The 57,671-nt window shown below is 46.5% G+C and carries 44 protein-coding genes (2 of these 44 cut by a window edge); 13 read left to right on the top strand and 31 right to left on the bottom strand.

Annotated elements, in window-relative coordinates; all coding sequences use genetic code 11:
• The 4 genes from LMJ53_RS11665 to LMJ53_RS11650 all read right to left on the bottom strand — a co-directional run.
• Positions 1–1,291, bottom strand: the 5' portion of a protein-coding gene (locus LMJ53_RS11665; protein WP_229586216.1) for an ATP-binding protein. Its footprint begins 38 nt before the window's first position; only the first 1,291 of its 1,329 coding nucleotides appear in the window; it begins with the start codon at positions 1,289–1,291; its stop codon lies off the left edge, out of view.
• A 370-nt stretch (positions 1,292–1,661) separates the two neighbouring features.
• Entirely contained in the window at positions 1,662–2,123 is a 462-nt protein-coding gene (locus LMJ53_RS11660) for a methyltransferase family protein (RefSeq protein WP_229586215.1), read from the bottom strand.
• A 344-nt stretch (positions 2,124–2,467) separates the two neighbouring features.
• Positions 2,468–3,016 carry a PEP-CTERM sorting domain-containing protein gene (locus tag LMJ53_RS11655; RefSeq protein ID WP_229586214.1) on the bottom strand — a complete coding sequence of 183 codons (549 nt, stop codon included), beginning with the start codon at positions 3,014–3,016 and terminating at the stop codon, positions 2,468–2,470.
• 62 nt (positions 3,017–3,078) lie between these two features.
• Positions 3,079–6,258: a S8 family serine peptidase gene (locus LMJ53_RS11650; RefSeq protein ID WP_229586213.1), complete on the bottom strand. Its 3,180-nt coding sequence runs from the start codon at positions 6,256–6,258 to the stop codon at positions 3,079–3,081.
• Between the two features lie 800 nt (positions 6,259–7,058).
• Here LMJ53_RS11650 and LMJ53_RS11645 point away from each other — a divergent pair.
• Positions 7,059–7,277 carry a hypothetical protein gene (locus LMJ53_RS11645; protein WP_229586212.1) on the top strand — a complete coding sequence of 73 codons (219 nt, stop codon included), beginning with the start codon at positions 7,059–7,061 and terminating at the stop codon, positions 7,275–7,277.
• On the opposite strand, the gene LMJ53_RS11640 is transcribed toward LMJ53_RS11645, so the two are convergent.
• Positions 7,274–7,750 carry a hypothetical protein gene (locus LMJ53_RS11640; protein ID WP_229586211.1) on the bottom strand — a complete coding sequence of 159 codons (477 nt, stop codon included), beginning with the start codon at positions 7,748–7,750 and terminating at the stop codon, positions 7,274–7,276. The two genes, LMJ53_RS11645 and LMJ53_RS11640, sit on opposite strands and share 4 nt — an antisense overlap.
• Positions 7,737–8,312, bottom strand: a complete 576-nt coding sequence (locus LMJ53_RS11635) for a DUF6942 family protein (protein ID WP_229586210.1) — start codon at positions 8,310–8,312, stop codon at positions 7,737–7,739. The genes LMJ53_RS11640 and LMJ53_RS11635 overlap by 14 nt, the downstream gene beginning before the upstream one ends.
• A gap of 250 nt (positions 8,313–8,562) precedes the next feature.
• Between LMJ53_RS11635 and LMJ53_RS11630 the strand changes: the two genes are divergently transcribed.
• From LMJ53_RS11630 to LMJ53_RS11620, 3 genes are all read left to right on the top strand, one after another.
• A complete protein-coding gene (locus LMJ53_RS11630; protein ID WP_229586209.1) occupies positions 8,563–10,587 on the top strand; it encodes an alpha/beta hydrolase family protein in 2,025 nt (674 codons plus the stop codon).
• A gap of 169 nt (positions 10,588–10,756) precedes the next feature.
• Positions 10,757–12,589, top strand: coding sequence for an SLC13 family permease (locus tag LMJ53_RS11625; protein ID WP_229586208.1), 1,833 nt, complete (start codon positions 10,757–10,759; stop codon positions 12,587–12,589).
• Positions 12,590–12,598: 9 nt separating this feature from the next.
• Entirely contained in the window at positions 12,599–12,982 is a 384-nt protein-coding gene (locus LMJ53_RS11620; RefSeq protein WP_229586207.1) for a DUF4920 domain-containing protein, read from the top strand.
• A 50-nt stretch (positions 12,983–13,032) separates the two neighbouring features.
• On the opposite strand, the gene LMJ53_RS11615 is transcribed toward LMJ53_RS11620, so the two are convergent.
• The 3 genes from LMJ53_RS11615 to ccoG are packed head-to-tail and all read right to left on the bottom strand — an operon-like array spanning position 13,033 to position 16,154.
• Positions 13,033–13,668 (bottom strand): thiol:disulfide interchange protein DsbA/DsbL, encoded by a 636-nt coding sequence (locus LMJ53_RS11615; protein WP_229586206.1) that lies wholly within the window; start codon positions 13,666–13,668, stop codon positions 13,033–13,035.
• A gap of 58 nt (positions 13,669–13,726) precedes the next feature.
• Positions 13,727–14,725, bottom strand: a complete 999-nt coding sequence (locus tag LMJ53_RS11610; protein WP_229586205.1) for a serine/threonine protein kinase — start codon at positions 14,723–14,725, stop codon at positions 13,727–13,729.
• A gap of 1 nt (position 14,726) precedes the next feature.
• Positions 14,727–16,154, bottom strand: coding sequence for a cytochrome c oxidase accessory protein CcoG (ccoG, locus tag LMJ53_RS11605; protein ID WP_229586204.1), 1,428 nt, complete (start codon positions 16,152–16,154; stop codon positions 14,727–14,729).
• A 179-nt stretch (positions 16,155–16,333) separates the two neighbouring features.
• On the opposite strand from ccoG, the gene LMJ53_RS11600 reads away from it, so the two are divergent.
• Positions 16,334–16,696, top strand: a complete 363-nt coding sequence (locus tag LMJ53_RS11600; protein WP_229586203.1) for a hypothetical protein — start codon at positions 16,334–16,336, stop codon at positions 16,694–16,696.
• 12 nt (positions 16,697–16,708) lie between these two features.
• Positions 16,709–17,131 carry a DUF3010 family protein gene (locus tag LMJ53_RS11595; protein ID WP_229586202.1) on the top strand — a complete coding sequence of 141 codons (423 nt, stop codon included), beginning with the start codon at positions 16,709–16,711 and terminating at the stop codon, positions 17,129–17,131.
• A 92-nt stretch (positions 17,132–17,223) separates the two neighbouring features.
• On the opposite strand, the gene LMJ53_RS11590 is transcribed toward LMJ53_RS11595, so the two are convergent.
• The 3 genes from LMJ53_RS11590 to LMJ53_RS11580 form a co-directional block, all read right to left on the bottom strand.
• Positions 17,224–17,529, bottom strand: a complete 306-nt coding sequence (locus tag LMJ53_RS11590; protein WP_226750609.1) for a ribbon-helix-helix protein, CopG family — start codon at positions 17,527–17,529, stop codon at positions 17,224–17,226.
• On the bottom strand, positions 17,516–18,214 hold the full coding sequence (locus LMJ53_RS11585) for an AAA family ATPase (protein ID WP_226750610.1): 699 nt from the start codon (positions 18,212–18,214) through the stop codon (positions 17,516–17,518). The genes LMJ53_RS11590 and LMJ53_RS11585 overlap by 14 nt, the downstream gene beginning before the upstream one ends.
• A gap of 269 nt (positions 18,215–18,483) precedes the next feature.
• A complete protein-coding gene (locus tag LMJ53_RS11580) occupies positions 18,484–20,493 on the bottom strand; it encodes a DNA topoisomerase III (protein WP_229586201.1) in 2,010 nt (669 codons plus the stop codon).
• Between the two features lie 311 nt (positions 20,494–20,804).
• Between LMJ53_RS11580 and LMJ53_RS11575 the strand changes: the two genes are divergently transcribed.
• Positions 20,805–22,610 (top strand): hypothetical protein, encoded by a 1,806-nt coding sequence (locus LMJ53_RS11575; RefSeq protein WP_229586200.1) that lies wholly within the window; start codon positions 20,805–20,807, stop codon positions 22,608–22,610.
• Between the two features lie 23 nt (positions 22,611–22,633).
• Here LMJ53_RS11575 and LMJ53_RS11570 read toward each other — a convergent pair whose 3' ends face one another.
• From LMJ53_RS11570 to LMJ53_RS11560, 3 genes are all read right to left on the bottom strand, one after another.
• Positions 22,634–23,140 (bottom strand): GNAT family N-acetyltransferase, encoded by a 507-nt coding sequence (locus LMJ53_RS11570; protein WP_229586199.1) that lies wholly within the window; start codon positions 23,138–23,140, stop codon positions 22,634–22,636.
• Between the two features lie 9 nt (positions 23,141–23,149).
• Positions 23,150–23,971 (bottom strand): ATP-binding cassette domain-containing protein, encoded by an 822-nt coding sequence (locus tag LMJ53_RS11565; protein ID WP_229586260.1) that lies wholly within the window; start codon positions 23,969–23,971, stop codon positions 23,150–23,152.
• A gap of 157 nt (positions 23,972–24,128) precedes the next feature.
• Positions 24,129–24,908 carry a peptidylprolyl isomerase gene (locus tag LMJ53_RS11560; RefSeq protein ID WP_229586198.1) on the bottom strand — a complete coding sequence of 260 codons (780 nt, stop codon included), beginning with the start codon at positions 24,906–24,908 and terminating at the stop codon, positions 24,129–24,131.
• A 183-nt stretch (positions 24,909–25,091) separates the two neighbouring features.
• Between LMJ53_RS11560 and LMJ53_RS11555 the strand changes: the two genes are divergently transcribed.
• Positions 25,092–26,402 carry a short-chain fatty acid transporter gene (locus LMJ53_RS11555; protein WP_229586197.1) on the top strand — a complete coding sequence of 437 codons (1,311 nt, stop codon included), beginning with the start codon at positions 25,092–25,094 and terminating at the stop codon, positions 26,400–26,402.
• Between the two features lie 4 nt (positions 26,403–26,406).
• Here LMJ53_RS11555 and LMJ53_RS17100 read toward each other — a convergent pair whose 3' ends face one another.
• The 3 genes from LMJ53_RS17100 to LMJ53_RS11540 are packed head-to-tail and all read right to left on the bottom strand — an operon-like array spanning position 26,407 to position 29,032.
• Positions 26,407–27,183 carry a LytR/AlgR family response regulator transcription factor gene (locus tag LMJ53_RS17100; RefSeq protein ID WP_229586196.1) on the bottom strand — a complete coding sequence of 259 codons (777 nt, stop codon included), beginning with the start codon at positions 27,181–27,183 and terminating at the stop codon, positions 26,407–26,409.
• A complete protein-coding gene (locus LMJ53_RS11545; RefSeq protein ID WP_229586195.1) occupies positions 27,176–28,228 on the bottom strand; it encodes a sensor histidine kinase in 1,053 nt (350 codons plus the stop codon). Before LMJ53_RS11545 ends, LMJ53_RS17100 begins: the two co-directional genes overlap by 8 nt.
• Before the next feature lie 57 nt (positions 28,229–28,285).
• Positions 28,286–29,032 (bottom strand): hypothetical protein, encoded by a 747-nt coding sequence (locus LMJ53_RS11540; RefSeq protein ID WP_229586194.1) that lies wholly within the window; start codon positions 29,030–29,032, stop codon positions 28,286–28,288.
• Between the two features lie 219 nt (positions 29,033–29,251).
• Between LMJ53_RS11540 and msrA the strand changes: the two genes are divergently transcribed.
• The gene (msrA, locus tag LMJ53_RS11535) at positions 29,252–30,523 is read left to right on the top strand and encodes a peptide-methionine (S)-S-oxide reductase MsrA (RefSeq protein WP_229586193.1); all 1,272 of its coding nucleotides are present in this window, start codon (positions 29,252–29,254) and stop codon (positions 30,521–30,523) included.
• Positions 30,524–30,700: 177 nt separating this feature from the next.
• Positions 30,701–30,874 (top strand): DUF3012 domain-containing protein, encoded by a 174-nt coding sequence (locus LMJ53_RS11530; protein ID WP_226750620.1) that lies wholly within the window; start codon positions 30,701–30,703, stop codon positions 30,872–30,874.
• Here the strand turns inward: LMJ53_RS11530 and LMJ53_RS11525 are convergent.
• Positions 30,871–31,338 (bottom strand): methylated-DNA--[protein]-cysteine S-methyltransferase, encoded by a 468-nt coding sequence (locus tag LMJ53_RS11525; RefSeq protein WP_267867505.1) that lies wholly within the window; start codon positions 31,336–31,338, stop codon positions 30,871–30,873. The two genes, LMJ53_RS11530 and LMJ53_RS11525, sit on opposite strands and share 4 nt — an antisense overlap.
• A 381-nt stretch (positions 31,339–31,719) precedes the next feature.
• Positions 31,720–33,363 carry an FGGY-family carbohydrate kinase gene (locus LMJ53_RS11515; RefSeq protein WP_229586192.1) on the bottom strand — a complete coding sequence of 548 codons (1,644 nt, stop codon included), beginning with the start codon at positions 33,361–33,363 and terminating at the stop codon, positions 31,720–31,722.
• A gap of 168 nt (positions 33,364–33,531) precedes the next feature.
• On the opposite strand from LMJ53_RS11515, the gene LMJ53_RS11510 reads away from it, so the two are divergent.
• Both LMJ53_RS11510 and LMJ53_RS11505 read left to right on the top strand, forming a co-directional pair.
• Positions 33,532–34,806 (top strand): sugar MFS transporter, encoded by a 1,275-nt coding sequence (locus tag LMJ53_RS11510; RefSeq protein ID WP_229586191.1) that lies wholly within the window; start codon positions 33,532–33,534, stop codon positions 34,804–34,806.
• Between the two features lie 2 nt (positions 34,807–34,808).
• Complete coding sequence (locus LMJ53_RS11505) at positions 34,809–37,343, top strand: glycoside hydrolase family 3 protein (protein WP_229586190.1); 2,535 nt, start codon at positions 34,809–34,811, stop codon at positions 37,341–37,343.
• 551 nt (positions 37,344–37,894) lie between these two features.
• Here the strand turns inward: LMJ53_RS11505 and LMJ53_RS11500 are convergent.
• The 6 genes from LMJ53_RS11500 to LMJ53_RS11475 form a co-directional block, all read right to left on the bottom strand.
• Complete coding sequence (locus tag LMJ53_RS11500) at positions 37,895–40,840, bottom strand: TonB-dependent receptor (RefSeq protein WP_229586189.1); 2,946 nt, start codon at positions 40,838–40,840, stop codon at positions 37,895–37,897.
• A gap of 25 nt (positions 40,841–40,865) precedes the next feature.
• On the bottom strand, positions 40,866–43,550 hold the full coding sequence (locus LMJ53_RS11495) for a glycoside hydrolase family 16 protein (protein ID WP_229586188.1): 2,685 nt from the start codon (positions 43,548–43,550) through the stop codon (positions 40,866–40,868).
• Positions 43,551–43,789: 239 nt separating this feature from the next.
• Positions 43,790–45,085, bottom strand: a complete 1,296-nt coding sequence (locus tag LMJ53_RS11490) for an MFS transporter (protein ID WP_229586187.1) — start codon at positions 45,083–45,085, stop codon at positions 43,790–43,792.
• Between the two features lie 81 nt (positions 45,086–45,166).
• On the bottom strand, positions 45,167–46,168 hold the full coding sequence (locus LMJ53_RS11485; RefSeq protein ID WP_229586186.1) for a LacI family DNA-binding transcriptional regulator: 1,002 nt from the start codon (positions 46,166–46,168) through the stop codon (positions 45,167–45,169).
• Positions 46,169–46,213: 45 nt separating this feature from the next.
• Positions 46,214–47,539 carry a glycoside-pentoside-hexuronide (GPH):cation symporter gene (locus LMJ53_RS11480; protein ID WP_229586185.1) on the bottom strand — a complete coding sequence of 442 codons (1,326 nt, stop codon included), beginning with the start codon at positions 47,537–47,539 and terminating at the stop codon, positions 46,214–46,216.
• A gap of 26 nt (positions 47,540–47,565) precedes the next feature.
• Positions 47,566–48,897 carry a GH1 family beta-glucosidase gene (locus LMJ53_RS11475; RefSeq protein WP_229586184.1) on the bottom strand — a complete coding sequence of 444 codons (1,332 nt, stop codon included), beginning with the start codon at positions 48,895–48,897 and terminating at the stop codon, positions 47,566–47,568.
• A 263-nt stretch (positions 48,898–49,160) separates the two neighbouring features.
• Between LMJ53_RS11475 and LMJ53_RS11470 the strand changes: the two genes are divergently transcribed.
• On the top strand, positions 49,161–50,126 hold the full coding sequence (locus LMJ53_RS11470) for a glycoside hydrolase family 16 protein (protein WP_229586183.1): 966 nt from the start codon (positions 49,161–49,163) through the stop codon (positions 50,124–50,126).
• Positions 50,127–50,182: 56 nt separating this feature from the next.
• Here LMJ53_RS11470 and LMJ53_RS11465 read toward each other — a convergent pair whose 3' ends face one another.
• From LMJ53_RS11465 to LMJ53_RS11445, 5 genes are all read right to left on the bottom strand, one after another.
• Positions 50,183–51,673, bottom strand: a complete 1,491-nt coding sequence (locus LMJ53_RS11465) for a tryptophan halogenase family protein (protein ID WP_229586182.1) — start codon at positions 51,671–51,673, stop codon at positions 50,183–50,185.
• Positions 51,674–51,686: 13 nt separating this feature from the next.
• On the bottom strand, positions 51,687–52,685 hold the full coding sequence (locus LMJ53_RS11460; protein WP_229586181.1) for a cupin-like domain-containing protein: 999 nt from the start codon (positions 52,683–52,685) through the stop codon (positions 51,687–51,689).
• 1 nt (position 52,686) lies between these two features.
• The gene (locus LMJ53_RS11455; RefSeq protein ID WP_229586180.1) at positions 52,687–53,394 is read right to left on the bottom strand and encodes a SapC family protein; all 708 of its coding nucleotides are present in this window, start codon (positions 53,392–53,394) and stop codon (positions 52,687–52,689) included.
• A 10-nt stretch (positions 53,395–53,404) separates the two neighbouring features.
• The gene (locus LMJ53_RS11450; RefSeq protein WP_229586179.1) at positions 53,405–55,012 is read right to left on the bottom strand and encodes a tryptophan halogenase family protein; all 1,608 of its coding nucleotides are present in this window, start codon (positions 55,010–55,012) and stop codon (positions 53,405–53,407) included.
• A 61-nt stretch (positions 55,013–55,073) separates the two neighbouring features.
• Positions 55,074–57,671, bottom strand: the 3' portion of a protein-coding gene (locus LMJ53_RS11445) for a TonB-dependent receptor (protein ID WP_229586178.1). 360 nt of this gene lie beyond the right edge of the window; the window shows 2,598 of its 2,958 coding nt (coding positions 361–2,958); its start codon lies beyond the right edge, outside the window — the gene reads right to left on this strand; its stop codon occupies positions 55,074–55,076.

Raw genomic sequence — 57,671 nt, 5'->3', positions numbered from 1 at the left:
CAGTGTAATACAACGGATACACCAGATGTTGCTGCTCTAGTGGTGACGAGCCCTGCGTGCCGGTTAGTTTTATGGTTTTAGCCGGGTTACATTTTTCAATATAAGACTGTAGTGATTTAGCCTTGGTGCGCTTGCCGCTTTTTACTTCGAGCGGTATCACATTGCCGCGGTTATCAGCGAGAATAAATTCTATTTCCGCTCTGGCATCACTCCAGGAAAAAGTCGGGTCAATACCCAATGCTGCGAGTTCTTGTTGCACAAAATTTTCGGCAATATAGCCTTTGTAGTCATAACTTTGCTGCTTTATTTCCAAATAACTGACACCCAGCATATGGTTTAACAAACCTACATCAAACAAAAACAACTTAACCATATTATCTTTTTTATAAGCCGCCAGCGGGCTGCGTGGTGTACCTTCGACAGGATAGTTTTTTAAGATCAACCGGCACTTTTCCAGCCAGATAATACCACTCTCCAGCTCCTGATAACGTGATTTACGCTCGTATACCTGTTTGAATTTAAAGCGCTTAACCGATTCGTCCACTACTGCAGCAAGCTGAGCTGGCACTGCAGTAAACACCGCTTCAATTAAACCGGCATCTACCTTGCCGGAGTATTTACCAAAGTCCCGCACATAGCCGGCCAGTAAATCGGCATGTATCTGCGACACGGCGTTTACCCGTTCCAACAAGCTTTTTTCCGCCAGCGCAAACCACAGGCTAACGGCCTCTGGCATACCGCCGGTAAAGTAATAGTCGGTGAGCTTATCAAACAGTTTAGTGTGGGCAGCCGCAGAGTTTTGCCCGGCATCATAGGCTTTTAACAGCAAAGTCTCGCCAGAGGCTAATAAAAACTCACGAAAGGTTAAGGGCCGTAAATTGTATTGCTCAACCTTGCCAACCGGAAAAGTATTCAGCAAACCAATATTAGAACCACTGGCAGCAATAAACGCCTGCGGGGTTTTTTCGGCAAAGTATTTTAATGCCGTGACAGCCCGTGGGCATTCGCCAATTTCATCGAGGATCAGCAGATCAGTGGCCATATTAAACGGCTGGCCAGTTAATAGCTCAATATTACCCAGCACATCAGCAGGGCTTAACGAGCCAGCAAAGGCTTCCTGCATCTGCGGCGACTCCAGAAAATCTATCCGCAGTACCTTTGCAAACTGCCGCCCAAGCAACTGCTGCAACAAATAGGTTTTACCGGTTTGCCGCGCGCCATCTATCAATAGAGGTTTACGCTCCGGCTTTTCTTTCCAGCGCAGCAAAGCTGTTAATAAATCGCGCTTCATAGCCCCTCCATAAATAGTGTCACCTTATGCCGACACTACACTTTTCTGCGCTTAAAAACAAATTTAACAACACTTTTATGCGCATAAAAATGTAAACTTTCGCATTTTTGTGCGCGTAAAAGTGAGAGAGCACGGAGCGAAAACAGGGTAAAACCTTTAATATTAAGCAGTTATTTACAACCACACAAAAATCGCTTCGATTTAAGGACTAACAACGGCCATGCATAAAACTAACGCACATGTCCAACGTCATAGAACCGCTATCGGTCGAAAACTTACGTTTGTATTATTTACCCCTCAACAGACAAATTGCAAAATTCAAGACCTGACCCTACTGCTCCAACCTTTAATAATTTTTTCTTGCAGCATGTTACATCCAGCGCCGCACCTGCGTTAAATAAGCCTGATAGTCAGCGCCAAACTTCTGCTGTAAATGGCGCTCTTCCGGTATTATTTGAAACCGGTTCATATACAGCACAAACACTGGCAGCAACAACAACGCCAACGCGCTTTGTAAATAACAGCCCCATGCCATTAGCAGCAGTAAGAACCCCAGATAAATAGGGTTACGGCTATAACGATAGATACCCCGAATGACCAAACTAGAGCTTTGCTGCGGTACACGCGGATCTACCGTAGTGTCAGCACGTAGAAACGCTAACACGCCCATCAACGCCACAACTATTCCTGCACTAACAAAACCTGCAACCAAGAAAACACTAAGCGTATGCCACCGCAACCAAGGCGGTGTCAAAGGTACGATCACCCACATCGCCAGCGCAAACAACAACACCAAAATCAACGGCGGGATTTTCAGCTCTAATGCTTGCATGGCTTGCTCCTATTTACTTTGCTTTTCAACTATTTTTAGTTCTTACTCCATAACCGGAGCAACCGCATAGCTTCACTTCTGAGCTCTACTTGAGTAAAGAGATTGGCATTTGCGATAGCAGCTAACACGTTATGAGCGATGACATTATGCAAAAATCTTAGTATTCATTATCGAAGTGTTTGTTAAAAGAAAAAGCAGTTACATTCCTCCACGTCGTTTTGAGTTCAAGTTATTCACACCTACGATATAAATAGTGTGTTATAAAAGCGGTTATACCTAGATAATCATAAAACAAGAAATAAAAAACCCAGCTTAGCTGGGTTTTCTCGAAAATCAAAAAAAGCTTAAATAATGCGCTTACGACGCAACATTAACCCGCCCATTCCCAACATTAATAAAACTAGCGTTGAAGGTGCAGGTACGACTTGAGCAGCGCTTAAGCTAAAAGTGTCGAAAAAGATGAAATCATTGTTCAGGTCAAAGATTTCTAAAGATCCAAATGTAAATGCATCAAAAATCATATAGTAACTCCATGTAGCCGCACCGAAACCTACATCATCTGCATCGAACTCGAAAAATTCAATACCCGCGTAAATGTTGTCGCTATCGATACCCACATCAAAGAGTGAAATGTCAAACTCGCCTACCGAAGAAAAAAGACCAAACAGGCTAATATTTACTAAAGTAATCTGATCGCCAAAACTTTTGTAAATCAAACCGGTATTTAGCAAACTATCATTTATTTGAACTTCAATAGAACCAAGTTTGCCAAAACTATCGCCAATAATATCGTGTTTTATATTAATAAGACCGGCATTAGCAGCAAAAGAGGTGGTGAACATTAATGTAATTAACAACAACGTGTGGCTTAATAATTTTTGAAGACTTTTCATTATCGACTTCCTTATTTTTATAGGTTGCCGGAACAAACTACTTGCTCCGGCGGTTCTTATTATTATGGTTGCACTTCAAGCGCTGTGGTGCCTTGCACTTCACCATTGCCATCGGTAAACGTCACTGTTCCCATGTATAACCCATTTGGATTTAAGTCACGGGTCAACAGAGAAATGTTTTGTAAACGGCCATCAACTGCGCGCGGTGACGCAGAAACACGAGTTGTATTATCTTTGCCATTAACAACCCAAATAAGTGCTTGGTAATTAACGCTATTATTACCTAACAAATTCACGCCTTGGACCATTAACAAATAGAAGTTAATATCGGTGTTTTCTGAGTTTTGTGGATTAACAATGATCATATCTTCGTTGGCATCTGGGCCTTTCGAGTTTTGGAGGGGTGAACAACCCGCAGCGCGACACGCCCATAGCTCTAAGTCTAAATTAGTACCCGGAACGCTGACTAATGCGTCACGCGTGCTAATTCTGAGTAACGTAGAGCCGGCAGGCACTTCAAACGTAGTGTAACGGTTAGCAGCCGCTACATTTACCCCAAAGTTAAATGCACCCGGGTTGCTAGGTGAAGTTTTATTTACACCAAACGGCAAACTTAGCCCTTGATAATCAGCAGTGAAGCTACCTGAGTACAAAGTTTCAACAAAGAACAATGCCCGGCCCCGGTTCAACTTCAATGACAGTGATTCTGGTACAACAATAGTAGCCGACGGCACTTGATTCACCGCAATCGGGCTACGAACAGTCAAACCATCGGTACGCTCAAGGGTTACTGCACCAAACACCCATTGATTAACTGGGAAGCCGGGTACTGAATTAAAGGTTAAGCTATAGCTTGCTTTACCGTTTGGCGTTACTTCTAACAAACCACTTGGAATAGCATTACCAGCAGCATCAAATGTTTTTACCGTGACCGTGGTGCCTGCAGGCGCTTCAACGTTTACTGTGTAAGAGCCACCATCACCCGATACGTCAGTTACAGTACGAGAAATGGTTTCCTTACCTGCAAGCTGAGCAATTGCAATTGATGGATAGTTCAATTGACTGGCGTCAGTAGCAAAGCCAGAAGCAGTAATATCGTTACAATTAGCGCCAAAACGGACTGAAGAGACTAACCCCGCTTCGCCTTGCCCGCAAAGGAACCCAAGGTAATCCCCTAAATTTGCGTCATAAACTAAGCCTGGGTTTAATGATGAAGCAGGTGCTACATGACCCGCACCAAAATCAAATGGACTCGCTGGTGTGGTGCCATTTTCTTTTACCAGATTTTGACGAGCGGTTGTCATCATTGCTGATTTGATTTTCGCTGGGCTCCATCCCGGATACTGACCCGCTAGCAATGCCGCCATACCCGCAATATGTGGGCTAGACATTGAGGTACCTTGCAAGTAGGCAAAGTTTTCACCTTGTGTGTTACCACCAAATCGCAACTGCGCTGGACTAGTCGCCGCTAAGATGCGAACACCCGGTGCAGTGATGTCAGGTTTAAGAATATCACCGGTTTGCGTATTAACACCACGTGAAGAGAAACTCGCCATGGTATTGCCAACCTCAACCGCCTCTGTCGCAGCACCATTGAGTGACATTGTCACATTCGTCACACCTGTATTAACACTATTTACCAAAGCTAGGCCATCAGCATTGAACACCATTACACTAGGGATATTCAAGCCCGTGACAGTACCACCCATTGCAATAGGTGTACCACTGAGTGTATAGACTACCGCACCCATTGCACCCGCAGCCTGAGCATTTAATAACTTATCAGCAAATGGACAACCGCCACGAGCAATAAGTGCGATCTTACCTGTCAAGTTACTACTTAAAGGACCGCAAGCCTCAATTGGACTAGCAAGCGCTAGATCTGCGGTTAAGCCACCGACAGGAACCGGAGCCCCAATAACTGCAGGAACAGAAAAAACACCGCTGGGTGCTAATGTGCCGCTATTTATTGTTAACTCGTTGCCAATAACCGCAGAAACACCATCATAAGTAGACGCTGCTACTGTGGTAATCCATGGTGCAATATTACTTACTGTGGCAGCAGTCGGGCCACTGTTACCCGCTGAGGCTGAAAAGAACACACCGGCATTAGCAGCACTGAGTGATGCATTATAAACCGGCGAATTAATTGCTTGAGAATTACCGATGGAATAGTTTAATACATCGACACCATCTACCACTGCTTGGTCGATAGCAGCTAAGCTATCACCAAAGAAACACCCTCTTTCTGCGGTTCCACTTGCATTTGTATAGTTTGAGTTCCAGCACACTTTATAAGCGGCAATCCTTGCGCGAGGGGCTATACCCGATACGGCGCCAACATTAGCGCCACGTAAAGACGCTGTTACGCCTGCATTACCCGCAGCGGTTGATGCAGTATGGCTACCATGGCCATCAGCATCTCTGGGAGAAGCAAACTCGCCTAATTCAAACCGAATATTGTATACGCTTGAGAACGCACTACCGAAATAGCGCGCGCCAATTAGTTTGTTGTTACATGTAAACTCATCCAGAGGTGCAGTACCATCAGCGGCACCAATGCTACCTACGTTACACTCACCATTCCAACCCGCTGGAGCAGGTCCGTAAGTGTTTTCAAGAGTGTTTCCTTCTGAGCTAAACGAAGGGTTTTCAGGCCAAATACCAGAGTCTAATATGCCTACAATTACGTCTTCGCCTACAATACCGGTGTCGTGTAAACCATCACCCGCATTACTAACTAAACCCATGAACTTAGGTGTATTAGCTGTTTGTAATTGATGTAATTCGTCTGGGTATACTGCTGCAACGTCGGGGTGGTTACTTATTGCATTTAATTGTTCTGGAGATAGACGGGCTGAGAATCCATTAAAGGTGTGTACATATTTATGTAATACATCCAACACACCAATTTCAGCGGCAACGGAAACTTGCTTAGCTTTAAGAGCTGCAGCATAGGCTTCAATCTTTGGTGATTTAGCGTTGTAGTTATTACCTGCAATTGCCACCAATTGGTTACTCGGTCTTAGCTCACCGAGTTGGGCAGCCATATTAATTGCTGTAGCACCTTTCAACTCAACGATGTACATACCTGAGGCGGCTTGAATCGCCGGTGCAGGGCCTGTTGCAGTAAGCTGACTGGAATCAACTTGAACGATATATGGCGATGTATTTGCATTTGCATACATACTCGCCAACGCTGCCGATAAAGTAATAGTTATCAGGCACTTATTAAATTTCATTTGATTCTCCCGCTTTATCATTTTTGATCTTTAGACAACGAAGCAAAATTCTTTTTAAATACCTAACAAGGCTAGAGGGAGACTGTTAGTCGTTCAAAACAAGAAGTTTTGCAAACTTAAAGATTCCTTGGGTTGTTATTATTTTTAACATTAATTTATTGTTATTAACGTAGGAGGGTTGCCTATAGCATTAGAGCAACTTCTGATAGCAGCAATATTCACGCCACTTATCTAAGCCACTACTTTAAAACAGTTTATTAAAAATTAATTATTCTTAGAACTTAAATTTGTAAAAATATCTGACAGTGCGCTGACTAAATATACTAAAAAATTTTGTTAAATAGACAGCAATACCAATATCAAGCTGAGCAACTGTTGCAACTATGTAAGTGATGATTAACTTGTATTGCAGCGATGATGAAAAGCTAACAGCAATAGCCGCTGCGCATAAATCGGTCAGTGTGTTTAAAGTGGACAGCCCAAGTGTGCTACAGGGGCAGACCTTGAGGTACATTGATTAATCAATTAAATTCAGATTTTGTAAGCCAACAGGGTCAGGCCTTGAATCTTGCGCAGTTATGTTCATCTACACAAAAATCGCCTCGATTTAAAAACTAACAACGGCCATGCTAGCAGCTAAATCGTTATAAAATTAACGCACGTGCCTATAGTTATAGAACAGTTATCTGCCGTAAACTTAGGTTTGGATTATTTGCCGTTCAACAGAAACATTGCTAAATTCAAGGCCTGCCACTACTGCTCGTTCTGCGCTACATAGCTATAACATAAGACGGTATGCGATGAACAAAATCACAGAAAAACACATAACGAACATCATCAAAAAACACCTAGGATTTACGTTGCTGTTGGCCGTCGCGCCTGTCATCTTCTTTTTGTTGATTGGCTTTTTTGAAAAGACAATTTACAGCATTATCCCGTTTATTTTGCCCATTAGCACCCTTGGTGCGGTGGCCTACTTTATTAAACAGGTACTTACTGAGTTGTTGGTCGATCGCTAAGACAAACTGCCTAAGCGCAACTGCACTAAATACTGCCGCAGTTGCGCAACCCGTTCGCTGCGACCAAACAACTGGTAAATGTGCAACCAATCGGCAGGCGGCATCCAACAGATGCCATCTTGCCAGCGGCAACGCTCAGGATGAAAAGCAAAGCGGTTGATTGTATTGTCTTTTCGCACTGCAATACCGGCCATCAGATCAACACTGCGGCCCTCTGCATGGCGAAAATGGTTGAACTTAGCGGTGGCATACATCGGATCTGACGGTATCTGCTGTGTTTGGTAGCCCGCATTAATCAGCAAAGCGCTGATTTGGGCAAAGTGATCTTCAGTACACACCAAATCAATATCGGTGGGTTTCGCCACCAGTCCTAGTTGCCATAGCAAACAACTGCCGCCTACGCCAAATTGATAGTCGGCTAATAAGCTGCATAGCTCGGTCAGTTGTTCGGTTAACGGGTCAGGTTTTAACATGAGGTAACTCACTTATTAGGGTTGAAAGCTGCTGAATTTTTTCGTTATTCAGTTGCCGATAGTCAAAATAGGGGCAGACCAATAGGCGCTGCTGGCGATCAATAGCAAACTCATGATTTAACCATTGCAATTGCGCCGCTAACCCCGCATCTAGCAGCGCTTTGGCATGGGTGCGCCCGGCAATAATATGGATCGCATGGCGGTTAACGGCGAACTGCGGCAGGCTAAATAACAACGCCGTGTTACTGCCGATTTGTAATAACTGCTGCTCACGGAATTGCTGCCAACTGTCGGCGGTTTGTTGGAAAGTAAACTGCCGCTTATCTAGGGTAAAAAGCAGCTTGGCATACACATTAAACACTTTGCGCCAGCCATTACCACAGGCCTGATTAATCGCAGCAATTTCACCGGTACTTAGCGGCTGTATATGATTAAGTGCCGCATATTCCTGCATCGGTGGTCGCTTCGCTACATACACACAAATTTGTGCCTGTGGATCGCCAAAACCTATGGCGAATTCGCTCACAAGCGGCGGCGCTGTTGTCACACCAACCAGTGGCATAGATACTCCCGTTTAACGCCTTAGTTCTTGCGGCAGAACGCCTTAACCTAGCAAGGCTTTGTGCTACTATTCTAACGGTAAAGTTTCAGAAAAATAACCTAATAATACGGTAATGCCGATCAGTAAAGCCTAACCGGCTTGCTCTAAATCAACCCTGACAGGCCATGCATGATTATGGCATGTAGATATGAGCAAACCGCGTGTTATAAAAAACCAAACTGATCGGCATTCAATAATACGGAGTCTTACGATGAAAAAATTCGTGTTGCTGTGTTTGTTTTGGCCACTGTTAGCCCTGGCTAACCCGGCTGAAGATAACAGCTTAAGTGTAGAGCGGTTATGGCAATTAGAGCGCATTGGCACTCCGGTTGCCTCCGCCGATGGCAGTATGATTGTCGCGCCCGTAACCCGCTATGATGTACCCGCCGATCAAGGCCATACCCGGCTTTGGCTATTTAGCGCCGATGGCAAAACTCAGCGCCCCCTTACCGCTGAAGGCATGCGTGCCAGCGAAGCCACCTTTTCGCCAGACGGTAAAACCTTGGCTTTTATCAGCCAACGGCATAAAGACGATGCTGGGCAAATTTATCTGTTACCCCTAACAACCCCCGGCGAAGCACAGCGTTTAACACAAGTACCCACCGGCGTTTATGGTATGAAATGGGTCGGGGAGCACCTGTATTTTGTCAGCCGTATTTGGCCAGGCAAAACCTGGGAAGACATGAGCGGCGAGCTTAAAGCCAATAAAGAGAAAAAGGTGTCAGCGTGGCAGTGGAATGCGCTGCCTTATTCGCAGTTTGACCATTGGATTGATGAAAATCGCCAAGCCCATGTTTTCCGTATTCCTACTAAAGGCGGGGAAGTAGAAGCTATCACCCAAAAAATCGGCATCGAATTACCGCGCTCTAGCCAAAGCGCCAGCAGCTACGACATTGATGCGCAAGAGCGCTATATCGCCTTTAATGCCAATGGTTCAAGCAACAGCGTTGATCCAAAAATTGATTTGTTTTTAGCGGCCATCGGCAGCGATAAAGCTGACAACATTACACCGGATAACCAAGCCCCCGATGCGAACCCCAGCTTTAGCCCTGATGGTAAAAGCTTGGCCTTTAGCCGCCAGCGTATTCAGGGTTTTTATGCCGACACCGCACGTTTAATGGTGTACGACCTAGCGAAGAAAACCACCCGTGAACTGACCACTGAGTGGGATCGCTCAGTCAGTGACTTTGTTTGGGCCGCCGATAGTAAAGGCTTTTACGCCAGCGTGGATGATGCGGCTACCAGCCGTTTATTTTATGTCGATGCCAAGAATGGCAAACAACGCGCCATTACCAAAAACACCAGCTTTGGTAGCCCGGTATTAGCGGGTAAAAATACCTTAGTCACCACCAATGACAGCTTTTTATATCCAGCGCGCCTGGTAAAAGTGGATGTGCGCTCGGGTAATACCACGCGCTTGGATAGCTTTAATGATGAATTACTTTCAAAAACGGATTTAGGCACCTATGAATCGGTAACCTATAAAGGTGCTGAAGGCCAAGATATCCAAATGTGGGTGCATTACCCACCGGGCTTTGATAAGAGCAAAAAGTATCCCTTCTTTATGCTGATCCACGGCGGCCCGCACAATGCCATTGGCGATAGCTTTAGCTACCGCTGGAATGCACAAACCTTTGCTTCTTGGGGCTATGTTACGGCCTGGCCTAACTTCCACGGCTCGAGCAGTTTTGGCCAAGACTTTGCCGATGCCATTAACCCCGATTGGCGCACGAAACCCTTAGCCGATATTCAAGCCGCGACCGTGTGGTTCCAGCAACAACCCTGGATTGATACCGAGCGAATGGTCGCCGGTGGCGCCAGCTACGGTGGTTACTTAAGTGCTATCTTGTTGGGTACTGAACATCCGTATAAAGCCCTACTGATCCATGCCGCGGTTTACAACATGTATTCGCAAATGGCGGCAGACTTTGCTGTACATTCAACCCGCTTTGGCAATTTCTGGGACAAACCAGAGATATACAAAAGTATTTCGCCGCATTATTTTGCCGGTAACTTTAATACGCCAACGTTAGTTATCCATGGCCAGTTAGATTATCGGGTACCGGTTGGGCAAGGCTTTGAGTTATTCCGTACCTTGCAAAGCCGTGGCGTGGCGTCGCGAATGATTTACTTCCCCGATGAAAACCACTGGATCTTAAAACCAAACAACTCCATCTATTGGTATAACCAAGTGAAAGATTGGATGACCCAGTTCGCCGAGCCTGGCGCGCGTTAATCCCTCCCAGCACGCAGCACGCGCTGCGTGCTGCAGTTTTTCTCTCGGCATCCAAACTAAAGGCCGACTTTTCAACTCTTTAGCTGTTACTTCTACCCATTAACGCCTAGTATAGAGAAAGAGCGGTTATTCGACAGTGGCTTTGTCCCTGTCTGGTACAGGAACCTTTATGACCCTTGACCAGTTACTGATTTTTTTGATCCTTGGCATCACCATAGTACTGTTTGTTTGGGATCGTTGGCGACATGACATTGTGGCGCTGTTTAGCCTACTAGCCTGCGTGTTGGTAGGTTTGATCCCTGCAGAGTTAGCCTTTAATGGCTTTGGTCACCCCGCGGTGATTACCGTTGCCTGTGTATTAGTCTTAAGCCAAGCACTGCAAACGACGGGCGCGATTGATGTCTTAGCACACAAAGTTTTACCCTCTAATGCAGGGCCAACACTCACTATTACCGCTTTAACCGCGTTTGCGGCGGTGTTGTCCGGCTTTATGAATAACGTTGGCGTATTAGCGTTATTGATGCCGATGGCCATTCCGCTTGCCAGCCGCATTAATCTGGCACCCGGCCAAGTATTAATGCCACTGGCCTTTGGCTCGATGCTTGGCGGTATGACGACGCTTATTGGTACCCCCCCGAACTTGATCATTTCCAGCTTTAGAGCCGAAGTACATGGTCAAGGCTTTGCCATGTTTGACTTTGCGGGGCCAGGCATCGCAGTGACATTAGCGGGTGTGTTATTTATCGGTTTATTAGGTTGGCGCTTAGTGCCGGTGCGGCAACGGGCTGATCTCAGTAGCTTTGAAACCAGCAAATATTTAACGGAAGTTAGGATCAAAGCGAGTAGTAAATTCTGTGGTAGCCGCTTACGTGAGCTCGAGCGCAGTTTAGATGAACTCGACTCGCAAGTAGTGGGCATAGTACGAAACAAGTACCGGGAGCATGTTCCTTCTAGCTCTTATCAACTAAAAGAAAACGATATTTTAGTGATTGAAGCCGAACCAGAAACACTGGGTAAATTGTTATCGAGCTTAGAATTAGCGCTGGAAGATAGCGCCGATACGCAGCTGCAAAAAGAACAAGATAAAGCGTTAGCCAAAAGCCAAACCGATATTCCCCCCTCTAAAGAAAAAACCTTAGTGAGCCCTGACGTCAGTTTGATTGAGCTAACACTGTTACCCAACTCCGATCTTATTGGCCGCACCGCCGTGCAAATTCAAATGCGCCGGCGCTTTAATATTCACTTGTTAGCGTTATCACGCCACGGTAATCGCTCAGTTAAACGGGTACGCCGTACTCGTTTTCAAGCCGGGGATGTGATCTTAATGCAAGGCAACAGCCAAGCCTTACAAAACTTCGCCACCGATTTTGGCTGTGTGCCGTTGGCTGAGCGGCAAATTCAGGTGCCGGATAAACGCAAAACCTTACTGGCCAGTGGCTTTATGCTCGCAGCCGTACTGTCGGCTTCGGTAGGATTATTACCGGCCGCCGTGGCTTTTGCCGCCGGCATGTTGTTGATCATGGCCTTTCATGTGATTCCGTTGCGCAAGGTCTATAGTGCGATTGATTGGCCGGTGATCGTGTTATTAGGCTGTTTAATCCCCGTTGCCGGGGCCATGAGTTCGACGGGTGCAGGGGATTTATTAGCCGTAAGCATGCTCGACTTAGTCGGTAAAGCAGACCCACAGCTAACGGTAATCAGTTTATTAATCCTCACTATTGTTCTAACGTCCTTTTTAAATAATGCCGCCACAGCCGCGATGATGTGCCCCATTGCCATCAGTTTAGCCACACAACTTGACGTAAACCCCGATACGCTGCTGATGACTATTGCTATCGGTGCTTCTTGCGCCTTTTTAACCCCTATTGGCCATCAAAATAATACCTTGATTTTAGGCCCGGGTGGTTTTAGCTTTACCGATTACTGGCAACTGGGTTTGCCGATGCAAATTGTTGTGATTGTCGTCGGTGTGCCGGCATTATTGTTCTTTTGGCCTTTGTAGGAAGAAACCATGAAAGCACTTTTCAGCTTAGCGTCACTTTGTTTTGCGGCCAGTTTATCTGCAGCCACTACCTTTGGTGAGAACCTTGATAAAACCGCATTGACCAGCGTAGCCTCGGTATTAGCATCGCCTGCCACCTATCTTGATAAAGAAATTACCATTGAAGGTACTGTCACCGCCGTTTGTACCAAAATGCATTGCTGGATGACACTCGCAAGCGATGAAGCAGAGTCTCGCTTTCGCATTAAAGTAAAAGATGGCGATATGGTGTTTCCATTAAGCGCGAAAGGCAAAACGGCTTATGCAAAAGGTATCGTTAAAGTTTGGCCACAAGCCGAAGGTAAAGCGGAGGCTTATCAGTTAGTCCCTACGGGTGTTGAGATTGCTGATTAAGCGTATAGAAAAGGGCCAGCATGCTGGCCCTTTTCATTAGCAGAGTATAACTAGTCTTTCTTTAATAAAAACTCGATAAGGTTTTGCATATCTGTTTGCAGATTACGTTGATCTAAGTTTTGATTATTGATTTTATATTTACCGTTAACAACCAACATTGGCACACCCGTTAGTACACGGCTTTCACTTAATTGTTCTTGCTCACGTGCCATTTGGCCTACCGCTCCGCGCACTGGGAAGCTGCGCATGGCTTTATCGAAGGTTTCGGCATCAATGTCATTAATCAGCGCCAGGCTACGCACATCGTCTTCTGCCCGAAATGGTACGCGGCTTTTATGAATTTGATTAAAAATAGCCGTGGCCATTTCATCGCCTTTACCTAGGTTTTTCGCAGAGATATAAGCACGCGCTAAAGCATTTTGAATTTCAGGTGAGGCGGCGCGGATAAAGTCGACATGTGATTTTTTGAACTCGGTACCGGCAGGTAAGTTTTTCGCTAAACTCTGGGCAATCGGCTCAAAAGCGTAACAACCACCACAATAAAAAGAAAAGTATTCTTTCACTTCTGGCTTAGCTGTTTTTTGTTCTGATATCACTTCGTAATGCTTGCCTTCTTCATAATTGTTGGCGAATGCCGACAAGGGGAACAAGACGGCAGCGACGGCTGCTACTAACCACTTTTTCATTATTTACCTCTATTTAGTCATACTGCTGGGTCATTTTGCGCACTAGCTTAGCAAATTGTTAATAGTCTGGCACTAAGCTTAAAGGGGGTTGCTGTAATAATGACAGTTGCTCTTTTAGCGCCAGACACTGCTGTTCCCAGTATTTGTCTGTACCAAACCATGGAAAGTTCATCACAAAAGCTTGATCTTCCCAACGCCGCGCTAACCATGCCATATAATGGATCATACGCATAGCGCGTAATGGCTCGATCAGTTTTAACTCGGCCGGATCAAATTCACAATACTGTTCGTACTCTTCTAGCATTAACTCAAGGGTAAAACGCTGCTGTTGCCGATCACCGGACAGCATCATCCAGATATCCTGCATCGCCGGCCCCATGCGACAATCATCTAAATCGACAAAAAACGGGCCATTGCCAGTGTAAAAGAGATTACCCGCATGACAATCACCATGCAGCCGGATCAGCTGAGCGGGCCGATATTGTCGACTGGCTTCGGCAATCACCTGCGCTAAGGCGCTGTCAAAGGCCGGCCGCAGATAAGTGGGAATTAAACTTAAGCTGGCTAATACTTGCTGGCTTTCAATTAAATGACTTTCGACGGTTAAGGTGGGGCGTTCACGAAAAGGTTGTTGGCGACCCACCTGGTGCATCCGACCTAAAAACCGCCCCAACATAGCCAATTGCTCATCGTTGTCGATTTCTAAAGTACGGCCACCACGACTTGGAAAAACCGCAAATAAAAAGCCCTGATAATGCAATAAACTACTGCCAGCAAAACGAAGCGGTGCCACTACGGGGATGTCGGCGTCGACTAAGGCAAAAGCATATTGATGCTCTTCCTCAATCTGCGCCGCGGTCCAACGCTCTGGTCGGTAAAACTTAACCACCAGTTTTTCGGGCTGTGCGGCACCATCACGATAAGCACTAAATTGATAAACGCGATTTTCATAACTGTTTAGTGCCAGCAGCCCAGTGCTAACATCGAAACCGTAATGGTACAACGCATCTAAAATCAGGTCAGGCTGCAGCGTTGAAAAATCAAAACGCTGCGTCAACTCAACGCCCGGCAAAGAATTTATTCTCCTGAGAAATCGTTAACTCGGGTTGTGCTGCATCCGTCACGGTAAAGCTTACGTCTAACACCGGCTTCTTCGCATAATAGGGATCTAAAGCGAGGCTTATCACCACGTTTCGGCTTTCGCCTCCGGCTAATATCACTTCGGTATCACCAATCCATTTTAACTGTTCAATGCCCATAACCGACAAGTTCAGCGTTTTTGGTTGCTGCGATTTATTGATAATACTGAGGGTATAGGTATTTTCAATTAAGCCTTCTGGCGTTTCACGATATAAGGCTCCCCGATCGCGGATGATGTCGAGCTCCAACGGTTTGCGGATGGCTAAATTCACGACAAAGGCCACACACACCAAGATCAACACGAAGAAGTAACCCAGTAGTTTCGGCCGGAACACTTTCGCCGGTTTACCTTGTAAGGTGTGTTCAGTGGTGTAACTGATCAGGCCTTTGGGATAGCCCATTTTTGTCATGGTATCGTCACAGGCATCGATACAAGCCCCGCAATTAATGCATTCATATTGCAAGCCGTTACGAATATCGATACCCGTAGGGCAGACATGCACGCACAGGTTACAGTCGATACAATCGCCTAAGCCTTTTTCTTTATAATCGGTATCTTTGCGGCTTCGAGGTCCACGGTTTTCTCCACGCGCTTCATCGTAGGTGACGGTAAAAGTGTCTTTATCAAACATCGCTGATTGAAAGCGCGCATAAGGGCAAATGTGCGTACACATAATTTCTCGCATCCAGCCGGCATTACCATAGGTGCAAAAAGTAAAAAACAGCACTGACACCACCGCCCAAAACCCGGCTTGCAGTGTAAAGAAATCAAGGAATAGTGGGCCAATCGGCGTAAAGTAGCCGACAAAAATTAATGAGGTAAACAATGCAAAAGCCAACCAACAAAAATGCGTTAGGGCTTTCTTCCAAAACTTATTAAAACTCATCGGCGCTTGATCAAGCTTCATGCGCTGATTACGCGTGCCTTGGATCTTCTCTTCAAACCACATAAAGGTAAAAGTCCACACCGATTGCGGGCAAAGATAACCACACCAGACCCGCCCATAAAAGGTTGTCACAAAAAACAACGCATAAGCGGCGATTACAAAGATCCAGGCTAATAAGGTAAAGTCTTGCGGCCACAGGGTTAAGGCAAAAATATTAAATTTTTGCTCACCAATATCTAGCAGGATCGCTTGCTGACCATGATATGGGATCCATGGCAAAAGAAAAAACAACGACATAAAGATAAAGCCCATATTACGACGCAGGCTTTGGTGTAATCCCTTCACCGAACGAATATAGATCCGATCGCGTGAAGCATATTTCGTTGTGGTATCAGCGGCAGGTCGATGAATTTTCACTTCAACCGGTATGTTTTTCACGTCAATTTTTTGCTTATCCACTGGTCTTCCTCAACAATAACATGGCACTGGGTGACAACTGGTGATGGCCTCAGTATATCAGGCTCTTACCGAAATTATTTGACATAAAATAAGCTACCGCCATATATCACAACACTTTAATGCGAAAGCGTTTGAATTCCGCTAGAATGAGGCATTGCTTGCAATTATAAGCCTTAACTATGAAGAAGTTTTTTTGGTTTGCCTTTATTATCTTACTTTTAATCACTTTTTCTGGCAGAGAGCCACTCAAAACCTACCGAGATATGTTTTTTAACAAGGTAGAGTCTGTGGTGTACGAAAGCTGGCAGCAGGAAGATCGTGGGGTGATTGCGGTACAGCGCGAATTTACCGCCTTAACTGAAAACCTTGGGGTTGGCCAACAAAAATTGCTAAACAATGCGGCAGCCAGTCGCAGCAGTATTTTGGAATATCGGCAAACCTACTGCGTAAACCAAGAATTTAATTCTTTGCTTTTTGGTGAGGTACAGCAAAAAAGCTGCCGCATTATCGAAAAACATTTAAACCAATTACAAGATAACTAACAGGAAATTGCCATGCGCGTCTGCGGGATCGAAATAAAAGGCAGTGAAGCCATTTTATGTTTAATGAATTTAGAAGACGGCTTATTTGATCTTCCGGAATGTCGGGTTAATCGAATCGCGCTGAGCCAAGATCAACAAGCTGAAAGCGTACAAAAATTTCAATTTGCGATAAAAAAACTGGTCGAAGATTATAAAATTGAGCATCTGATCATTAAAGAGCGGCCACAAAAGGGTAAATTTGCGGGCGGTGCGGTAGGGTTTAAAATTGAAGCGGCAATTCAATTAATTCCCACTTGTCCCACCACCATTTTGTCGGGTGCGGCCTTAAAAGATCGCATTAAACGTAATCCCTTACCTGTAGATTTTAAATCAACCGGCCTAAAAGTTTTTCAAGAAACGGCTTATGTTACTGCCTACGCGTTTTTAGTTAACTAGGGCTTGTTGACGTTTGATGGTTGTTTTTGCAGCTGAGTGGCTGGTATTTATACAAGTAGGCGGTTATCACTAACAAAACACTGGTGAAATCGTTAGTCTTTTTTTGATGTTGTGGGTTTTAAGCGCGCCAAATCAATTTGCACTGACTGCGTGGCGCGTTTAATTAAGGTGCGGATCAGTTTCGATTTAGATTCACCGGTTAATTCACTTAACTCGGCTAGGGCGGCAATCGCCTCTTCGCTTAACGTAAAAGTAGCATGACGCATCGGCAGTTTAGCCGTTTCATCCTCGTCTGGTAATAGTTGCCGCAAGCTGACAATTTGCGGCAGCCCCAAGGCATAATTATTTGCATCATCAATAAACTCTTCAGTGGTAAAACTGGGTTTATTTGACGGCAAAGACTTTTTCTTCAGGTCGCTTAGCGCCATCTTGTTGTATCGCCCTCATGGATAGCAATTCTTCAATAATCGATTTCATTTCCGAGGCTGCTTTACCTTCATTATCCACATCCATTACCGATAAGCCTTTTTCTTCGCTATCGTCATAAATGTTGCGACTGTAAGTAATGTTGTCGAGCACACGTAAATTAAAGCTCTTACAGACCTCTTTTGCATCTAAAATGCGTCCAGCTTGATTGGGTAATGACGGACACTGGGTTAATACACAACCCACAATCATCTCTGGATTAACTACATTACAGGCACTGACCAAATCTTCAAGGTGTTCGAGTGTTTTTAAATCGCGGCGCTTCGGTCTTAGTGGAAATAATACATGACTGGCCACCACCATCGCTGAACGTAAAGCCACACTGTCTTGGCCACCACAATCCACCACAACCACATCGTAATGCATTTCTAAGCTTTTCAGCTCATAACGAATTTTGCCGTACATTTGCACACAATTCAGCCAAGGTAATTCTGGATTCATGTGTCGCTCTTGCACCCAATCTGACGTGGTGCGTTGCGGATCGCAATCGACCAACATCACATTAGCATTTTTCTCGCGGGAAAAGTACACAGCAATATTCTGTGCTAGACAACTTTTGCCGCTGCCACCTTTTTCACCACCAACTAACAAAATCATTTGTGCACCCTCTCTGTTGTACAACAGCGCTGGCTGTCTGATCTGCCATGACACTATGAAAGTGTAGGCAATCTTTGCAATATAGCTAGTGCCAGCCTATAAGCACTGCACTGTTACGGTTATCTTGCTCTATTTATAGCCTAGTGCATCCTTCATGTTAGCGACACCTGAATTAGCGCTGTTGCGCAAAAGCCTTGTTTTACTGTGCTTTATTGATAAATGGCTTCTTTGGTTATAACTCTTTTGGGTTAGGTTGTTACTGCGGTTTTTTATTTACTGCTGCGACGAGACCGAGTGCTACCGGCCGCTTTTTTGGTTGCGGTTGTTTTACTTGCTGCTTTGCTGCTGGTTTTCTTGGCGGCAAATTTAGCCCGACCGGTTTTACTGCGGCTAAAGCGGTTTTGACCCAGCCCTTTTAATCCCGAAAACTGCCCCTGTTGCTGGCTAACTTCGCTAATGAGCTCGACTAAGCCATGCTGTAACGGTTGCATAAACTGGTCGTATCGCAAGCGTTTTTCACAAATCGCTTCAAGCTGCGCTTCCCAGTGTGCCGTCATATCGGGCACCACCATACGCTGCGGCAAACTTTGAATTAATTGCCGGCCAATAGGGGTGGCATGGATCTCTTTACCTTGTTTCGTTAAAAACTGTCGTTTAAACAGCAATTCAATAATGCCCGCTCGCGTAGCTTCAGTGCCTAAACCGTCAGTATCGCGTAGCACTTTTTTTATTTCTGGGTCGGTAACATAACGCGCGATGCCGGTCATAGCGGCCAGTAAGCTAGCGTCGGTAAAATGCTTCGGCGGGCTGGTTTGCTTTTCATCCAGTTGCCCTTCAACACAATTAACCTGATCGCCCTGCTGCACTGCCGGCAAAGCTGTACTGAATTCGTTCGCCTCTTCGTCAGTTGTACCGGAACGTGCAAGTAAGGCCTTCCAGCCCAGATCGACGGTCGATTTTTGCTTGGCGACAAACAACCCCCCGGCGACTTCAGTATCAATTTGATGTTCGCTATAACGAAACGCCGGATAAAACTGCATTAAATATTGTCGGGCAATTAACTCATAAATATGTCGCTCATCTAGCGAAAGACGCTGCACATCCAGCACCCGCTCGGTAGGGATAATGGCATGGTGCGCCCCTACCTTGCTGTCATTCCAGGCCTTACTTTTTAAGTTTAAATCTGCTGTTTTCACGGCCTGACTTAATTGCGAACTACTGCTGGCAATCGCTTGGCTTACCTTTTGCCGTTCAGCATAGTGACCCGCCGGTAAATAACGACAATCAGAACGCGGATAGGTAATTAACTTATGGCGTTCATACAATTGCTGACAAATATCTAAGGTTTTTTGTGCGTTTAAATTAAAGCGTTTAGACGCATCAATTTGTAATGAGGATAAATTATAAGGCAAGGGTGCAGCCTGGCTTTTTTGTTCGCGTTTCACGGCTTTAACTTGGCCCGTTTGGCCCCTAACCTTTGCTAACACGGTTTCGGCTAACTTTTTCAGTAACACCCGGCCATCTTCATCCATGTACGGCTCGCAGGCGGCACTCGGTTGCCACTTTGCCTTAAATTGCTCACCCCTGCGGGTTTGCAGCGTTACCCACACCTCATAAAAGGGTTTCGTTACAAAGTGTTCAATCTCTAGATCGCGGTGCACCACTAACCCCAACACCGGCGTTTGCACACGGCCGATCGACAACACCCCTTGATAACCATGCTCTTGGCCAAGCAAGGTGCATAGCCGTGTCATATTGATACCATACAACCAATCGGCCCGTGCCCGCGCTAAGGCTGAAGTGGCTAGTGGGATAAAATCACTGTTTTGGCGCAAATCCTTTAAGGCTTTGCTGATCGCCGCCGGATTCATGTCATTCACTAAACAGCGTTTGGTGGCCGCACGCTTGGCTTGACTGATCCCCGCATAATTAATCACTTCATCCACCAAAATTTGCCCGACACGATCCGGATCGCCCATATTCACTAACACATCGGCTTCTTTGATCAGCTTTTTAACCACATTGAATTGCTGGCGGGTTTGCGACTTAACGTGTTGTTTCCATTCTATTGGAATAATTGGCAGGTGGGCTTTGCGCCAACTTTTGTAATCGGCGTTGTAGGCTTCAGGTTCTGCCTGTTCCAGTAAATGACCAATACACCAAGTCACCACATCGCCATTGGCGGCTTTAATAAAGCCATCGCCTTTTTGCTGTGGTTTGGGGAGCACATCGGCTACGGCACGGCCAACGCTGGGCTTTTCTGCAATGTATAAAATCATCAGACAAAACACTGTACAAATAATCAGTTAATTTACCTTGCCTAACATTAAATAGCAAAAACTTGTGACACTGGCTAATACCTAAGGATTATATTGATGTTTAAAACCACAATTGGAACCGCTAACTTAACTCGCCAAATAAAAATTAAAATGAATTATTTCAATTACTTATATACATTAATGTTTAAAAAACAATCGCAGCATAATTATTGAGTAGATCGAAATTGCTGACAACTTGGCTATTTTCTAAGCTGTAAATATGGGTTCCTTGCCTACTCTGGTTTTGTTGCTTCGCTATGAGGTCGTAGAAAATGTCGCAATATACTGATGTAAAAAGAATTTGTGATGATCTAGAAAGTACCGGTAAAACCGTATCGCTAGATTATGTCTTGTCTAAAGTGTCTGACGCACAAGCAACGGTGATCGCACACTATAAAAAGTGGCGATACGAGCAAGCTCAACAGCGACAGCTTGAGCAAGCGCCATTACTCAGTGACGATTTTATGCAAGCGTTTCTGCGTGAAACCGAGCGACAAGGCGCACAACAAACGGCGTCGCTGCAAAAACAATTAGCAGAAGCGCTGCAAGGTGAAGTGATCGCGGTTGAGCACTTACAACAGGCACAGCAGCAATGGCAGCAGTTGGCACAGCGTAAAACGGCTTTAGAGCAAACATTGCACAGCCAACAACAGAAACTGACCACACAGGCAGAACACTTTGCCAGCTTGCAGCAAGAGCGCACCGCTTTGCAACAACAACTGGGCCAGTTAGAACAACAACTGAACAAGGCAACGGAGCAACTAACCGCCAGCCAAGCGGCCGTGGCCGCCGCCAATGTTCAAGCCTCTGAGCAAGCATCCGCTCTCGCTTCACAGCAAGCACAGCTTAACGACACCGAGCAGCAATTGTCTGAGTTACAACAACAGTATCAACAACAACAGCAGTTAATTGCTCAATTAGAGGAAAAGCAGGCGGCACAGCAACAACTGGCTGAGCAATTAAGCACGGCTCAAATGCAACTCGACGCACTTGAAACAACGTTGCAGCAGACTAAAAGTGCACAGCAAGACACCGAGCAAGCGTTAAGTGCAGCGCAAAACACCGTGGCGCAGTATCAACAAGAGCAACAGCATTTTTCTGAGCTACAGGCCGAGTATGATGCCTTACAACAACGGTTGACAGAGCAGCAACGCCAACACTTTGAAATGAAAAAACAGATCCATCAGCAACTGGCCGAATATTCCGAGCAATGTGCTGAACTCAGCTCTGAGCGCGATACGCTGTTGAGTCAGTTACGCCGTCAAAAAACCTCAGCAGAGCCCGCTGCATCAGCCGACAGCGTTCAGTTACAGCAAGAGTTAAAACAACTGCAGCAACAGCACCAGGACCTACTGCAACAACTGGCCACAACACAACACAGTGCCACCGAACAGGCCACGGCTAAAGAAAACCTTCAGTTACAGCAAGAATTGCAACAACTGCAGCAACAGCACCAGGACCTACTGCAACAACTGGCCACACCACAACACAGTGCCGCCGAGCAAGCCACGGCTACAGAAAACCTTCAGTTACAGCAAGAATTGCAACAACTGCAGCAACAGCACCAAGACCTACTGCAACAACTGGCCACGCCACAACACAGTGCCACCGACCAGGCAGCGGAAAGCGAGCAACTCAGTGTGTTAACAGCAGAGCGGGATGAGGCGCTCGCCATTAATGCAGCACAAGCGGATCAACTGCATAACGTGCAACACGAATTAGCCGAATTAAAAGCCTTGTTGCAACCGAATAACCCTGAACAATGCGACAATGTGGAACAATTACGCGCTCATTTAGCATTGTTGAAACATCAAAATAGCATTACCTCGCAACATCAGGCCGAGCAACGCGAGACGATCAAACAATTACGAGAAGAACTAGCACAACAGCGCGAGGCCGTGCAGCAAATTCAACTAGAACGCTTTCAATTTAATAAACAGAAAGTGCAATTTGAAGAACAAGTGAGTTTTGTGAAGAGCAATTCAGCCGCGACCATCGAGCGTTTAACACGCTATCGTGAACAAGCACAGGAACGAATTGCGCAACTAGAACGGAAACTTCAGGAATGTGGCTGTTAAGCGGCGGTGTTTAGCAACGTCATTTAAGCTGTTGGTAATGCTCGTTGATATAACCAACCGGTCTGTTCAGGCGTTAAACTAAAGGGGCTATGGTAAGCAAAACCCAACTTGTGCAACAGGGCCTGCGAAGCCGTATTATCTTCATTAACAATGGCATACAACGATGGTATCCGTAGCGTAACCGCCCACTGCAACACGGCCTTGGCAGCTTCATAAGCAAAACCTTGTTGCTGATAAGGTTCGAGCAAAGCATAGCCAAGATCGGGCGCATCAAGCTGTTCACGCTGCAATAAACCACAGATACCAATTAACTGTTTGGTGGCCGTGTGCTCCATTGCCCGCAAGCCAAAACCGTATTGTTGATAACTTTTCAACGGCCCTTGTTGCAAATGCTGCTCAGCGCCAGCCAAATCGCGTACCCCGCGATCGCCAATATGTTGCACAAAGCCCGGATCATTTAATAACGTCAGCATAAAAGGTGCATCAGCAAGCGTCAGTGGCCGCAGTGTCAAGCGATGTGTATAAATCACCCACAACCCCTAATAATGGCTGAGCAACGGTTGCTGTGCCTCATTTAGTACAATAGTGTAATTTGCTCGTGTCGGCAACTGCTGCCAACTGGCTTGAGTCAGCCGCTGAAAGGGCAACATAAAAGCAGCCAATTCAGTAGCCGACATACCTTTACCTCGTTGCTGCCATAATTGCTGCTCTTGCTGAGCTCGCCAACGACAAACACTGGACCAATCAGGCGCTTTTAACCAAATCAGTGGCTGTAGGAAAGCCCATAACTCGGCATAACTACCCGCCAGTTGCTGATTAACATAGCTACGCCACACGCCCTTAGCGTCGGCAGCGGCTTCAAAATCATTTACAGGCTGCGCCAACACCTCAGCAGCTTCGGCTGCCACACCTAAACACCAGCCTTCAACAATCAGCACATCAAGCTGTTGTTTGGGTAAGTCAGCTAACCGATCGTCCATCGCCTTGTCAAATTGTGGCAATGCTACAGCCTGCCCAGCGAGCACCGCTTGCACATCCGCTAATGCTTTATGGATGTCATGTGTGCCGGGTACGCCACGTTGGGCCAACAGCGGATGCACTTGCGCGGCTAACTGTTGCCGAGCAGGTTGCGACAAATAGTAATCGTCTAGCGACACGGTGGCGGCCGAAATACCCTGCTGTTGCAGCATGCCGCACAGCAATTTGGCTAAGGTGCTTTTACCGCTGCCTTGCGCACCGCTAATACCCAGCACTAAAGGCCGTGCCAACGGTATGATTTGCTGCAATAACAATTGTAAAACTTGCCGATAAGCCGGTTGCGTGGCCACAGGTAGTTGTTTGAGAAGGGCAGAAACATCCATCACGTTAAGCCTGCTGTTAGTCGCGCGAGGAAGAGATAAAAAATGATTTAAGGCCGCAACCCTTTTTTAGTAAACGGCCTGAACAGCTTAACGCATTCATTTCGCGATCAAAACATCGCCAAACGAACAAAATCTAAACAGCAAACGTCAACAAGCCCTAGCTACGATGAGCGGCACGCAAACGTAAAGCCGCTAATGGCAATAATAACAACACGAGCCAATTAATCGAGCCCGAGCCTGAATCGCCTTCTGCAGCGCTATTACTTGCTAAAGTATTGGCTACAGGGGTTAAACCGGCAGCAGTGTTAACTCGAGCATCAATCACAAACACACTTTCAATTAGCACCAAGTTGTCAGCCGTTAGGGCTTTACCGGCGGCAAAATCGGCTGACGTATAATTACGCAGTGGAATGTTGGTTGCGGCGCCACCAAAATTATAAGTAGGTAATTGTGCCATTTGCTGCAAAATCTCTAAACCTTGCACAGAGATTTGACCAAATACGGTAAAGCCGCCATTTTGCGCATCTAAGTTGGTTTGGTTATCCACTAAATTGAAAAACCATTGGCTAGTCGCACTATTGGGTTGATCGCCAATTTTAGCCATAGCGATAGTGCCACGTCGATTAGACCATTTCGGTTCATTTTGTACTGCAGCCTTAGCCACCACATTCCCAAACGGCACCTGACCGGTGTAAACAAAACCGCCACCTTGCACAATAAAGCCCGGCACCAAACGATGCACCACGTTATTATCGTAGCTTTGGTCTTTAACGTAACTTAAAAAGTTTTCTACGGTTTTTGGCGTGGTTTCGTCGAACAAGTTGACTTCAAAGTTGCCCAACGACGTATTAAATTGCACGATGGTCGCATGTAACGGCGCCATTAAGGTGCTGCCAACTAACAACGCTGTCGTGGCTAACAAACGAGATAATTTCATTAAACTTTCCGAGTAGATACAAAACCTAAGCATACGCTAAAGCGACAAGGCGAGGCCAGTGCCTTTACGTTTAATCGCTCTTGGCATAAGACTAAAGTGTGCTGCGGCTAACGCCTTGTAGCGGTTGTGTTGTTTGGCTAAGCTGTTTTAAAGTTAAGCCTATTATTATTATAAAAAGAGTTGATGATGCTTAATACCGCTGCGAAACCCTTTGTTCGCTTAGTCGAACGTTATCTACCTGATCCTTATATCTTTGTCTTACTACTCACCATAGTGGTATTTGCTGCCGCAGTGCTGTTTGAACAACAGTCGCCACAGCAAGTATTACAACAATGGGGAGATGGCTTTTGGGGCTTACTCAGCTTTGCCATGCAAATGCTGTTAGTGCTGGTTACCGGCTACATGCTGGCCAGTACCCCCTTGGTAAAAGCCATTTTAGATCGCCTAGCCATGCTGGCCAAAACGCCGGGCCAAGCCATTGTGTTAGTTAGCGTGATTTCATTATTCGCCAGTTGGCTTAACTGGGGTTTTGGCCTGGTGGTCGGCGCATTATTTGCCAAAGCATTAGCCCGACAAATCAAAGTGGATTATCGCTTACTGGTGGCCAGTGCTTATTCAGGCTTTATTGTGTGGCATGGTGGTTTAGCCGGTTCGGTACCGCTGACCATTGCGACACCAGGACATTTTGCCGAAGCACAAATTGGCTTAATCGCGACCAGTGAGACTATCTTCGCGCACTTTAACTTGATATTGCTGGCCTTGCTATTTGTCGCAGTGCCGCTGGTAAATTATCTGATGTTACCGTCAGCAAAAGACAGTATCTATGTCGACCCCGCTAAACTCGATGACACGCCTTTACCAGAAATCACCCAGCAGCGCCCGGCAGATAAACTTGAAAATAGCCTACTGTTAGCTTTGATTGTCGGCTTTGCGGGTGTTGCTTATTTAGTCCAGTATTTTGTCAAAGGCGGTAGCCTTAATTTAAACATCGTTAATTACTTATTCCTGTTTTTGGCGATAGTGCTGCATGGCACACCCCGCCGCTTACTGCATAGCTTGCAACAAGCGGTGCAAGGCGGCGCCGGCATTGTGATCCAATTCCCATTTTACGCTGGCATTATGGCCATTATGATCCAGTCGGGTTTAGCACAGAGCATGTCAGAATGGTTTGTTAGTTTTGCCAGTGCAGAAAGTTTGCCATTTTTTAGCTTTATCAGTGCCGGTATCGTTAATATTTTTGTGCCCTCTGGTGGGGGGCAGTGGGCGGTACAAGCCCCAGTAATGTTACCGGCTGCGCTGGAGTTAGGCGCGGATATTAGTCGCGTCGCCATGGCGGTAGCTTGGGGCGATGCCTGGACCAATATGATCCAGCCGTTTTGGGCCTTGCCTGTGCTGGCTATTGCCGGTTTAAAAGCCAAAGACATCATGGGGTTTTGTTTAATGCAGCTGCTGATCACCGGCGTGATTATTAGCCTGGTACTCACCTTTGTTTAAGCAACTAAATACCCAACCAGCGACTAAACTCGCTGGTGCGGCTTTGGCTGGTTTTTAGCTGCACGCCGGAGCGTAAAAAGACCGTGAGCGTATTTTTACAAAAACGCTCTAACCGCTCAATGTAATGCGTTTGCACTAATTCGCTGCGATTAATTCGAAAAAAACGTTGCGGATCTAAAATCGCCTCTACCGCTTGCAAGCTCGTGTAAGGCAAATAATGCCGCTTTCCTGCGGCATCAAACGCCATAATCAGGCCACCATCAGCTTGGATATAACTGATATCGGCTATCTGCAAAAAGTAAATCTGTTGCTGCTGCCGTATCGCTATGCGCGTGGCATAACTGGCCACGGCAGGGGTTGCGGACAACTGCGCTAACAAGGTAGTCAGCTTGGAGAGATCAGGCTGCGCAGTAACGGTTTTGGCACTTAATAAGCGAAACTTCTGCCAAGCCTGCAACAGCTTTTCACTGTTATAGGGTTTAAGTAAATAGGAAATGCCCTGACTATCAAAAGCTGACAGCATAAATTGATCATAAGCGGTAATAAAAATCAGCGGGCAGCAAGGCGGTATGTGTTGATAAGTGGTCAGCACATTGCCATCCGCCAGCTCGATATCAGAAAAAATCAGATCAACAGCCTGGCCGCTCGTTAAAAAGGCGGCCGTTTCTTTTATTGTCGCCAGTTCAGCGACGACTTCCATCGGATCAGGTAATTCGGCAATCAAACGTCGCAACTTGCTGCGCGCCAATGGCTCATCTTCCACTATGGCTACCCTAAACACTTGGCTGCTCCTCTACTAACGGCAAGCTCACACTAAAGCGTTGATTTGCCTGACTGATATCTAAATTACGGCCGGTTAAAAACAAAAACTGTTTAGCTAAATTTGTTAAACCGATGCCATTACCGCTACGTGTTTTTTTGGCGCTCGGCTGTAAGGGGTTACTGACCACCACACGTTGTTGCTGCAGTGAAATATCCACCAGCAATGGCGCTGCTAGGCTGCCTTGGTTATGTAAAAACACATTCTCGAGTAATAACTGCAAACTAAAGGGTGGCAACAAGCTTTGATTGGAGCGCAAAGCCGGATCAATGGCTAACTGATAACCGGGCCCGACACGAGTTTGCATTAATTTAAAGTAATATTCCGCAAACTCTATCTCTTGTGCCAGCGGCACTAACTGCTGCGTAGCATTGTGCATAGATAGCCGATAGAGCGCGGCAAAGTCATGCAAATAGCGGCTGGCCTGTTTTTGATCGACACTGATCAACTCATCTAAAGTGTTTAACGCATTAAAGATAAAGTGCGGGTTCAGTTGCGCTTTTAATTGCTGAATAGTTAATTGCGCCAGTTGTTGATTGTAATCGGCGACTTGTTGTTGATAACGACTGGCCGCTTGCCAATGATAACGCGCCAAATAAATACCGGCGAATAACACCACATCGACAATATCGCCTAAATTTTTGCTTAACAGCAAATTCGGTGAAAAATTACGTTCGACAGTGTTAAACATCACGGAAATCAGCAGGCTAATGCTGTTATTAAAGGCTAAATAGACCAGCAGAGAAACGCAGATAATCTGCAACATCTTCAACCAACTAAGCTGGCCGTCATCGGTATGTTGAAACCGGTTTAAGCAGTAACGTACCAACAAAAAAATAAGCAAGGCTGAACAAAACGTGACGATGGGCGCTTCGGGGGTAAAGGTATACCAAGACACCATCCCCGCTCGCACGCGGTTGCTAATGACTAAAAAGTAACTAAAGCAGAAAATACCCAGTAAAAAAGGCCGGTCAACTTGCAAGTAGGCGTAAAACCGCTGCAACATAATCAGTACCTGTCTGTCCTTGGAAAGTGACAAAGGCGGCAATTGCCGCCTTATCCATTATTTAGCCGCAGTACTTGACCAGGAACGCGTCACTTCGCCGGCTGCATCCATAAACTTTAACTGCACTTCATCGTTTTCGTCTACATAAAACATCGCACGTGGCGAACCATCTTTGGCAAAAAGAAATAAACCATTGTTTTGCTGTGCAGTTTTTCCTAACAAGATACGGGGTGCGCCGCCAATCAATCCGGCATCTTGATATTCTTGTATCTTCTGCCGTTTTAGTGCTTGATCAGTAATTTGTGCCAGCTCGCGCATAATTTGCCGCACGCCGTCTTGGGTTTCTGCTACAGGACGATCATTAAAAGCCAACCCAGAGCGAATAATACGCTTATCACCACGCTGTTCATCAACGGTTAGCAGCTGCATGACTTGATCACCATCGTATTTATCGAAAGTCATCGACATGCCCGCGCTATGACCGTTCGCATTTTTCGCACCATCGTAAATAAAACCACCGGCTTCCATACCTTCTTCATTAAAAAACAACATGCCGGCGCGCTTTTTACGATCCTCGTTTAACACCTTGCCATTCACTTCTTCTGTAGTAGGAAAGCGCGCAGTATTGGTCAGTAGCATACGCACAGTACCGTCGGCTTCAATAATATTTAAGCGCTCAACGGTTAAGGTCTCAAAGCGCCCGTCATTAGATGACTTCATGCCCATCAAACATAAACTTAAAGATAAAACTAAGCTGGTCAAAGCGGTAACCCGCAATACTTTTACTTCGTGTTCAATTTTCATCGTTATTTACCTGTTGGTTGTTTGGCTTGCAGTGAGTATTAGCAAAGACCTCAGAGGCAACAAGGCACTTCGGCTAAGCTAAGGAAAGCATCTGATAAACGCAGGAAAATAAAAGATGAAACAAACACCCTCTCGGTAACAACCCGAACTGATTGGCATTGAAATGGTCTATCCCCAGTAACGCAACGTAGATTAAAACTCGTCATTGAGGGCAGTAACATGCGTATTTTAAGCAACATCGTTAGCAGCTTTTTGTTCATTATTTTCTTTTTAACCACGCCATTAATGGCAACGACACCGCAAGCCAGTATGCAGCTTGAAACCATAGTACTGGGCGCCGGTTGCTTTTGGGGTGTAGAAAAACGCTTCGAAGCGATGCCAGGAGTCACGGATGTGCAGTCAGGTTATGCCGGTGGCAATGGTGTGGAACCGAGCTATCGGGTGATTACCCAGCAGCGCAACAAATTTAACCCGAATAACCATGCCGAAGTGGTTCGAGTGACTTTTCAACCTGAATTAGTCAGCCTCGAAACCTTGTTACAGCGCTTTTATGAAATGCATGATCCCACACAGCGCAATCGCCAAGGCAATGATGTGGGTACGCAATATCGCTCGGCCATTTTCTTTCAAAATGAACAGCAACAAAAAATCGCTAAGCAAGTGACGGCGCAATATCAGCCTCTGCTTACGGCAGCCGGTTATGGCGAGATCCAAACGCAAATACAGCCATTAAACCAGTTTTTCCCCGCCGAAGATTTTCATCAAGATTACATCGCGAAAAATCCCAATGGCTATTGCCCAGACCATTCAACCGGCGTGCGCTTTGATAGCTCAAATGTTACCGCCGCGCCGGCGGTGGACAACAGCGCTTTATTAAAAGGCAAACACATTGTGATGATTGATGCCGCGGAATATTGCCCATATTGCGAAAAATTCAAAGCTAATGTCAGCAGCAAGTATCAGGGTAAGATCCCGCTACATTATCGCTTAGCCAGCCAGTTAGAGGGTTTAACCATCACCACGCCCACTTGGGCAACCCCCACCCTGTTATTTATCGAAAACGGGGTAGAGGTCTTTGGCGTGCAAGGCTATATGGAGCCAGAGGTATTTTATAAAGCATTGGGTTTATTCAGTGTCGGTGCTGATAGCGAAAGTTATCAAGTGGCCTTTCAAAGTGATACCGACCGGCCTTTCTGTAAACAATATGAAATATTTAAAAATACTCCTGATGGTGTCTTTATTGATGCGTTTAGCGGCGCACCGTTATTTGATACCCGAGATCGTTTTAACTCGGGCAGCGGTTGGTTATCCTTTAAAAAGGCGATTGATGGCGCGGTAACCACCCGCACTGATTACAGCCATGGCATGATCCGCACCGAAATTGTGGCGGCAGTATCAGGTATTCATTTAGGACATCGCTTTAATGATGGCCCAAATGGCACGACACGCTATTGCATTAATGCTACCGTGCTAGAGTTTGTAGCACGCTAACCCGTCGCATTTGGCAGGCTAAGCTGAAATGCTAAAGCCTGCTTTTATTTTGCAAAAACACCCCGCAATATTTCTCTGACAAAATGCCGTTGAAAACGCTACACTGCTAAGGCGTTTTACAGCGCTGCGCTTCTGCATATTGCAGCACCTATTAATATGAATTATCAGGAAGATATTATGAAAAAACTTTCCCTAGCATTATTGGCCAGTGTGGTGTTATTAGCAGGTTGTGCCCCTGAAGTGGGTTCAAAGAAATGGTGTGAACAGATGGATACCAAAGCTAAAGGCGATTGGACAGCCAATGAAGCCAAAGATTATGCCAAGCATTGTATTCTGCGCTCTGACGATTAACACTTTAGACCGCTAACCCCTTCATGCGCCAATAACCAAGCTTTTTTATCAACGCCACCGGCATAGCCGGTGAGTGTTTTATTAGCGCCGATAACGCGATGGCAAGGCACAATAATCGAAATCGGGTTTTTACTATTGGCTAAACCCACCGCGCGCATGCCTTTTGGATTACCAATTTGTTTGGCGATATCACCATAACTGGCGGTTTGGCCATAGGGTACGGTGAGAAGCGCCTGCCAAACATGCTGCTGAAAAGCAGTGCCCTCTGCCGCCAGCGGTAATTGAAACACCGTTAACTCACCGGCAAAGTAAGCAGCCAACTGGGCTTTCGCTTCGCGCGTCCATTGCGGCTCAGTGCTCGGCTGCTGCTGTCTTTGGCAAAACGTCACCGCAACCACACCGGCTTCGTTCGCCACAATTTCTAATAAGCCCAGCGGGCTCGCTAAGTAATCAATGCCTTGCATCTTTATCTCTCTGCGCCATGTTGGCGCTACTCAATGTTCAAACTATGTGCAAACTGTCAGGTTGGATAACCGCGACTGTAGTGGTCTAGTCAAACCCGCCCGCATTGATGTAAAAAAACCAGCGGCGTGCATACTGATAACAAACCACCATGTCGCTGCAGCTGAGTACGTAACGCTTTAAGCTGCATATTGACACGGCACAATTGAAATCCTAACTGATCATTGCTGATTAATATACCGCGATAACGAATGCTGACGCCCGCTTTTCGGCTCAAACACCTCCGACCACACTCTGAGACACATCTGACCACACTCCGAGACAGGTTGGACCACACTCAGACACCGGTCTGACCTGTCTCGGAGTGCGGTTGGGCCAGTGGCTTAGTTGGGGTAGCCGGTGATGTCGCGGATTTTGTGATATAGCGGCTGGAGTTGGCGGTACATTTTTAAATACACTTCCCGATACAGTCGTTGATATTGCGCAGCGATAACCGGATCAGGCAAATAACGCTGCGGTAGCTGGCACATGGCAGCAATAGCGCTGGGGTAATCCGGGTAGCGACCTAAACCCACCATGGCTGAGATCGCCGCACCCAGCGCTGACGTTTCGTGGGTGTGCGGTCGCTCAACCGGCAGATTAAAGACGTTCGCAGTTAATTGCAGTATTTCAACGCTTTTAGCACCGCCACCCGATACACGCAGCGTTTGAATAGATTGGCTATTTCGCCGCTGCAGCCGCTCGCTGCCTTCTTTTAAGGCATAGGCTAACCCTTCGATAATGGCGCGATAGACATGGGCCCGCTCATGCACATCACCAAAACCAATCATCGCGCCTTTCGCTTCAGGCCCCGGAAAGGTAATGCCCGGTGACCAATATGGCTGGAGCATTAATCCCATACTGCCGGCAGGTACGGCTTTTAACAGCGCATCAAACAGTTGCTCAGGTTCTATTCCTTGTGTTGTAGCCGCTTGTCGCTCTTGCAAACCAAACTGTTCTTTAAACCAACTGACTAGCCAAAAACCGCGATGAATCATCACCTCACTGGTATAAGCATTCCCGTGCGCGGCTGGATAGGCCGGTAACCAGCGTAGCGGTTCTACATAGCGCGAGTTTACTGTGGTGATGGTAGCGGTAGTGCCATAACTAATACAACCGATGTCAGGCGTTAACCCGCCACACCCTAACACTTCACAGGCTTTATCCGATCCGGCCGCCAATAGCGATAATCCTGCTGGTAAACCCAAGTCAGCCGCGGCCTCTGCACAGAGTTTTCCTATTGGCTCACCCGCTGCGATTAAACGTGGCAGCTGATGGGGTTGTATCGATAATGCTCGCCACTTCCAGCTAAAACGGCTGGCCCAACGTTGTCGTTTAAAATTAAAAGGCAAATAGCCAACTTGTGCTGCTGTGCAATCGGTAAGTTCGCCGGTTAAGCGCCAACTTAAATAACCTGACAGCAATACATAATGCGCGGTCTGCTGCCAAATGGCTGGTTCGTTACTGGCTAGCCAGTTTGAAGGAGCGCGTGTTTGAAATCGATGTACAATGGCCGCTGCACCAACGACCTTAAATAGTACTCGACGCCACCCCAGAGGAGGCAACTGAGTCGCTTGTCGTTGATCAAGCCAAATAATGGCAGGCCGTAAGGGCTTTTTGTCTTTATCTAGACAAAACATCGTGCCTCGTTGGGTGGTTAACGTCATAGCCGCTAAAGCAGAAGCTGGAACAGCACTTACTTGCCATAGCTGCTGACACGCTTGTTGTAACGCTTGCCAATAGCTGGCCGCTGTTAATTCTGCAAAACCAGGCGAGGTAGTTTGATAGGCCGGCATCGGCTGCTGGCCTTTTGCCAAGATGTTGCCATGCTGATCAATAATGATGGCTCGCACACTTTGCGTACCAAAATCAATGCTGAGTATGTAGGTCGGTTTACTAGAGGCTGGTGTGGTCATGATATAGCTTATTGCTTTTACGCTTTGCCAAGCAGAGTAACGGATAGCTTCGTGAGATGCCAGACACAGCATAAAGCCTTCCGAGTAAAAAGTTGTATTTTTTTTCTGCAAAAAAACCACGGCTAAATACCGAAAAACATTGCTATCAGCAGTCAATGTGCTATAAATGAAAGCGCTTACATTAAAAAGACGCCAATAGACAAGACGTCAATTAACAACCCAAAAGACAAGGGAGCCTTTATGGCAGCATCACCTCTATCAAACCCGGCCGAAACGCATATGCAAAACAACCCGGGGAATTACCGTTTTGCACTCACGGCACTGACCACATTGTTCTTTATGTGGGGCTTTATTACCTGTCTGAATGACATTTTAATTCCCTACCTAAAGCAATTATTTGACCTGAGTTATACCCAGGCCATGTTGATCCAATTTTGCTTTTTTAGTGCTTATTTTATTGTCTCTGTACCCGCAGGGATTTTGGTTGGCCGCATCGGCTATCAAGCAGGTATTGTCACCGGCCTACTGATTGCAGGCGCGGGCTGTTTGTTGTTTTATCCAGCCGCTGAAATGCATGTGTATGGGCTGTTCTTATTGGCGCTATTTGTATTAGCGTCCGGTATTACCATTCTGCAAGTTGCAGCAAACCCCTATGTTAGCGCCCTTGGTAGAGCAGAAACCGCGTCTAGCCGTTTGACGATGACGCAAGCCTTTAACTCGCTGGGTACGACAGTGGCGCCATTCTTTGGTGCCTGGTTAATCTTTGGCGGAAAGGATGCGCCAGCTCCTACCGCTACTGAAGTGACAGAATCAACTGTGCAACTGCCTTACCTATTATTGGCGGCAAGCTTAGTTGTTTTAGCGATCATTTTTGTTTGGTTAAAACTACCCGCCATGGGCAAAAAAGAGCCCAGTGCAGCGGTACCGCTGCAAGGTAGCGCCTGGAAACAACGGCATTTAGTATTAGGCGCGCTGGGTATTTTCGTTTATGTCGGTGCCGAAGTGAGCATTGGTAGCTTTTTAGCTATTTACTTATCGTTACCTGAAATTGGCAACATGACGACGGCCGCCGCTTCACACTATATTTCCTGGTATTTCGGTGGTGCTATGGTAGGCCGCTTTATTGGTGCCGCTGTAATGCAAAAAGTAGATGCGGGTAAAGCGCTGGCATTCAATGCTATTGCTGCCGTGTTATTACTGGCCTTAACCATGCTGAGTGAAGGCAAATTGGCCATGTGGTCATTACTGTTTATTGGCTTGTGTAACTCTATTATGTTCCCAACCATTTTTAGTTTGGCAATCAATGGTTTAAAACATATGACCAGTCAAGGCTCAGGTATTTTGTGCCTAGCTATTGTCGGTGGCGCCATTTTACCTTTAGCGCAAGGCGCCTTAGCCGACCGAATTGGCGTACAACCTGCCTTTATCCTGCCACTACTTTGCTACATTTATATCGCTTATTACGGCCTGATTGGTTCAAAACCTCAGGTTGTTACAGACGCAGCTAAGGATTGATGATGAAACTTAAGACCTCCCTTAACCGCCAAACCCTGTTACTTACCTTGACGAGCACCTTAGTGCTAGCCGGGTGTAATAAGGCGGTAACACCACCAGACACTGAACAACCAGCAAACATCTGGCCAGTACTGAATTTACCCGTGGCACAAGATCCAAACATTGAGCAAGCCATTACTGAGTTAATGGCACAGATGACCTTAGAGCAAAAAATTGCGCAGATGATCCAGCCGGAAATTCGTGATATTACCGTCGAAGATATGCGCAAATATGGTTTCGGTTCATACCTAAATGGCGGCGGCGCTTTTCCTAACGATGATAAATATGCCACGCCAGCCGATTGGACCGCCTTAGCAGAAAAAATGTACCAAGCGTCAATTGATGACAGCTTAGATGGCAGTAAAATCCCAACCATGTGGGGTACTGACGCAGTACATGGTCACAATAACGTGATTGGCGCGACGATTTTCCCACATAACATCGGTTTGGGTGCGGCCAATAACCCTGCGTTAATTGAGCAAATTGCCGAAGCTACCGCCCGCGAAGTAATGGCGACGGGCATTGATTGGGTGTTTGCACCCACCGTTGCGGTAGTGCGAGACGATCGTTGGGGCAGAACCTATGAAGGCTATGCTGAAGATCCGACCATAGTACGCAACTATGCTGCAGCCATTGTGCGCGGCTTACAAGGTGCAGCGGATGCTGACTTCCTAGGCGATCGTCGCGTGATCAGCACCGTTAAACACTTTGTTGGCGATGGCGGCACCACCGGAGGTATCGATCAAGGGAATACCGAAGTCAGCGAACAAGAACTGTTTGATATTCATGCCCAAGGCTATGTGGGCGGCTTACAAGCCGGAGCACAAAGCGTGATGGCCTCATTCAATAGCTGGAATGGTAGCAAAATTCACGGCAATGGCTATTTGTTAACAGATGTGCTGAAAAAACGTATGGGCTTTGATGGCTTTATCGTGGGTGATTGGAATGGCCATGGCCAAATTCCTGGTTGTACCAATGATAATTGCCCACAAGCAGCCAATGCCGGTTTAGATATCTACATGGTACCTACCGCAGCGTGGAAGCCGCTTTACTACAATTTGATTGAGCAAGTAAAAAGCGGTGTGATCAGTCAAGAACGTGTGGATGATGCGGTTCGCCGTATCTTACGCGTGAAAAAGCGCGCCGGTCTTTTTGATAAACCTAGCCCCGCCAATCGCCCATTAGCCGGTCGCATTGAACTGATTGGTGCGGCAGAGCACCGTGCGGTAGCACGTGATGCAGTGCGTCAGTCCTTGGTGTTATTGAAAAACCAAAATAATCTACTGCCATTAAATCCGACGCAACGCATTTTAGTGACAGGCCCAGGCGCAGATAATATTGGCCAACAATCAGGTGGCTGGACTATTAGCTGGCAAGGCACCGGTAACACCAACGCTGACTTCCCAGGTGGTACCTCAATCTATGCGGGGATCCAGCAGCAAGTTAACGCAGCAGGTGGTAGCACTGAGTTATCAGCTGATGGCAGCTTCTTGCAAAAACCCGATGTAGCCATCGTGGTGTTTGGTGAAGAGCCTTATGCAGAAGGTAACGGTGATATCGATAACCTAGAATACCAGCGTGGTAATAAAGCTGATTTAGCTTTACTGCAACAGCTTAAAGCACAAGGTATTCCCGTTGTGTCATTATTTATCAGTGGCCGAGGCATGTGGGTCAACCCAGAACTTAACGCCTCTGACGCCTTTGTCGCGGTATGGTTACCGGGCAGTGAAGGCGCAGGTGTGGCCGATGTGATTTTAGCTAAAGCAGACGGCACACCGCAGTATGACTTCCACGGTAAATTATCGTTCTCATGGCCTGCTAACCCGCAGCAAACGACGGTCAATGTTGGTGATGCCGATTATGCACCTCTGCTGCCATTTGGTTTTGGTTTACGTTATGGCGAAGCAGATGTATTAGGTAATCAATTGTCTGAAGATGCCGGTGATGCTGCTGGAGAAACCGAAATGGCCATTTTTGAGCGCGCTCCGCGTTCACCATGGCAATTACAATTACGTAGCGGTTCTGACACGGTGACCGTTGGCAGTAGCGTACAACAGTTAGGAAGTATCAGCAGCCGTACCTTTGACAATCTGGTACAAGAAGATGCGCGCCGCTTTGAATTTACGGGTGAAGAAGCCGCTAGCTTAATTTTTGGTAGCCCGTTTCCACGTGATTTGCGAGCCTTTGGCAGCGCAGAAAGTGTGTTAAATTTAACCGTGCAGCGCCATGGCGCAGTACCGGATAGCGTATTATTAGGCATGCAGTGTGGTGCAGATTGTACGGCTAGCCAAAATATTGCTGCGGCACTCGCCGCCATGCCAGAAAACAAATGGCAGCAGCTCACTCTTAATATCAGCTGCTTTCAACAGCAGGGCTTAAATTTGGCTCAGGTGTTTGAAGTATTCAGTATCAGTACTTCTGGCCAGCTGCAATTAAGCCTGTCAGATGCACGCATTACCAGTAATGCCAGCACCACTGCGCTGAGTTGTGATATGTAAAGCGCCTTTGCCGTATAAAGCCCAGCTACCTCGCTGGGCTTTTTTATGCTTGCGATTTTCAGCCTAGTTTTGCTACTTGATGCATAGCCGTTACCGCCCTTTGCTTACTAACCCCTTCGCGCTGGGTTATGGTTATCCTTATATCGTCTCATTGCCAAAAGCTTATTCTATGCAACTCATTAGCGCCTTCGCGCCACTTAACCGCTCACTTTAAGGGTGCCTATACTGTGCTGCCTGTTAGGCTCTTTGTTATTCAATTGCCGCTCAACGCTTATCCTCGTTAAACCTTACTGACCTCTATTGCAAGGAGAGCGCTACCTATAAAAGGTGGGTTTACCTGCCGCAGGTAAATTCAAGTGGTATTGGCCGTAATGTACACAAGAGCAGGGGGTTGAGCATGAAGAGTAACGGCGCGGATAGCCGCAAGAAAAGACACTCAGCAAACAGCGTAGCAGCATGATACGCCAAGCTCATTTGGTTTTAGTACAAAGGTTAAGGTAAAAAAAGTGCCCGCAAGCGGGCACTAAAGAAACAACAGGGAGAAGCAACGCTTAGAACCGGTAACGGGCACCTAAGATATAACGTGGACCATATTGACGAGCAAACAGGAACTGCTCTTCGTAACGGCCATAACCTTGCTCGGTTTCATTTGTTAGGTTGATCCCTTCAAAGAACACGGTAAAGTTATCAGTGACATCTTTGTTGATGCTGATGTCCCATTGCGCATAAGCCTTAGCAAACTGCGGTGGTGCATCAGACGAACCTTGGCTCTGGCCTACCCCGATTAAATAACTGTCACGCCAAGCGTAAGTTAATTTTACTGACCAACCATAGTCTTCATAGAATAACTGTAAGTTAGCAGAGTTACTCAGGCCGACTAACGGTGTTTGTTGCGTTAAACTTTCAATATCAAATTCAACGTCACCGTTAACGATGGTACCGTTAATACCAAAACCAAAACCGGTTTCACCTAGCATATGCTGCCAAGCGGCTTCGATACCGTCTACCGTCTTAGTATCGTCGATATTTTGTGGTTGGCTAATACTCCAAACAATTAACGGATCAGCACTGGTCGGTGCAATTGCACCGTTAGCATCACCATGGCCATTGGCTAACAACTGATTATAAATAGCCGTGTCGGTAGGTTGTTCACCGCGCGCCGTAATATCAGCAACCGCTTGTTGATAACGTGGACCATTTAGAATGTCATTTAAACCTTCGATAGTAATATCTGTAATGGTATTACCGATAAAGTTTTTCACGCTCTTCCGATAGTAACCAATAGCGGCATAACTACCCGGTGCGTAATAATACTCCAGGCTTAAATCGAGGTTCGTTGACTCATACGGTTGCAGATTAGTATTACCCTGGCCACCACTACGCGAACCGGGTTTTGGACTGCCACTTAAACTACGACCGCCAGCCAAAGCACCTAAAGGTGCGCGAGTGATGCTTTTACCAATTGATAAACGACTGACTAAGTCATCGGTAATATCAACCCGCAAATCCATCATCGGCAATAACACGTTATGCGAACCGGTCAAGGTTAAGTAGTTGGCATCACCCGGCTCATATTGCATGATCCACTCAGATGGGCTAACCCAATTCACTTGGCGCTCTACATCTTGTAGCACCGTACTAGTGACATCGGTTTGTTCATAACGTACACCAACATTCAGCTGTACCGGGAAATCTGCCACTTCAAATTCCCATGCAGATTGTAGGTAGATACTGTATGTTACTTCTTGTACATAACTTTCGCCATAAGGGCCATAAAACGCATCTGGCACATACGCATTGGCGCCTAACAGTGTTTCAGTTAAATAAGCAGTTTGCCGAGCCACGGCTTCATCGTAGCTATAGCTGTAATAATAATTACTGACTAAGCCATTGCCACCACCGGCAAACTGATCAAGGAAGTTACCAGTATCACGCCGAGTAAACATACCGTCTGGGAAAATAAACGTATAGCTTGGGTTAAAGCCTGGGCCACCACGTAAGCCACTCCAAGCATTTGAACCACTTAAGTTTTGATCAGTACGAGCAACACCGCCTTTAATTGAAACCAACGGAATATTAAAGCTCGAGTTAAACCAAGTGCTATCCAACTGAAATTGTTGAATATCTGACTCACCTGGTGAATCAAAAAACTGACTAAAGTTAGAATCAATTTCACCTGGGTTTAATACATTGCTACCGTTGCGCCATAAAATGTACGCTTGTGGGATCTCACCAGTACGGTAATCATAAAACTTGGTAATAAGTTGATCAGAACCTAAGATCACCTGGCCGCTATTACCGCTGCCTTTATCGGCACCGTTATCGGTTTTATTGTTGGAATCATGAAAGTCGAAACTGACGTTCAAATCATCGGTGATCTGCCAATCCATATTAAAACCGATAGACGCAGCTTTAACTTCTGTGGTGCCTTTACTCGCAGTAAAAGAACCATCATCCCCGCTGATATCAGCAAAAATGGCAGTACCGCGCTCGTCTAGCTCATAAGCATTGATGTTATCGCCAAAGTTATTCCAAATCCCCCAACCAATACTTTCACTACCAACTAAGGCACGGCTGCCAGTGTAATCAAGGGTAAAGGTAATATCATCGGTAGCCGCATATTGAAAGGTAAGCTGACCGGTCGTTCTTTCCCGTTGAAAATCAGCAATGCCGTAGTTCATGTCTTTTGGAAAGAAGTAATTGCCGGTTGGTAAACCATCGGCTCCCAGTGGCCGCCGATCGATAACCTCAGTAGGGTTACTAGGTAGCGGCACGTTTGCTTGCCAGCCTTGAATGTTGGCATTTTGGATTTGGAAATCCCGACGGGCCGAAGCAAAAGACACCGCCACACCAAAACGATCATCCGCAAAGGTATTGCTGTATAACGCTGAAAACTCAGGGGTGACATCTTCGCCAACTTCATTAGAGCTGTCATGCACAGCTTTACCCATCATGGCGAATTTCTCGCCTGGGCTTGCTAGCGGTTTCGAGGTAACGATGTTCACGGTAGCACCTAGGCCACCGCTCGGGTTTTCTGCTCGCGCGGTTTTGTATACTTCTAGGGCGCTAACGCCCTCAGAAGACAGGTTTTCTAAGTTAAAAGAACGGGTAAAACCGGTACCGGGCATCTGACGCCCATTTAAGGTGATCAGGTTAAACTCAGGGCCGAAACCCCGTACGGTAATTTGGCTACCTTCACCATTTACTCGGCTTACCGAAACACCGGTAATGCGTTGTAACGATTCAGCTAAGTTCGTGTCTGGGAATTTACCCATCTCTTCAGAAGAAATCGCATCAACGACGCCTGACGATTCACGCTTAACGTCCATTGAGCGAGCTAAGCTTCCCCGAATACCGCGGACTTCGATTATTTCAACTTGCGGCTCAGCTTCAGCAGCAGTTGCTTCTTGTGCCTGTAGTGGCAGCATCATACCGGCAGTCAATACTACAGATACTGCTGCAGCTACTCGACTCTTAGTAAAAGTTATTGGTTTCATAATTATCCTACTCTTGTCGCACTGCTTAGTTATTCGAAATTTTTACGTTATCTAACTGATATACTGCGCCCTGACCTTTACCCCAAGAAGGGAATATCATCACAACTTTTATATCACTGATATCTAAACCTGCATCGAATAAACTTTGCAGTGAAAAGCTGTAGTTTTGCCATTCGCCAGTAACCGGTGCTTGATTGTTATTACCTGCAGCTAAAGGCAACTCAACTTCAGTTTTAACACCATCATAAGTAGTTGATTCTATTTTAAAGAACCAAGAACTCGAAGTATCCGCTGGCGCTGCAACCACGCGCATATCAAAGCTCACACTGCCATTGGCAACTAAGGGAGAAGCATTGAACGAAACATCCGCTTTACCCAAGAAACCCAATACGGTTTCTGGCCAACCTAAAATCTCAAACTGCATCACATTGCCATAAGGATCACCGGCATTGACAATTTTTGGCGTAGAGCCCGCACAACAGTCCCATGCATCCCATTGCGGGTTAGTGCTATTACTAAACAAATTTAACGTACCATCACCAACTGCAACCGCATTAGGATTAAAGATGCGTACATTATCAACACGGAAAATTGCACCATTTCCAGTATCCCAAGCAGGGAAAATCATTAGCACATCAATGGCACTGATATCTAAACCCTTATCAAATAAACTTTGGATGCTAAAAGTATAGGTAGCCCACTCACCAATAACAGGCGCATTACCAGCATTGCCAGAAATCAAGTCAACTTCGACTTCAGTACCGCCATTATTTGCGCCACCGGCTGACTCAATCTTAAATTTCCAAGTTGAATTTAAGTTAGATGGAGCATTGACCACTTTCATTTCAAATTGGACTATGCCTTCGCTCAACAACGCACTGGCATTAAACTGTTCACCAGAACCTAATGGAGTACGGTTGTTAAAACCTAATACCGTTGGCGTTGGCCCGACAGTAAACTCAGCTACAATGCCATGAGCCTCATCATCCATTACTTCAATTGGCGTGCTACCCGCACAACAATCCCACAATGGCCAAGCTGGGTTCATCGCATCAGTAAAGATCACTAATTCTGGGGAGTTAGAAGGTTGCGCAATTTGCACATTATCTAATTGATATACTGCGCCATTGCCAGTATCCCATGCAGGAAACACCATCAACACATCAATAGCTGACAAGTCTAAACCCGCTGCATCTAGTGCTTTTAACGGGAAGGTATAGGTTTGCCATTGACCCGTTACAGGTGTCATACCTTCTGTACTGGCTGTAATTGGAAGTTCAACTTCAGTACCACCGCCACTATTACCGCCATTGCTTTCAACTTTAAACCTCCAGGTAGAAGCGGAATTTGATGGTGGACTAACCACTTTCATATCAAAACTAATAGTGCCGTTTTCAATTAATGGTGACGCATCAAACGGCGAGGCTTGTCCATTTGGATCGGTAATAAAGGCAGAGCGTGTGATAAAGCCGTTTACGGTAGGTTGTGGACCCACTAAAAATTCATAAACACTTCCACGGTCGGCATCAACAACCAGTGCTGGGGTAGAACCACCACAACAGTCCCATGCAGGCCAGTTAGGGTTAGGTACACCATCAAAAATGGTCAAATTACGGGCTATGCCATCTGAAGGTGGCACTGGGATGGGCGCTTTACCTTCTACTAAGGTTTCAGCATCTTTGTAGCCAGCACGAATGGTTTCACAACCTTTACCAGTATTCGGGTTTTGGTCGCATTGATACACGCGCACCCATTCCACTTCCATGGTTTGGCCGTTTGCTAACGCTGTTTCGTCAATACCCAGGTTATTCACGTTTTCTGGCCAGTTGCCACCGACGGCCAAGTTCATGATTAAATAGAAACGCTGATCAAAGGGCGCGTTATTCCACTGGGTTTCCAGCTCACCGGTAATGTTATTGAAGTTTTCAACAAACCAACCACGGTGGCTTAAACCAATAATTTCGCCTTTGCTGTTGGTACGAACCTTTGAGGCCATTTGCGTTTGATACAAATAATCGTTTACATACCAACGAATTTCGCCTTCCTGCCACTCGATGGCATAGGTATTAAAGCCATCAGCAGGGTTAGCGCCAGCAGGTAAACTGTATTCTTTACCGCTGTTTACATTGTTTGGCCAATCACGACCATAGTGCAGCGTGCCATAGACTTTGTTTTCTACCACACCGTCACCGTCCACGGTTTTTAAGTTAACCGCTTCAACAATGTCGATTTCGCCTGATTTTGGCCAACCGCCATACACTTCATCCGTCGACATCATCCACACGGCTGGCCAAGTACCTTGACCTGACGGCATTTTGGCACGTACTTCAATACGGCCATAACGCCAATCACCTTGATAACGGGTGTTAAGACGAGCAGATGTGTAAGGTAAAGGTGCACCCTCTGCCGCAGGTTTAGCCACAATTTTCAAGCTACCGTTAGAGACAAAAGCATTTTCTGCGCTATCGGTATAGCATTGTTTTTCCTGGTTTCCGCCACCTTGACAGTTAATTTCAAAGTTCCATTTACGCCGATCAATACTAGTGCCATCAAATTCATCACTCCAAACCAGTTTCCAATCAGAGACTGGTTGTTCGGTGTTAACAGCGGTAAAGTCTGAGTTTGTTGTAACGTCTCCGCCACATGCACTTAAACCCGCCAGCAGCGCCAAAGCGGCTAGGGATTTAGCGTTATTCATTATTTTAGTCATACCCTGAGTTCCTGTTTTTAACCTTGTCACGCCGGCATTTGCCCACAGCAAAGCACCCAATTTCATGTAAGCGCTTACATAAGTTAGGCCAATATCATGTAACAGTCAATTAACTGTTTAAAAAAACCTCAAAAAATATTGGTTAAATGTTCCGAAAACAGCACGGCTGTGCATTGGTTAAAAATCCAGCAATGCATGCAGCACTGGCAAGAAACTTAGTTCAGGGTGCATACGCTGTGTTATGTCGCAGAAAGACGAAAGGTAAAATAAATGGCTACGAGGCTCAGCAGCGCAAAAAAACACAGTACAGCGGTTACTGACCATGCAGCGAACAAGGCCGCTATTGCGCCTACAAGCAACAATAACACGCCCATCAGGCTATTACTTAAGGCAACATATTCGGTGCGTTGGTTACCGGTGGCGATATCAACCAAATATGTTTTACGCCCCAACCTCACACCAGCATGGCTGATGTTTAACCACACAAAGAGTAAAGGGTAAAACCAACTATTCTCAGTAGCGGGTAAATAAACAATCGGCAACACACAACCCAACAAGGTGAAAACCGCGGCCAGCTGCAGTACTTGTTTACTGCTTCGATCAGCAGCTTTACCCCAAAGACTGGCGCTAACAGCACCCGCCACGCTGCTGGCGAGTAACAGTAACATTAAGGTTTGATGGCCATTATTTTGTTGTTGCGCCAATAACACGACAAAGGGCTGCACTAAGGCTGAACTTAACAACAAACCGCGGCAGATAATAAAATTGCGCAGCACCTTATCGGTTTTTAATTTACGCACATTTTGCCACGCCGCTTGCATTGCATTAACGCCGCCGTCGCTGGCACCAGCTTGCTCGCGGATCGCCGAAAACAGTGCGCTTGCGCCAAACCATAATAGCGCTGCTGCCAACAAAAACCCGGCATAAAACCAGCTGTGATGGCTATCTTGCTGCAACAACCATAAAGATATGACTGCGGTGATAACACCTGAAACAGACGTAGCTAAGCCAGTTAAACGGCCGCGCCGCCCTTTGGGTACGGTTTTTCCTAAGACATCTTTTTGCGCCACCGAATTCAAACCACGCGCCAAACTAAAACAAGCTAACAGTATTAAAATAGCGACACCCGCTTGGCGCCCCTCGAGCGAAAGAGCAACCAGCGCCATCCCCAGCAAACTGCTTGCTTGCAGCACACTGCCTAACACCAGAAAGGCTTTACGTTTAGCAAAGCGCCGAACCCAAGCCCCAATCATTAACTGCGGCAACATTGAACCTGACTCCCGCAGCGGCACCAACCAAGCGATAAAACTGGCTGGCGTACCCAGCGAGGTCAGTAACCACGTTAAGATGGTTTTGGGGTTAGCTAATAAGTCGGCCAAGGCAGTGCAGCATTGACTGCATAACAACAATAAATAATTGCTCGGTAAGGCAGTACAGACCTCATCAGGGATATCCTTGCAGGCACGACCATCAGTATCATCGGCCAACAACTGATAGAGCTGTTTGGTCGGTTTTGCTGCTGGCTGATCTGGCATAGACACTCCAAAATCGGACAAAGCTTGTACGAAGAACAACCGCGGCTATCGCCAATGATTGACCGCGGCAATGAGATAGAACTAAACGATAAGGTGAGTGGAGTCGCGACTGATTAAATGCGGTTCAAACACTTGCTGCACCTCGGTATCCGCTTGCTGATAAACCTGACTAAGCACCCAACGTGCCGCCATATGCCCCATTGCACTGATCGGATAATCAATGGTGGTTAATTTAGGGTAGGTGTAATAGGCAAAGTTAACGTTATCAAACCCGACAACAGAAAAATCTTCAGGAACACTATAACCTAGCTCACGCGCTGTAGTCAGTGCACCAGAGGCCATTTCATCGTTAGCACAAACCACCGCGGTAAAGGGCTGTTTGCTTGCAATGATACTCTGTAAGCCTTCGCTACCACCCGTTTCTCGAAAGTCACCTTCAAAAAATAACGCGGTATTGAGCGCACAGTGAAACTCTTGTAATGCCCGCTGGTGTCCAGCATAACGCTCGCGCGCGTCCGTTTTCCACATGGGGCCAGCAATATAGGCAATCTGCCGATGCCCTTGCTCTAATAAATGCTGAGTGGCGAGATACCCACCCAATTCGTTATTTAAACTGATACAGCGATCGGCTAAGGCATCGATATGCCGGTTTAACAATACAAAAGGCGTATCACCCTGCGCCAACTCAATAAGATAGTCGTCAGATACCGCTTCGACATGCAAAATGAGTGCGTCGCAATTGCGACTTTTTAAAAACTCGATACCGTCTTGCTCGGTTTCACGTTCACTGTGGCCCGCAGCAATAATCACGTGCTTACCCGCAGCACGAAACTCGGCTTCAATACCGGTTAACATCGCACCATAAAAAGGACCATGTAACTCAGAGACTAAAATACCAATACTGTTAGAGCGGTTAGAGGCCAATGATTGCGCAATACTATTAGGCCGATAACCTAACTCGGCCATCGCCGCCAACACTTTTGTCCGTGTGGCTTGCCGCACCGGCGTATTATTGTTCATCACACGCGATACGGTCGCCAGCGACACACCCGCCGCTTTTGCCACTTCATAAATGGTTGCCATTTGCGTCCTATTAGCCAAAATTTAACCTCGCTAGCTTAGCACTCGCTAGTGTCGAGCAGCAAGATCAGTGGCGATTTGCTGTACACGGGCATTATACAAGGTATAGCGCGTCATCACGATGGCAACTAACACCGAACAAACAGCTGGCCAGAAGGTAAAGCTAAGTAATAAGCCGTTCAGCGTTTCGGCAGACTGTACCTGATTGGCTTGATAACCGTAAAACGCTAACAACCACCCCGCTAAAGCACCACCGACCGCCAAACCTAATTTAATAAAAAATACGATAGAGGAATACACCAAGCCGGTCACTCGAATGCCTGTTTTGTAATGACCATAATCAACTGTATCGGCCATTTTTGCCCATAATAACGGCGTAGCCATTTGCAGGAAGAAACTCCAGAAAAAGTGCAGGGCAAACGCCATTTTTACTTGCTCGGGGCTGATAAAGAAACCCAGCACACAAATCACGGCTGAAATAAGTTGCAAGCCAATATAGGCTTTTACTTTATCCACTTTAGTGGATAACCATTGCGCCATTGCCACACCGGCGATATTGCCGATCATACCCAGCGTCACAAAGGAGGTGACCAGATCGTCTCGACCTAAAAAATATTTTACGTAATAAATCGCCAGAGTATTACGCAACACCATACCGGTTAACAAAAATAGCGCAGCAACACATAAAATACGCCACTGATCGTTTTGCCATAAAGTCGACATGCCACTGCGTAATGTTATTGTTTGATTCGCTGGCGCGTGAACTCGTTCACGAGTACCGGCAAAACAGAGTAAAAACAATATCATACCTAACAGGCTCATGGCGGCGATGGTCCACTGATAGCCACGCGCCTGATCGCCCTGACCAAAGTATTCTACCAAGGGTAAGGTACAGGCGGTCACTAACAACCCGCCTAACATACCAAAGATAAAACGATACGTTTGCACCGAAACGCGCTCATTTGGATCGGCCGTTAATACGCCACCCAGGGCTGAGTACGGAATGTTAATCGCGGTATAGGCCAGCATCAGCAAGGTATAAGTGGCAAAGGCATACCAGACTTTACCGCTTTCAGAAAAATCTGGGGTGGTAAAAGCTAAAACACTACAGAAGGCGAAAGGCAACGCCAGCCAAAGTAAGTAAGGCCGATATTTACCATGTCGACTTTTAGTGTTATCGGCCAGTGCGCCCATTAACGGATCGGTCACGGCATCAATGATCCGCACTAACAAAAACATACTGCCGACGATAGCGGGCGAAATACCGAAAATATCGGTGTAAAAAAACGTTAGAAATAACATCACTGTTTGAAAAATGATGTTACTGGCCGTGTCACCTAGGCCGTAGGCTATTTTTTCTTTTTTACTCAGCATAACCGCTCCTGCAAACAGACCCTGAGTTAACGCCGGTTAGCGAACACGTCACGTAACGCTATGGCACTATTCTTTAAGGTACGTTGTTGCGTAACATAATCAACATAAACAATACCAAAGCGTTTCGCATAGCCTTCAGCCCATTCAAAATTGTCCATCAAGCTCCAGGCGAAATAACCCTGTATATCAACACCAGCCTTGATAGCATCTTCCGTAGCTTGTAAGTGTTGCTGAAAATAATCTACCCGATGCTGATCGGCGACTTTATCTTGCAGCAAAGTATCCGGCATGGCGGCCCCATTTTCAGTAATGTAAATGGGCGGCAACGTATAACGTTGGTGCAACGCCAGCAGAATTTCAGTTAAGCCTTTTGGATATATTTCCCAGCCCATATCCGTTAATGGCGGTGTTGTTGGTGGCACATCACTGAACCAGCCTTTTTCATTGGCCCGATAGACAGTGCGGGTGTAGTAGTTTACGCCGAGGAAATCTATTGGTTCAGCAATAATCGCCATATCACCGTCAACCAGTAGTGGCTGTTCATTTGCGGCTAACTCTGCTAACAAAGGAGGGTAACAGCCTTCGAGTAGCGGTTGCAGATACCACTGATTATGATACTGATCCGCCATCTCGGCCGCACGCACATCGGCTGCACTGTTAGAAGCCGGGTGACACGGGCTAAAATTAAGCACAATGCCATTTTTAGCATGTGGAGCATTTTTCCGCAGTACGCGCATGGCTAACCCATGCGCTAACAACAAATGATGGGCGGCTTGTCGACCTTGTTGCCGATTTTGAAACCCTGGTGCGTGGATCCCCGCTTCATAACTGAGATAGGCACTACAAAACGGCTCATTTAGCGTGGCATAAGAGTACACCTTATCTCCAAAAGCCTTTGTTACGATATCGGTATACTCGGCAAATTTATAAGCGGTATTCCGGTTTAACCAACCACCGTGATCTTCAAGATATTGCGGTAAATCCCAATGATAAAGTGTCACGAAAGCCTTAATATTTTTGGCTTGCAACGCATCAAGTAACTGCTGATAAAAAGCTAAGCCCGCTTCGTTAATACTGCCATCACGGTTAATCACCCGCCCCCAAGCAATCGAGAACCGATAGGCATCAACGCCTAAACCGGCAATCAGCTCAATATCATCACGCCAACGAGCAACATGATCACAAGCCACTTTGCCGTCGGAATTATCTTTGATCCGACCCGGCGTATCACAGAAGGTATCCCAGATGCACGGCTCACGACTATCAGCCGCACCTTCTATCTGAAAAGAAGAGGTTGCTACGCCAAAAACAAAGTTAGGCTGCAATAAAGGAGAGGTTTTTTCTAGAGTTATCTTCATCAGTTCTGCCAAGGTTCGCTAAAGCTGAAAGTCGCTGCAACAATACAAAGTAGTTACTTGCAGCACGGTATTATGCTATATATGAAAGCGCTTACATCATACTAGACGGCCTAGACACTGTCGTCAAATATAATACACAAAAGCGCTTAACGGCATAAAGAGTCACATCACTGATTGTACCGTATATCAGTACAGCAAGCTTTTTAGTTAGACTTTTATTTAAAAACAACCCCAGGTGAACACTGGATACCTAGGAGGCAATAATGCGTTTTAATTTACCTTTACTGGCTATTAGTAGCACGTTGGCGTTAGTCGCTTGCAATCAGCTACCCGAACCCAGCACGCCATCGGCCAACATCGATTTTGCAGCCCCGGCGGGTTGGCAATTAGTCTGGCATGATGAATTTGAGGGTAAACAGCTCGATCGAAGCAAATGGACCCCAGAGCAAAATTGCTGGGGCGGCGGTAATGATGAGCAACAATGCTATACCGACCGACCAGAAAACATCATGGTAAAAGATGGCCTGTTACACCTCATCGCGCGAGCAGAAAACTTCTCCGGCCCAGATATTGTTGAAGATGCCGCGAACTTTGATCCTAAGCGACAACGCACCTTACCTTACACATCTGGCCGCATTCGCAGCAAAGGCCAAGGTGACTGGCGTTATGGCCGCATCGACGTCAGCGCCAAATTACCCGGCGGTCAAGGCAGTTGGCCGGCGATTTGGATGCTACCCACCGATAACGTTTATGGTGCCTGGCCGTTATCAGGCGAAATTGACATTATGGAAGCGGTCAATCTCGGCACCCAATCAGATGAAGAAAATGCGGCAATGGGTGAGCCAGAGCGACGCATCCACGGCACTTTACATTATGGCAAACGCGCGCCGAACAATACCTATTCTGGAGAAAGCTACAAACTACCGGCAGGCGCCAGCCCCACTGACGGCTTTAATACCTACAGCATTGAATGGGAAGAGGGAGAGATCCGCTGGTACATGAATGGTGTGCATTATGCCACCCGCACCAGTGCCGATTGGTTTACCGATGCCGCACAAATTATGCCCGGCATAGGTGAGCATGCACCCTTTGATCAGCGTTTTCATCTTCTGTTAAATTTAGCGGTGGGCGGCAATTGGGCTGGCAACGTTAATGAAAAAGGTATCGACGCTGGCATATTCCCACAAAGCATGCAGGTTGATTTTGTCAGGGTTTATCAAAAACTTTGATTAACAAAACAAAAAGCCGCTACAGACGACTGTAGCGGCTTTTTTTAAGATTAGCGTTATTTACTCATCGCGGGGCAATAGCTTTGTAAAAACGTCTGATGACTGGGTAATTGCGCCACTAACCGCTGATTTTGCACTTTGATTTGGTTGAGGAAATGACTCAGTTCCTCTTCACTCATTTGATCCACTATCGGATGATAGTGTTCTGGCAGCAAACCTTGGCCCAACATCACTTGCGTCCATGAGTTCTCACCAAATAACTCGTTCGGCACTTTAAATACTCGGCCCGTTTCTTTGAACAAACGAATACGATGGGCAAGGGATTCAGGAATAGGCATGCTTTGACAGTGACGCCAAAATGCCGTGTCGCGCCGCGCCGTCACATAGTAGTGCAAAATAATAAAATCACGAATATTCAGCACTTCATGTTCAGTTTGCTGATTAAACTCATCAACATCTGCTTGGCTGACGCCATTAACTGGGAACATTTGTAACAAACGCACGATACTGCGTTGAACCAAGTGAATACTGGTCGACTCTAGCGGCTCAAGAAAACCACTGGCCAAACCCAAGGCGATACAATTTTTATTCCAGTGCTTACGGCGCATGCCGGTTTTGAATTTGATCAGTCGAGGTTCTGTCAGTAACTCACCACTGACATTGGCCAGCAACAACGCTTTTGCCTCATCATCTGAATAATACTTACTGCAATACACTAAACCATTACCGACACGATGTTGCAGCGGTATTTGCCACTGCCAGCCAGCACCGTGAGCGATAGAACGGGTATAAGGCACCGGCTCACGCGTTGCGCGAGTTTGTACCGCAATCGCTGAGTCGCAAGGCAACCAGTGGCTCCAATCATCAAAGCCGGTATGTAAAGTTTGCTCAATTAACAGTGCGCGAAAGCCCGTACAATCAATAAATAAATCGCCAGCAATGCGCTCACCGTTCGTCATCTGTAACGCTGTAATATTGCCACTTTGCTCACAGGTTTCAACTTTAGCAATTTTACCTTCAATCCGCGTTGCACCATGTTTCTCAGCCATAGTCCGTAAAAACTTTGCATATAAACCGGCATCGAAGTGAAAAGCGTAATTTAGGGAACGATTCGGTAAATGCGCAAACTTTGCCGCTTTTGACGCCAATAACTCCGGGCAATAATCGCCATAATCACTGGCTAAGCCGATTTGCTGACCTTTTAACCAGAAATGCTGAAAGCCCGCCGCCCAGCAATCTTGGCCAGTGGTTCCAAAGGAGTGAATGTAGTCTTGGCCTTGATCGCGCCAGTTTTCAAATTGAATACCCAGTTTAAAAGTGGCTTGGGTGGCAGCCATAAATTCTGCTTCGTTGATACCCAGTAGCTTATGCAGCGTCAATAACGGGGGTATGGTCGCTTCTCCCACCCCCACAGTACCGATATCTTCACTCTCGACTAAACAAATTTCAAAATGTTTACCCATTAACTTGGCGATAGCGGCAGCCGCCATCCAACCAGCGGTTCCACCACCGGCAATCACCACGCGTTTAATTGCTTGCGACTGCATTTGGACCTCGTTGTTATCGGTTAAGTTTATTTAACAGTTCAGCACGCACTTGCCGTGCCACAGGCTCAGTTAATGAACCTTGCAAACCACGTAAATGTTCAGGAATATGCGCAATTTGTCCTTCACCAAACACATAATGCTCAAAGTGTGCACGCCATGCCGCCTTTTGCTCTGCCGGTAAAGTGTTAATACTCAGCATCGCCAGCTGCAATGCCAGTTGTGGGCTGGGCAAATAACTAGGGCAGTCGCGCCACCAAAAATTCATCAGTACATTGAGCGAGCTTAGCGCTTCTACATGATGCCACCACATACTGGGAATAATGAGCGCATCACCAGGACCAAGTTCTACCACTTGCGCATGTTTCATCGCTTCGGCGAATTTGGGAAATTGTGTCAGATCGGGGTTGGTAAAATCGACCAAACTAATCGCTCGGCCTGCAGGCGAAACATCCAGCGGGCCAATGTACAAATTGGCTAATTGTTCAGGTGGAAACAAGGTGAAACGTCGACGCCCAGCCACTACCACCGCCAAATTTTGCGGAAGATCAGAGTGTGCCGCTACACGACTTTGATTGCCAATCCATAAGCTGACCAGCGGATCTTTGCCCTGTTGCGCCAACGCCGGCACGTGTTGTTGTTGCAACCACTGCGGAAACCAACGCGGTACCAAAGTAGCACCAACATACCAGTGCGCTTTATCCTGTGATGCCGCTAACAATTGCCCAAGTTTGGCATTTACCGGCTGAAAGTTAAAACCACTAAAATTAGTATTGTAAAATACTCGGCCACCACTACTCGCTTCGCTAATATAAGCAGTCAGTGGTTCACCACTATAGTGGCTGAGCAAATAATCATTAATGGCGGGCTGCCCTTGTTTAGCCGCACAAACTGCAGGCCAGTGCGCAGCAAAATCAGGCAAGTGCAGCGGTATAGCGCTATTCAGTACATCACTGCTGATGCTATCCGCGGTTACGCCGGTTAAGCTTGCTACCGGTTGCGCTGCAGGCCACATCTTAGTTGCTTGCCAACAGCTGATTCTTAAAACCAATCAACCGCGCAAACTGTGCTTGCGAAGCCAGCATCATGTAAATGGCCTCTAAGTATCCCGCCTGCTGTAACTGCAACAATTGCTCGCCGCTCAGTTGCGCTAACCGTGGCTCGTTAATCGTATAGAAACCATGCAAACTGTGCTGCTGGCCATTATTTAACGTAACATCCAGTACAAAAGACTCAATCAACTCCAGTGCCAATAGTTGCTGCGTAAAGGCCTTAGCGTCGGTAACGCCATGATGCAAAGTCTCTAATTGTGCCGCCACTTGCTGCAAATAAGACGTTTGACCACCAAACTCTAAAAACAACGGCTCACCCGAAGCGCTATTGACTCTCGGATGTGAGGTATCGATATTGATCACGCGCTCACCCTGTTGCAGGCCAATGGTAAAAGGCTCACGAAGGATATCTAGCGGCACATAACCCGCTTGCCATCCTTGCTGCTGCAAAAATAGGTTTTCACCCGATTGAAAACCGAGCAGTAACACCGGCATAAATTGGCCGCTTTGGCCGTCTTTATAAAATAAGACGGGGTAATAGGCTTGGGCAGCGCGGAATTCAGCTGGAAAACTCAAACAAAACATTTTGTTATCGCCAAGCTCTAGGCTGCGCTCAGTAAGGATTTTCACACCAAGATGGTCAACGTTATTGAGTAATTCGATAGTAGCCATCGGCTCCCCTTTAAATCTTTTGTAAGCCATGAGCTTTAATTTGGTTTAATAATTCGCGATTACTGACCAAGCCCGCCCTGAGTTGTTGTGTTTTTTGTTGTACTTCGGCAAACGCTTGGTTAGCACGTAATCCTAAGCTTGCCTTTATTGGCCGCTCACTACTAGGTAAATGTCGCATGCCATACAAAATATACTGGTAACTGGCAGCCGGAAACAATTCTTCAGCCATCGGTAAATCATAACGACTTGGCACAAATTGTTGCCACATCATCAACTTTTCTTGCAGTGACGAAGGTATCGAGTTGTCGGCACGCTGGGCCAGCCAATAATCGCTATCATCACGTGTTGACAACACATAATGCAACTTTAAAAACTCGACGATTTGTTGCCAACGATAGCTAAAGGTTTGATTAAAGCGCTCAGCGATCACGGCCTGTTGTGCCAAACTGCGTGGCAATTGCTCGCTAATAAACTTGGCTGATAACTCAACCATCACCAAGGCAGACGCTTCCAGCGGTTCAATAAAGCCTGCCGCCATGCCGACTGCCACACAATTGTGCCGCCAAAACTGTTGGCGATAGCCCGGCGTAAACCGAATAAGCCTCGGCTGGTAGCGGGCTGTAAATGCCTGCTCTGATAATTGCAGGTACTGCGCAAGCGTGCTGACCGCCTGATCCTCGCCGGTATGACCACTGTGATGCACAAAACCGACACCGCGACGGGTCGGTAAGCCGATATCCCATACCCAACCTTGTGATTGGGCAGTGGCCAAGGTTGCAGAGGCAATTGGCGTGCGTTCATCGTCGTAAGGCACTTGCACTGCCAAGGCACTGTCGTTTAACAAACAGTTTTGCACACTGACCAGGGGGGTTTGATAATGCTGGCCGATAAGTAAACTCTGTAACCCCGAGCAGTCCACAAATAGATCACCGGTTAAAGCACCATGCTCAGCAGTTTGTAACGCCGCCACTCGGCCATCTGTGTGGCTTTGCACGGCAACAACATCATCCACAATATGCTGCACCCCAAGCCGTTTGGCATGCTGGCTTAGTAAGGCAACAAACTTTGCCGCATTGAGGTGATAGCCATAATTTTGTAAGAAGGCATATTCTGGAGTCGCGATGCGTTTGGGGGCTAAACCCGCAGCAATCACGGCAGGCTGGCTAGATACGGCAGCGGCAAACTCGACTTGCTGATGATGACTAAACCAAAAGTCAGCAATATCTAGCTCATTGGCCGCTACTGGCGGCGTAAAAGGATGGTAATAACAATCTTGTGGCGATGAGCTACGCCATTGGCGAAACACACTGCCTTGTTTAAAGCTGGCATCGCAGCTGAGAATAAATTCTGTTTCAGAAATTCCAATTCGCGCTAATGTCGCGCGCATTGAAGGCCAAGTCCCCTCGCCAACACCAATGGTGGGCACAGAGGCAGACTCGATCAAACTGATATTTACATGTGGGTCTGTTTGATGATCTGCAGCTAAAATAGCGGCAGTAAGCCAACCCGCACTACCACCACCGACAACCACAACATCCACCTGCCCTTTAACAAAAGGCTGTTTATTTTCAGTGGTTGCTGGTTTATCCGTTGCGAGTAACTCGTTTGCTTGCATCATAACTACTTCTTGTAAAAAGTAGCCATCTTACGATGGCTACTTATTTCAGGACAACAACATCTTAGAACGAATAACGCGCACCGATGGCAAAACGACGACCTGTTTCAGTATAATTCACTAATTGCAGTGTATTACGTTCATGAGAACGTACCGACTCGTCAGTTAAGTTAATGGCTTCAATAAAGAACGTTAAGTTCTCGGTATAATCATAGCTGGCACTCGCATCCCACTGTCCATAAGCTTCAACGTAAATAGGGTTTTGCAAACCTAAAGTATTCACCGTGGAGGCAAGGAACTTATCGCGCCAGTTATAGGCAATACGCGCTTGGAAACCATCTTTATCGTAAAAACCGACGACGTTGTAGGTGTCACTCATACCGAGCAACGCAAATTGCTCGCCACGACTGAAATTGTCATAGTTAAAGTCACCATCAACAAAAGTCGCGTTGGCAATCACACCAAAGCCCGTCTCGCCAAACAAGTGCTGTACCGCCAATTCCCAACCGTCTAAATTCGCATCATCTTGGTTAACCGGTATGATGATATCAAAGGTTGCTGCGGTATCACCTGGCACACCTAAGATAAAGCCGTTTGCATCAACCGTATCAGGGTAATTGGTTCTGATGTAGTTACGAATCGCTGTAGCATTATTGCCAACTGCAGCAACGGCTTCAGCATAACGTGGGCCTTGCGCTGGATGCGGTAAGCTAAAGGTTTGTTCTTCTACTGTCGTGCGACCAATAAAGTTCTTGGCTTTTTTGGTGAAGTAGCCTACCGCCATATAACTGCCTTCACCGTAGTACCACTCTAAAGATAAATCTAGGTTGGTGGACTCAAACGGGTCTAGGTCAGGGTTACCACGAGCACCCGTACCACCATCAATCCGCACCAAGGCGTTAATGGTCTGTCCACCTTGAATATCAGCATAACTTGGGCGGGCTAATGTTTTACTGACCGAAGTACGGAAAATCACGTCCTCAACGACTTCAATGTTAAAATCGACATTTGGCAGTACGTTTGTGTAATCACCTTTTAATTCAGTAAAGTCGCTCTCGCCAGTGCTGATCAGGTTGAACTCGTTATCACCCGCCCAAGCAATACCACTGTAAACGGGTACTAAGGCACTTGAGGTGACATCGGTTTTCTCATAACGTACACCTGCGGTTAAACCATAAAACCGCTCGCCAATTTCACCGGAGAAATTAAGCTGTACATAGGCGGCTTTTTGCTCTTCCGTAGTGCGGCGGTCCGTGGTCATGTTAGATGATGCACAGAACGACGTACCGCAATCACCTACTGCACCTAAAGCACCGTATTTATCATTGGCAATTTGACGAATGGTATTAAAGTCCCAACGGAAGAACTCTTTTAACATATCGCTGCTGGTAGAAGCGTTGAAGTTATCGCCTAACTGGTCAAGCTTGAACACTGACGGGTCGATATCACCCGCTGCACCTAAACCACCCCAGTTATCCTGCTGCACGTTAGAAAACGCTGAACGGTTTTTGGTTTCAGAGCTTGTTACACCGAAGTCGATGCTGTTTAAGATGCCATCGTCAAAGGTGTAGTTACCGCGAAGTTGCAGTTGGTCGATGTCACTGCGCATTTGGCTATTGCGGAATGAGCTACCGGTCACGCGCATATCTTCACCGCGAATACCAGTAAAGCCAGCGGGATAACCAATGGTTAAAGTGGGTAAGTCGGTGTCAAAACGTGCGGTAGTTAGAGTACGTACGAAAGTCGCCATACCAATAACGTTGTTGCTACCAAAGGGGCTATTGGGGCTCGAATCGGCTGACGAGCTATGAAAATCTAACTCTAATTTCAAGTTATCATTTACTTGCCAATTGGTGTTGAAACCCAAAGATTTGTTTTCATTAACGGTAGAGAATTGACCGCCACCCATGGCTAAATCGCCCGGCGCATCAAAGGCTTCTGAGTAAACGATGGGTGCTGCTACTGGGCCATCGCTCCACACACCTGACGAAGGGCCGAAGTTAAACCAAGCAGACACGTCATTGTAACGATCTGATACTTCGTTTTTTGAATAAGTGAAATCTAAAGTTGTTCTAACGGCTTCAATGGGTTGATATTGTAAAACCAATTGGCCATTAGTACGGGTTCTTTCCACTTCATGGAAGGCAAAACCTAAACTTTGCGGTACTGAATAGATTGAATCTGCTGCCGGGTAATTTTGATGGGCATTTGCGCCAGCTGGGATCAAACCACCCCAATCCGCATTACCACCATCCCAGTCAAAACCATTTACCGTACCAGGGAAGGTACGCCAACCACCGCTATTAGCTTGCTTATTACCACTATCACGCTGTTGGTATGAGCCGCTGATGGCCACACCAAACTTATCGTCATCGAAAGTGTTGCTATATAAACCTGATAACTCCGGCGTAATGCTGGCGCCTTCATCAGTAGATTGATCCATTACACCTTTAATACCAAAGCTGGCTTTCTCGCCGGGGGCATTTAATGGCTTGGTCGTTAAAATATTAATGGTTGAGCCCATACCACCAGTAGCGATACTGGCTCGGCCTGTTTTATACACTTCAACGCCAGCAATACCTTCAGAGGCGATATTGGCAAAATCGAACGAACGAGAAGATGATGCTGACGTTGCTTCCAGCGATGATGCTGGCATTTGCCG

Origin of the sequence: Rheinheimera sp. UJ51, from assembly GCF_020819615.1 — a bacterium.
Lineage (GTDB): Bacteria > Pseudomonadota > Gammaproteobacteria > Enterobacterales > Alteromonadaceae > Alishewanella > Alishewanella maricola.
Note: the sequence above shows the minus strand (reverse complement) of the source record. Positions and strands in the feature narration are given on the sequence as shown.

What these genes read in the sequence shown, in the direction of transcription:
- LMJ53_RS11660 (WP_229586215.1), bottom strand. Translation starts at nt 2,123, where the DNA reads ATGCAAGCATTAGAGCTGAAAATCCCGCCGTTGATTTTGGTGTTGTTG.
- LMJ53_RS11655 (WP_229586214.1), bottom strand. Translation starts at nt 3,016, where the DNA reads ATGAAAAGTCTTCAAAAATTATTAAGCCACACGTTGTTGTTAATTACA.
- LMJ53_RS11650 (WP_229586213.1), bottom strand. Translation starts at nt 6,258, where the DNA reads ATGAAATTTAATAAGTGCCTGATAACTATTACTTTATCGGCAGCGTTG.
- LMJ53_RS11645 (WP_229586212.1), top strand. Translation starts at nt 7,059, where the DNA reads ATGAACAAAATCACAGAAAAACACATAACGAACATCATCAAAAAACAC.
- LMJ53_RS11640 (WP_229586211.1), bottom strand. Translation starts at nt 7,750, where the DNA reads ATGTTAAAACCTGACCCGTTAACCGAACAACTGACCGAGCTATGCAGC.
- LMJ53_RS11635 (WP_229586210.1), bottom strand. Translation starts at nt 8,312, where the DNA reads ATGCCACTGGTTGGTGTGACAACAGCGCCGCCGCTTGTGAGCGAATTC.
- LMJ53_RS11630 (WP_229586209.1), top strand. Translation starts at nt 8,563, where the DNA reads ATGAAAAAATTCGTGTTGCTGTGTTTGTTTTGGCCACTGTTAGCCCTG.
- LMJ53_RS11625 (WP_229586208.1), top strand. Translation starts at nt 10,757, where the DNA reads ATGACCCTTGACCAGTTACTGATTTTTTTGATCCTTGGCATCACCATA.
- LMJ53_RS11620 (WP_229586207.1), top strand. Translation starts at nt 12,599, where the DNA reads ATGAAAGCACTTTTCAGCTTAGCGTCACTTTGTTTTGCGGCCAGTTTA.
- LMJ53_RS11615 (WP_229586206.1), bottom strand. Translation starts at nt 13,668, where the DNA reads ATGAAAAAGTGGTTAGTAGCAGCCGTCGCTGCCGTCTTGTTCCCCTTG.
- LMJ53_RS11600 (WP_229586203.1), top strand. Translation starts at nt 16,334, where the DNA reads ATGAAGAAGTTTTTTTGGTTTGCCTTTATTATCTTACTTTTAATCACT.
- LMJ53_RS11595 (WP_229586202.1), top strand. Translation starts at nt 16,709, where the DNA reads ATGCGCGTCTGCGGGATCGAAATAAAAGGCAGTGAAGCCATTTTATGT.
- LMJ53_RS11585 (WP_226750610.1), bottom strand. Translation starts at nt 18,214, where the DNA reads ATGATTTTGTTAGTTGGTGGTGAAAAAGGTGGCAGCGGCAAAAGTTGT.
- LMJ53_RS11580 (WP_229586201.1), bottom strand. Translation starts at nt 20,493, where the DNA reads ATGATTTTATACATTGCAGAAAAGCCCAGCGTTGGCCGTGCCGTAGCC.
- LMJ53_RS11575 (WP_229586200.1), top strand. Translation starts at nt 20,805, where the DNA reads ATGTCGCAATATACTGATGTAAAAAGAATTTGTGATGATCTAGAAAGT.
- LMJ53_RS11565 (WP_229586260.1), bottom strand. Translation starts at nt 23,971, where the DNA reads ATGGATGTTTCTGCCCTTCTCAAACAACTACCTGTGGCCACGCAACCG.
- LMJ53_RS11560 (WP_229586198.1), bottom strand. Translation starts at nt 24,908, where the DNA reads ATGAAATTATCTCGTTTGTTAGCCACGACAGCGTTGTTAGTTGGCAGC.
- LMJ53_RS11555 (WP_229586197.1), top strand. Translation starts at nt 25,092, where the DNA reads ATGATGCTTAATACCGCTGCGAAACCCTTTGTTCGCTTAGTCGAACGT.
- LMJ53_RS11545 (WP_229586195.1), bottom strand. Translation starts at nt 28,228, where the DNA reads ATGTTGCAGCGGTTTTACGCCTACTTGCAAGTTGACCGGCCTTTTTTA.
- LMJ53_RS11540 (WP_229586194.1), bottom strand. Translation starts at nt 29,032, where the DNA reads ATGAAAATTGAACACGAAGTAAAAGTATTGCGGGTTACCGCTTTGACC.
- msrA (WP_229586193.1), top strand. Translation starts at nt 29,252, where the DNA reads ATGCGTATTTTAAGCAACATCGTTAGCAGCTTTTTGTTCATTATTTTC.
- LMJ53_RS11530 (WP_226750620.1), top strand. Translation starts at nt 30,701, where the DNA reads ATGAAAAAACTTTCCCTAGCATTATTGGCCAGTGTGGTGTTATTAGCA.
- LMJ53_RS11525 (WP_267867505.1), bottom strand. Translation starts at nt 31,338, where the DNA reads ATGCAAGGCATTGATTACTTAGCGAGCCCGCTGGGCTTATTAGAAATT.
- LMJ53_RS11515 (WP_229586192.1), bottom strand. Translation starts at nt 33,363, where the DNA reads ATGCTGTGTCTGGCATCTCACGAAGCTATCCGTTACTCTGCTTGGCAA.
- LMJ53_RS11510 (WP_229586191.1), top strand. Translation starts at nt 33,532, where the DNA reads ATGGCAGCATCACCTCTATCAAACCCGGCCGAAACGCATATGCAAAAC.
- LMJ53_RS11505 (WP_229586190.1), top strand. Translation starts at nt 34,809, where the DNA reads ATGAAACTTAAGACCTCCCTTAACCGCCAAACCCTGTTACTTACCTTG.
- LMJ53_RS11500 (WP_229586189.1), bottom strand. Translation starts at nt 40,840, where the DNA reads ATGAAACCAATAACTTTTACTAAGAGTCGAGTAGCTGCAGCAGTATCT.
- LMJ53_RS11495 (WP_229586188.1), bottom strand. Translation starts at nt 43,550, where the DNA reads ATGACTAAAATAATGAATAACGCTAAATCCCTAGCCGCTTTGGCGCTG.
- LMJ53_RS11490 (WP_229586187.1), bottom strand. Translation starts at nt 45,085, where the DNA reads ATGCCAGATCAGCCAGCAGCAAAACCGACCAAACAGCTCTATCAGTTG.
- LMJ53_RS11485 (WP_229586186.1), bottom strand. Translation starts at nt 46,168, where the DNA reads ATGGCAACCATTTATGAAGTGGCAAAAGCGGCGGGTGTGTCGCTGGCG.
- LMJ53_RS11480 (WP_229586185.1), bottom strand. Translation starts at nt 47,539, where the DNA reads ATGCTGAGTAAAAAAGAAAAAATAGCCTACGGCCTAGGTGACACGGCC.
- LMJ53_RS11475 (WP_229586184.1), bottom strand. Translation starts at nt 48,897, where the DNA reads ATGAAGATAACTCTAGAAAAAACCTCTCCTTTATTGCAGCCTAACTTT.
- LMJ53_RS11470 (WP_229586183.1), top strand. Translation starts at nt 49,161, where the DNA reads ATGCGTTTTAATTTACCTTTACTGGCTATTAGTAGCACGTTGGCGTTA.
- LMJ53_RS11465 (WP_229586182.1), bottom strand. Translation starts at nt 51,673, where the DNA reads ATGCAGTCGCAAGCAATTAAACGCGTGGTGATTGCCGGTGGTGGAACC.
- LMJ53_RS11460 (WP_229586181.1), bottom strand. Translation starts at nt 52,685, where the DNA reads ATGTGGCCTGCAGCGCAACCGGTAGCAAGCTTAACCGGCGTAACCGCG.
- LMJ53_RS11455 (WP_229586180.1), bottom strand. Translation starts at nt 53,394, where the DNA reads ATGGCTACTATCGAATTACTCAATAACGTTGACCATCTTGGTGTGAAA.
- LMJ53_RS11450 (WP_229586179.1), bottom strand. Translation starts at nt 55,012, where the DNA reads ATGATGCAAGCAAACGAGTTACTCGCAACGGATAAACCAGCAACCACT.